General features: G+C 47.9%; 57 protein-coding genes, 1 tRNA gene, 5 pseudogenes and 1 CRISPR repeat array (1 of these 64 cut by a window edge). Of the genes and pseudogenes, 27 read left to right on the top strand and 36 right to left on the bottom strand.

Features of this window, described 5'->3' with window-relative positions; translation table 11 throughout:
• Window positions 1–696: the 5' portion of a DNA translocase FtsK gene (locus tag ACTHTU_RS08895; RefSeq protein WP_440362343.1), read on the bottom strand. It extends 2,349 nt beyond the left edge of the window; only the first 696 of its 3,045 coding nucleotides appear in the window; the start codon lies at window positions 694–696; its stop codon lies beyond the left edge, outside the window.
• Between the two features lie 164 nt (window positions 697–860).
• Between ACTHTU_RS08895 and ACTHTU_RS08890 the strand changes: the two genes are divergently transcribed.
• Together ACTHTU_RS08890 and ACTHTU_RS08885 are read left to right on the top strand one after the other, a co-directional pair.
• Window positions 861–1,538 (top strand): energy-coupling factor ABC transporter permease, encoded by a 678-nt coding sequence (locus ACTHTU_RS08890; RefSeq protein WP_440362342.1) that lies wholly within the window; start codon window positions 861–863, stop codon window positions 1,536–1,538.
• Between the two features lie 81 nt (window positions 1,539–1,619).
• The gene (locus tag ACTHTU_RS08885) at window positions 1,620–1,979 is read left to right on the top strand and encodes a CrcB family protein (protein WP_440362341.1); all 360 of its coding nucleotides are present in this window, start codon (window positions 1,620–1,622) and stop codon (window positions 1,977–1,979) included.
• Window positions 1,980–2,027: 48 nt separating this feature from the next.
• Here the strand turns inward: ACTHTU_RS08885 and ACTHTU_RS08880 are convergent, their stop codons facing one another.
• The 4 genes from ACTHTU_RS08880 to ppx all read right to left on the bottom strand — a co-directional run bounded on the left by ACTHTU_RS08880 (window position 2,028) and on the right by ppx (window position 5,628).
• Window positions 2,028–2,654, bottom strand: a complete 627-nt coding sequence (locus tag ACTHTU_RS08880; protein ID WP_440362340.1) for an NAD(P)H-hydrate epimerase — start codon at window positions 2,652–2,654, stop codon at window positions 2,028–2,030.
• A 22-nt stretch (window positions 2,655–2,676) separates the two neighbouring features.
• Window positions 2,677–3,591: a tRNA pseudouridine(55) synthase TruB gene (truB, locus tag ACTHTU_RS08875; RefSeq protein WP_440362339.1), complete on the bottom strand. Its 915-nt coding sequence runs from the start codon at window positions 3,589–3,591 to the stop codon at window positions 2,677–2,679.
• A gap of 69 nt (window positions 3,592–3,660) precedes the next feature.
• Entirely contained in the window at window positions 3,661–4,032 is a 372-nt protein-coding gene (gene rbfA / locus ACTHTU_RS08870; protein WP_003685554.1) for a 30S ribosome-binding factor RbfA, read from the bottom strand.
• A gap of 87 nt (window positions 4,033–4,119) precedes the next feature.
• Window positions 4,120–5,628, bottom strand: a complete 1,509-nt coding sequence (ppx, locus tag ACTHTU_RS08865; RefSeq protein WP_440362338.1) for an exopolyphosphatase — start codon at window positions 5,626–5,628, stop codon at window positions 4,120–4,122.
• A gap of 173 nt (window positions 5,629–5,801) precedes the next feature.
• On the opposite strand from ppx, the gene ACTHTU_RS08860 reads away from it, so the two are divergent.
• From ACTHTU_RS08860 to ACTHTU_RS08845, 4 genes and pseudogenes are all read left to right on the top strand, one after another.
• Entirely contained in the window at window positions 5,802–6,425 is a 624-nt protein-coding gene (locus ACTHTU_RS08860) for a lytic transglycosylase domain-containing protein (protein ID WP_440362337.1), read from the top strand.
• A gap of 201 nt (window positions 6,426–6,626) precedes the next feature.
• Window positions 6,627–8,009, top strand: a complete 1,383-nt coding sequence (locus ACTHTU_RS08855; protein ID WP_070461587.1) for an MFS transporter — start codon at window positions 6,627–6,629, stop codon at window positions 8,007–8,009.
• Between the two features lies 1 nt (window position 8,010).
• Entirely contained in the window at window positions 8,011–8,538 is a 528-nt protein-coding gene (locus ACTHTU_RS08850) for a single-stranded DNA-binding protein (RefSeq protein WP_070461586.1), read from the top strand.
• 167 nt (window positions 8,539–8,705) lie between these two features.
• A pseudogene (locus ACTHTU_RS08845) lies at window positions 8,706–9,703 on the top strand (IS5 family transposase).
• A gap of 104 nt (window positions 9,704–9,807) precedes the next feature.
• Here the strand turns inward: ACTHTU_RS08845 and ACTHTU_RS08840 are convergent.
• The 3 genes and pseudogenes from ACTHTU_RS08840 to ACTHTU_RS08830 all read right to left on the bottom strand — a co-directional run bounded on the left by ACTHTU_RS08840 (window position 9,808) and on the right by ACTHTU_RS08830 (window position 10,524).
• Window positions 9,808–10,005 (bottom strand): ESPR domain-containing protein, encoded by a 198-nt coding sequence (locus ACTHTU_RS08840; protein ID WP_440362336.1) that lies wholly within the window; start codon window positions 10,003–10,005, stop codon window positions 9,808–9,810.
• A 107-nt stretch (window positions 10,006–10,112) separates the two neighbouring features.
• Window positions 10,113–10,262, bottom strand: a pseudogene (locus tag ACTHTU_RS08835) (RNA polymerase subunit sigma); the annotation flags it as partial.
• Window positions 10,252–10,524: a hypothetical protein gene (locus ACTHTU_RS08830; RefSeq protein WP_440362335.1), complete on the bottom strand. Its 273-nt coding sequence runs from the start codon at window positions 10,522–10,524 to the stop codon at window positions 10,252–10,254. The gene ACTHTU_RS08830 and the pseudogene ACTHTU_RS08835, both read right to left, overlap by 11 nt.
• Window positions 10,525–10,527: 3 nt before the next feature.
• Between ACTHTU_RS08830 and ACTHTU_RS08825 the strand changes: the two genes are divergently transcribed.
• On the top strand, window positions 10,528–10,779 hold the full coding sequence (locus ACTHTU_RS08825) for a hypothetical protein (RefSeq protein WP_107792515.1): 252 nt from the start codon (window positions 10,528–10,530) through the stop codon (window positions 10,777–10,779).
• On the opposite strand, the gene ACTHTU_RS08820 is transcribed toward ACTHTU_RS08825, so the two are convergent.
• Together ACTHTU_RS08820 and ACTHTU_RS08815 are read right to left on the bottom strand one after the other, a co-directional pair.
• Window positions 10,754–11,425 carry a hypothetical protein gene (locus ACTHTU_RS08820; RefSeq protein ID WP_003686835.1) on the bottom strand — a complete coding sequence of 224 codons (672 nt, stop codon included), beginning with the start codon at window positions 11,423–11,425 and terminating at the stop codon, window positions 10,754–10,756. The two genes, ACTHTU_RS08825 and ACTHTU_RS08820, sit on opposite strands and share 26 nt — an antisense overlap.
• Window positions 11,426–11,428: 3 nt before the next feature.
• The gene (locus ACTHTU_RS08815; protein WP_070645559.1) at window positions 11,429–11,677 is read right to left on the bottom strand and encodes a hypothetical protein; all 249 of its coding nucleotides are present in this window, start codon (window positions 11,675–11,677) and stop codon (window positions 11,429–11,431) included.
• A 3-nt stretch (window positions 11,678–11,680) separates the two neighbouring features.
• Here ACTHTU_RS08815 and ACTHTU_RS08810 point away from each other — a divergent pair, with 3 nt between their 5' ends.
• Entirely contained in the window at window positions 11,681–11,833 is a 153-nt protein-coding gene (locus ACTHTU_RS08810) for a hypothetical protein (protein WP_440362334.1), read from the top strand.
• Here the strand turns inward: ACTHTU_RS08810 and ACTHTU_RS08805 are convergent, their stop codons facing one another.
• The 19 genes and pseudogenes from ACTHTU_RS08805 to argB all read right to left on the bottom strand — a co-directional run bounded on the left by ACTHTU_RS08805 (window position 11,834) and on the right by argB (window position 23,712).
• Entirely contained in the window at window positions 11,834–12,310 is a 477-nt protein-coding gene (locus ACTHTU_RS08805) for a hypothetical protein (RefSeq protein ID WP_002258798.1), read from the bottom strand.
• On the bottom strand, window positions 12,307–15,390 hold the full coding sequence (locus tag ACTHTU_RS08800) for a hemagglutinin repeat-containing protein (protein ID WP_440362333.1): 3,084 nt from the start codon (window positions 15,388–15,390) through the stop codon (window positions 12,307–12,309). Before ACTHTU_RS08800 ends, ACTHTU_RS08805 begins: the two co-directional genes overlap by 4 nt.
• Before the next feature lie 90 nt (window positions 15,391–15,480).
• Entirely contained in the window at window positions 15,481–15,945 is a 465-nt protein-coding gene (locus ACTHTU_RS08795) for a hypothetical protein (RefSeq protein ID WP_003774468.1), read from the bottom strand.
• On the bottom strand, window positions 15,942–16,241 hold the full coding sequence (locus ACTHTU_RS08790) for a hypothetical protein (protein WP_440362332.1): 300 nt from the start codon (window positions 16,239–16,241) through the stop codon (window positions 15,942–15,944). Before ACTHTU_RS08790 ends, ACTHTU_RS08795 begins: the two co-directional genes overlap by 4 nt.
• A 1-nt stretch (window position 16,242) precedes the next feature.
• Window positions 16,243–16,563 carry a hemagglutinin repeat-containing protein gene (locus ACTHTU_RS08785; RefSeq protein WP_440362331.1) on the bottom strand — a complete coding sequence of 107 codons (321 nt, stop codon included), beginning with the start codon at window positions 16,561–16,563 and terminating at the stop codon, window positions 16,243–16,245.
• Window positions 16,521–16,712, bottom strand: a complete 192-nt coding sequence (locus tag ACTHTU_RS08780) for a hypothetical protein (protein ID WP_083323879.1) — start codon at window positions 16,710–16,712, stop codon at window positions 16,521–16,523. Before ACTHTU_RS08780 ends, ACTHTU_RS08785 begins: the two co-directional genes overlap by 43 nt.
• Complete coding sequence (locus ACTHTU_RS08775) at window positions 16,705–17,133, bottom strand: hypothetical protein (RefSeq protein ID WP_002233344.1); 429 nt, start codon at window positions 17,131–17,133, stop codon at window positions 16,705–16,707. The genes ACTHTU_RS08780 and ACTHTU_RS08775 overlap by 8 nt, the downstream gene beginning before the upstream one ends.
• Before the next feature lie 2 nt (window positions 17,134–17,135).
• The gene (locus ACTHTU_RS08770) at window positions 17,136–17,384 is read right to left on the bottom strand and encodes a DNA/RNA non-specific endonuclease (RefSeq protein ID WP_078836070.1); all 249 of its coding nucleotides are present in this window, start codon (window positions 17,382–17,384) and stop codon (window positions 17,136–17,138) included.
• Window positions 17,312–17,680 carry a hypothetical protein gene (locus ACTHTU_RS08765; RefSeq protein WP_440362330.1) on the bottom strand — a complete coding sequence of 123 codons (369 nt, stop codon included), beginning with the start codon at window positions 17,678–17,680 and terminating at the stop codon, window positions 17,312–17,314. The genes ACTHTU_RS08770 and ACTHTU_RS08765 overlap by 73 nt, the downstream gene beginning before the upstream one ends.
• Before the next feature lie 80 nt (window positions 17,681–17,760).
• Window positions 17,761–18,216: pseudogene (locus ACTHTU_RS08760) on the bottom strand (IS1595 family transposase); the annotation flags it as partial.
• Between the two features lie 46 nt (window positions 18,217–18,262).
• Window positions 18,263–18,688 (bottom strand): hypothetical protein, encoded by a 426-nt coding sequence (locus ACTHTU_RS08755; protein WP_440362329.1) that lies wholly within the window; start codon window positions 18,686–18,688, stop codon window positions 18,263–18,265.
• Window positions 18,685–19,254, bottom strand: coding sequence for a hypothetical protein (locus tag ACTHTU_RS08750; protein WP_440362328.1), 570 nt, complete (start codon window positions 19,252–19,254; stop codon window positions 18,685–18,687). The genes ACTHTU_RS08755 and ACTHTU_RS08750 overlap by 4 nt, the downstream gene beginning before the upstream one ends.
• 51 nt (window positions 19,255–19,305) lie before the next feature.
• A complete protein-coding gene (locus tag ACTHTU_RS08745) occupies window positions 19,306–19,557 on the bottom strand; it encodes a hypothetical protein (RefSeq protein WP_440362327.1) in 252 nt (83 codons plus the stop codon).
• Window positions 19,558–19,566: 9 nt separating this feature from the next.
• Entirely contained in the window at window positions 19,567–20,274 is a 708-nt protein-coding gene (locus ACTHTU_RS08740) for an SIMPL domain-containing protein (protein ID WP_440362326.1), read from the bottom strand.
• A 110-nt stretch (window positions 20,275–20,384) separates the two neighbouring features.
• Window positions 20,385–20,876, bottom strand: a complete 492-nt coding sequence (locus ACTHTU_RS08735; protein WP_003746196.1) for a DUF1841 family protein — start codon at window positions 20,874–20,876, stop codon at window positions 20,385–20,387.
• Between the two features lie 101 nt (window positions 20,877–20,977).
• Complete coding sequence (gene ftsB / locus ACTHTU_RS08730; protein ID WP_003679613.1) at window positions 20,978–21,253, bottom strand: cell division protein FtsB; 276 nt, start codon at window positions 21,251–21,253, stop codon at window positions 20,978–20,980.
• Window positions 21,254–21,276: 23 nt separating this feature from the next.
• Window positions 21,277–22,563, bottom strand: coding sequence for a phosphopyruvate hydratase (gene eno / locus ACTHTU_RS08725; protein ID WP_107736970.1), 1,287 nt, complete (start codon window positions 22,561–22,563; stop codon window positions 21,277–21,279).
• A gap of 40 nt (window positions 22,564–22,603) precedes the next feature.
• Entirely contained in the window at window positions 22,604–22,762 is a 159-nt protein-coding gene (locus ACTHTU_RS08720; RefSeq protein WP_440362325.1) for a hypothetical protein, read from the bottom strand.
• Window positions 22,763–22,824: 62 nt separating this feature from the next.
• The gene (argB, locus tag ACTHTU_RS08715; RefSeq protein WP_049323441.1) at window positions 22,825–23,712 is read right to left on the bottom strand and encodes an acetylglutamate kinase; all 888 of its coding nucleotides are present in this window, start codon (window positions 23,710–23,712) and stop codon (window positions 22,825–22,827) included.
• A 174-nt stretch (window positions 23,713–23,886) separates the two neighbouring features.
• Here argB and ACTHTU_RS08710 point away from each other — a divergent pair, with 174 nt between their 5' ends.
• Both ACTHTU_RS08710 and lgt read left to right on the top strand, forming a co-directional pair.
• Window positions 23,887–25,017, top strand: coding sequence for a M14 family metallopeptidase (locus tag ACTHTU_RS08710; RefSeq protein ID WP_440362324.1), 1,131 nt, complete (start codon window positions 23,887–23,889; stop codon window positions 25,015–25,017).
• Between the two features lie 74 nt (window positions 25,018–25,091).
• Window positions 25,092–25,952 (top strand): prolipoprotein diacylglyceryl transferase, encoded by an 861-nt coding sequence (lgt, locus tag ACTHTU_RS08705; protein WP_440362323.1) that lies wholly within the window; start codon window positions 25,092–25,094, stop codon window positions 25,950–25,952.
• Between the two features lie 76 nt (window positions 25,953–26,028).
• Here lgt and trkA read toward each other — a convergent pair whose 3' ends face one another.
• From trkA to ACTHTU_RS08680, 5 genes are all read right to left on the bottom strand, one after another.
• The gene (gene trkA, locus ACTHTU_RS08700) at window positions 26,029–27,441 is read right to left on the bottom strand and encodes a Trk system potassium transporter TrkA (RefSeq protein WP_440362322.1); all 1,413 of its coding nucleotides are present in this window, start codon (window positions 27,439–27,441) and stop codon (window positions 26,029–26,031) included.
• A gap of 94 nt (window positions 27,442–27,535) precedes the next feature.
• Entirely contained in the window at window positions 27,536–28,987 is a 1,452-nt protein-coding gene (locus tag ACTHTU_RS08695; protein WP_440362321.1) for a DASS family sodium-coupled anion symporter, read from the bottom strand.
• Between the two features lie 212 nt (window positions 28,988–29,199).
• Complete coding sequence (locus tag ACTHTU_RS08690; protein WP_440362320.1) at window positions 29,200–30,453, bottom strand: complex I 51 kDa subunit family protein; 1,254 nt, start codon at window positions 30,451–30,453, stop codon at window positions 29,200–29,202.
• Window positions 30,450–32,078 (bottom strand): FAD-binding protein, encoded by a 1,629-nt coding sequence (locus ACTHTU_RS08685; protein ID WP_440362319.1) that lies wholly within the window; start codon window positions 32,076–32,078, stop codon window positions 30,450–30,452. Before ACTHTU_RS08685 ends, ACTHTU_RS08690 begins: the two co-directional genes overlap by 4 nt.
• Complete coding sequence (locus tag ACTHTU_RS08680; protein WP_440362318.1) at window positions 32,078–32,716, bottom strand: 2Fe-2S iron-sulfur cluster-binding protein; 639 nt, start codon at window positions 32,714–32,716, stop codon at window positions 32,078–32,080. Before ACTHTU_RS08680 ends, ACTHTU_RS08685 begins: the two co-directional genes overlap by 1 nt.
• 852 nt (window positions 32,717–33,568) lie before the next feature.
• On the opposite strand from ACTHTU_RS08680, the gene ACTHTU_RS08675 reads away from it, so the two are divergent.
• Together ACTHTU_RS08675 and ACTHTU_RS08670 are read left to right on the top strand one after the other, a co-directional pair.
• A complete protein-coding gene (locus ACTHTU_RS08675; RefSeq protein WP_440362317.1) occupies window positions 33,569–35,092 on the top strand; it encodes a fumarate hydratase in 1,524 nt (507 codons plus the stop codon).
• 154 nt (window positions 35,093–35,246) lie between these two features.
• A tRNA-Pro gene (locus ACTHTU_RS08670) sits at window positions 35,247–35,323 on the top strand.
• A gap of 152 nt (window positions 35,324–35,475) precedes the next feature.
• Here the strand turns inward: ACTHTU_RS08670 and ACTHTU_RS08665 are convergent.
• Together ACTHTU_RS08665 and yciA are read right to left on the bottom strand one after the other, a co-directional pair.
• Complete coding sequence (locus tag ACTHTU_RS08665; RefSeq protein WP_440362316.1) at window positions 35,476–36,267, bottom strand: formate/nitrite transporter family protein; 792 nt, start codon at window positions 36,265–36,267, stop codon at window positions 35,476–35,478.
• Between the two features lie 246 nt (window positions 36,268–36,513).
• Window positions 36,514–36,948: an acyl-CoA thioester hydrolase YciA gene (yciA, locus tag ACTHTU_RS08660; RefSeq protein ID WP_049332732.1), complete on the bottom strand. Its 435-nt coding sequence runs from the start codon at window positions 36,946–36,948 to the stop codon at window positions 36,514–36,516.
• Window positions 36,949–37,072: 124 nt separating this feature from the next.
• On the opposite strand from yciA, the gene pip reads away from it, so the two are divergent.
• The 15 genes and pseudogenes from pip to ACTHTU_RS08585 all read left to right on the top strand — a co-directional run.
• On the top strand, window positions 37,073–38,002 hold the full coding sequence (gene pip, locus ACTHTU_RS08655; RefSeq protein ID WP_440362315.1) for a prolyl aminopeptidase: 930 nt from the start codon (window positions 37,073–37,075) through the stop codon (window positions 38,000–38,002).
• A gap of 122 nt (window positions 38,003–38,124) precedes the next feature.
• Window positions 38,125–40,413, top strand: coding sequence for a CRISPR-associated helicase Cas3' (cas3, locus tag ACTHTU_RS08650; RefSeq protein WP_440362314.1), 2,289 nt, complete (start codon window positions 38,125–38,127; stop codon window positions 40,411–40,413).
• A gap of 95 nt (window positions 40,414–40,508) precedes the next feature.
• Window positions 40,509–41,300, top strand: coding sequence for a Hachiman antiphage defense system protein HamA (locus ACTHTU_RS08645; RefSeq protein WP_440362313.1), 792 nt, complete (start codon window positions 40,509–40,511; stop codon window positions 41,298–41,300).
• Window positions 41,275–44,439, top strand: coding sequence for a DEAD/DEAH box helicase (locus ACTHTU_RS08640; protein ID WP_440362312.1), 3,165 nt, complete (start codon window positions 41,275–41,277; stop codon window positions 44,437–44,439). Before ACTHTU_RS08645 ends, ACTHTU_RS08640 begins: the two co-directional genes overlap by 26 nt.
• Window positions 44,440–44,525: 86 nt before the next feature.
• A complete protein-coding gene (cas5c, locus tag ACTHTU_RS08635; protein ID WP_440362311.1) occupies window positions 44,526–45,200 on the top strand; it encodes a type I-C CRISPR-associated protein Cas5c in 675 nt (224 codons plus the stop codon).
• Window positions 45,197–46,978, top strand: coding sequence for a type I-C CRISPR-associated protein Cas8c/Csd1 (gene cas8c / locus ACTHTU_RS08630; protein ID WP_440362310.1), 1,782 nt, complete (start codon window positions 45,197–45,199; stop codon window positions 46,976–46,978). The genes cas5c and cas8c overlap by 4 nt, the downstream gene beginning before the upstream one ends.
• Window positions 46,979–46,989: 11 nt before the next feature.
• The gene (gene cas7c / locus ACTHTU_RS08625) at window positions 46,990–47,862 is read left to right on the top strand and encodes a type I-C CRISPR-associated protein Cas7/Csd2 (RefSeq protein ID WP_440362309.1); all 873 of its coding nucleotides are present in this window, start codon (window positions 46,990–46,992) and stop codon (window positions 47,860–47,862) included.
• Between the two features lie 14 nt (window positions 47,863–47,876).
• Entirely contained in the window at window positions 47,877–48,527 is a 651-nt protein-coding gene (gene cas4 / locus ACTHTU_RS08620) for a CRISPR-associated protein Cas4 (protein WP_440362308.1), read from the top strand.
• A 46-nt stretch (window positions 48,528–48,573) separates the two neighbouring features.
• Window positions 48,574–49,554 (top strand): hypothetical protein, encoded by a 981-nt coding sequence (locus ACTHTU_RS08615; protein ID WP_107768952.1) that lies wholly within the window; start codon window positions 48,574–48,576, stop codon window positions 49,552–49,554.
• Between the two features lie 175 nt (window positions 49,555–49,729).
• On the top strand, window positions 49,730–50,743 hold the full coding sequence (cas1c, locus tag ACTHTU_RS08610) for a type I-C CRISPR-associated endonuclease Cas1c (RefSeq protein WP_107768953.1): 1,014 nt from the start codon (window positions 49,730–49,732) through the stop codon (window positions 50,741–50,743).
• A gap of 74 nt (window positions 50,744–50,817) precedes the next feature.
• Window positions 50,818–51,111 carry a CRISPR-associated endonuclease Cas2 gene (gene cas2, locus ACTHTU_RS08605; protein ID WP_070460254.1) on the top strand — a complete coding sequence of 98 codons (294 nt, stop codon included), beginning with the start codon at window positions 50,818–50,820 and terminating at the stop codon, window positions 51,109–51,111.
• Window positions 51,112–51,300: 189 nt separating this feature from the next.
• A CRISPR array of direct repeats spans window positions 51,301–53,639; the repeat unit is 32 nt; unit sequence CCAGCCGCCTTCGGGCTGCTGTGTGTTGAAAC.
• Between the two features lie 205 nt (window positions 53,640–53,844).
• Window positions 53,845–54,106 (top strand): annotated as a pseudogene (locus tag ACTHTU_RS08600) (CRISPR-associated helicase/endonuclease Cas3); the annotation flags it as partial.
• A gap of 93 nt (window positions 54,107–54,199) precedes the next feature.
• Entirely contained in the window at window positions 54,200–55,336 is a 1,137-nt protein-coding gene (locus ACTHTU_RS08595) for an S-(hydroxymethyl)glutathione dehydrogenase/class III alcohol dehydrogenase (RefSeq protein WP_440362307.1), read from the top strand.
• 8 nt (window positions 55,337–55,344) lie between these two features.
• Window positions 55,345–56,172, top strand: a complete 828-nt coding sequence (gene fghA, locus ACTHTU_RS08590) for an S-formylglutathione hydrolase (protein ID WP_440362306.1) — start codon at window positions 55,345–55,347, stop codon at window positions 56,170–56,172.
• Window positions 56,173–56,310: 138 nt separating this feature from the next.
• Window positions 56,311–56,395, top strand: a pseudogene (locus ACTHTU_RS08585) (IS1595 family transposase); the annotation flags it as partial.

Raw genomic sequence — 56,395 nt, 5'->3', positions numbered from 1 at the left:
CACGCGGACATTGTTGGCACGCGCCAAGGCACGTTCGCGTGTGCGGCGCAAGATAGGGTCGTTGTAGTCGATGATTTCCATGCCGGTCATTGGCAGGGATGAAGCGCGCAACAATGGGGTTTCAACTTCGTCTTTGTAAATTGGCGTATTTTTTTCGGCCAAATGCTCGTTCCATTCCTCAACCGCTGCTTCATGCAGGGAACGTGTGGCTTCTTCTAATGTGATTTCTTCAAAATTACTGTTTTGCACCAAAGACGGGCTGTATTCAGGCGTTTCCATTTGCGCAAACGGCGTGATTTTGGGAATACGTTCCGGTTTGGCAGATTTGCGGGTTTTAGGCGCAATTTTGATTTCTTCTTTGGTCGTTGCGATGTGTTCCGGCTCTTCGGCAACGGGCTCTGCTGCGTGCTCTTCTTCTGTTTCGGCACGTTGCATTTTATTGTGTTCGAGCGCGGAAAGCAGGCGGATACGGGCGATTTTATGGTTGTCGGCGGTGCGCTTGTTCATGCTGAACAAACGTTTCAGGCTGTCCAGTTGGCCGGAAAAACCGACCGGGCTGTCTTCTTCGTTTATTTCTTGTTCGTTGCCACTGAGTCGGGCCAATTCTTGGCGCCACTTTTGCTCTTGTTTCTGGCGCCACCAGAACAAGCCGGCTATGACAGCCAGCAGAATTAAAGCCAATATTGTCCAAAGCATGCGTCCATCCCCTTAATTAAACGGCAAAGTCCGTTATTCTAACGCTTTTTTCGGGTAAACAAAACCAGCCGAAACAAGCTTTAACGGCAAAGGCAGACAGGATTGTCAAAGCTATGGCTTGAGACGCGTATAATAGGCCGTCTGAACATTTTGCGGATGAGATGATGATTTTTCAAAACGGATGGTTTCCCATCGGTGTCGTGATGGCGGCATGGCCTGTGTTGCTGGTGATTTTTGCTTTGTGTGCAAAGCAGGCATGGGTGTCGGTATCACAGCATCGTTCCGCATTCTTGGTGGCTGCCGTGATGTTGCCGCTGGCTTGGAGTTTGAATGCCTCTCCGGAAAGCGGACAACTGGCCGGCATGAGCTATCATTTGCTTGCTTTAAACCTGACGGCTTTAATGCTGGGCACCTCTGCCGCTTTCTGCCTTGGCGTTTTACTGTTTTTTCCGTATTTGTGGCTTTGGGGCGATTGGCATATGTTCCCCATCAACGCCTTGTCCGTATTGCTTCCGCCTTTGTTGGTGAACTTGGGTTTCCGCCATTGGGTGTCGCGTTTGCCCGCCAATATCTTTATCTTTATTTTTCTGAATGGTTTTTGGGCTGCGGCGGTCGGTATGGTGTTTACCGGCGTGGTCTTGGTCGGTTTGTTGGACTGGGCGGATGTATTCGATACGGCGGTATTATGGAAAACCGCTTTTCCTGTTTTCTTCTTAATCGCTTGGGCAGAGGCATTTTTGAGCGGTATTTCAACAGCCATTTTTATCGCGCTCAAGCCGCAATGGATTTGTACTTTCGATGACGACAGGTATTTGAAATCCACGCCTAAAATTTGGCAATAAGATATGAAGGCATCTTTGCTTGGTTTTCAGACGGCCTAATGACCGGATGGCCTGTTTTTTGAATTGAATGTTTAACTTGTTATGTTTGCTTATATTTTTCCCATTGTTTGCGGTGCCGCTGTCGGAGCTGTATTGCGTTGGTTGTTTGGCTTGGTGCTGGTGTATTCTGCGCCTTTTTCTATCGGTACATTGGCGACAAACTGGCTGGGAGCGTTGCTGATCGGCGTATTGGCGGAACTCTTAACCGATCCGCAATGGCGTTTGCTTTGGATTACCGGCTTTCTCGGCAGCTTGACCACATTTTCAGGTTTTTCTGTGGAAATGGTCGGTTTGATGCAGGCGCAACGTTGGGGCATGGCTTTGATGGCAACCTGTCTGCATGTTTTCGGTTCGTTTGGTTTGACGGCGCTGGGGATTAAATTGGTGCAGATTTGGAAGTAAGCAAAATAACAGGGTGCAAAATTGCACCCTGTTATTTTTTATAGGCATTTAATCAATGCCAATAGGCAAACAGACGGTTTCTTGACAATAGGTTTGGCCGGACTCGCTTAAATGCGCCGGTTTGTAGGCGGCAAAGGTGTAGGTCAGGTCTGCGCGGAATGTGTCGGGATCGGCTTCGGCGGTGTCGCAGTTGAGGCCGGTGGGAATATCGAGGGCGACTTTCAGGCCGTCTGCATGATTGAGTTGGCGGCAGAGGGCGGCGATTTCGGTTGGAAGCGCGCCGCTGAAGCCTGTGCCGAATATGCCTTCGATAATGATGTCGTAACCTTTTTTCAGACGGCCTGCCAGTTCTTGTAAGGATATCAATTCGATATGGGGCAAACCGTTGAGGCGTTCGCGATTGGTTTGAGCCAAGTGGGAGAGGTTTTCTCCGAGTGAAAACAGAATATCGATGTGCCAACCTTGCGCCTGCATATATCTTGCCATGACTAAGCCGTCGCCACCGTTGTTGCCTTTGCCGCAAACGATCAGGGCGCGTCCGGCTTGAGGGAGACGCTGCATGAGGTCTCGGGCGGCAGAGCTGCCGGCGTTTTCCATCAGTTGGTCGAAGCTCGTGCCTTTATCGACGGCTGCTTGCTCGCGTTCGCGCATTTGGGTGGCGGTATAGACTTTCATGATTGGCTCTCTTTGCAGGAGGTTATTTGTCGGCGGTATTCATCAGGCGCAAGGTTTTCAGACGGCCTATTTCTTTTTGATATTCCACCAGTCCGATAAATGTGCCGTCTCGGCTGTACACACGGATGGGCTGCTCGGCGGAAATGTCTTCGGTAAACTGGGGGCGCTGGCCGTGTTTGAGCATGGTAACGGCGTAGTCGTTTAACTCGAGTTTGGGGAAATGTTGCACCAAGACATCGCAAGGCAGCAGCAGGGCATCGCGTTCGGCTTCGTCCAATTCTGCCAAGGCTTCGAGCGTGTGGCTTTGGGCAATGGTAAAGCCTGCGGTTTCAGTACGGCGCAGGGCGGTCAGGTGGGCGAATGTGCCGATGTGTTTGGCGATGTCTTCGCTGAGGGTGCGGATGTAAGTACCCTTGCTGCAGCGTACGTCTATCACGGCTTTGGGTGCATCAAACTCTGTGATATCAATGGAGTAAATGGTGATATCGCGCGCTTTGCGTTCGATAACGATGCCTTTGCGTGCGTATTCGTACAGTGGTTTGCCTTCGTGTTTGAGGGCGGAAAACATCGGCGGCACTTGGCGGATATCGCCCGTTAAGGCTTGGCAGGCCGTCTGAAATTCGGACAATGAAATATCGGCGCGTGCGGTGGCAACGATTTCGCCTTCGGCATCGCCTGTGCTGCTGGCTTCGCCCAGTTTCAGCGTGGCGGTATAGGCTTTGTCGGCATCAATCAGATATTGGGCGAACTTGGTCGCTTCGCCGAAACAAACAGGCAAAAGCCCTGTGGCCAAAGGATCGAGTACGCCGGTATGCCCGGCTTTTTCGGCACGGAACAAGCGCCGCGCTTTTTGCAGGGCAGTGTTGCTGGAAAGGCCTTCAGGTTTGTCGAGGAGAAGAACGCCGTTGACCGGGCGTTTGGTGGGTTTGGCTGTCATATTAAGTAGGGGGAGTGTTAATGTTCAGGCCGTCTGAAAGCATTCAGACGGCCTGTGTGTTTTAATCAATCAGTCTTCAACCGGTTTTTCCGCCGCCACTTGGTCGATCAGGCTGGAAATGCTCATGCCGCGTTCGAGTGATTCGTCGTATTTGAAGTGCAGCTCAGGAGTTTTGAAGAGTTTGATGCGTTTGGCCAATTCGCTGCGCAAATGGCCTTTGGCGTGTTCCAAAGCTTCTTCGGTAATGTCGCGTGTGCTGTCGTCGAGGACGGTGTAGAACACGGTGGCGTGGCTGTAATCGCGGGTGACTTCGACTTCGTTGATGGTGATGAAGCCTGCGCGCGGGTCTTTCAGGCCGGTACGGACGAGTTCGGCAAGCTCGCGCATGATTTGTTCTTTGACACGGTCTTGGCGGGCGTAGCCGCGTTGGGGTTTTCTCATGGTTTTCCTTGATGTATGGCAGGCTGTCGTTTTCAGACGGCCTGCGGTTTGGATTTTGAAAAGCTGCCTATTATAACGGAGCGCGGTTTATTGTGCTTGAACCGAGAAAGGCATATCGATTTTTTGCCATTGCGCGCTTTCGTAGTCCAGCGCATCGGCAATGAGGGGGTGTTGCTCCAGCCATTGGGCGTTGATGCGCAAGATGAAGCTGTGGTTGTTTTCGTCGATGCGAAGCTGGGTTTGAGGCGGCAAATCCAGCGGCAGGCGCGAGCGGCAGAAGAGGGCGGCCAGGCGCAGGGACAATACGGCACACCACATGATTTCGTTGCTACCAATAATGTCCGCCATTTTCTTAAGGTCGCCGCGATGGCCGATAACCAGTTGCGCCAAAATGGTTTGCTCTTTGCGTGAGAAGCCCGGCATATCGGCGTTTTCGAGAATGTAGGCGGAGTGTTTGTGATAGCCGGTATGGGCAATATCCAAGCCGATTTCATGCAGACGGCCTGCGCGGCTGAGGTATTGATTCCACAAGGCAAGCTCTTGAACGGTTACGTTTTTGGCGTGGCACAGGCTGTTCATGAAGGCTTGCGCGGTATCGGCAACGCGTTTGGCTTGGTTAAGGCTGACGTGGTAGCGTTTTTGGAACTCGGCCGTTGTCTGTTCGCGCATATCGACATTGAGGCTGCGGCCGATTAAGTCGTAGAACACGCCGTCGCGGAGGGCTGCCTCGGTAACGGTCATTTTGGTCAGAGAGAGTTCTTCAAAAGCGGCCATCATCACGGCCAATCCGCCTGCAAAAACTTCGATGCGTTCGGGTTTGAGGTTTTCAAATTTGGCTTTTTTAACCGAACCGGCTTCGATAATCCTATCGGCAAGATAACGCATGCTTTGGGCGGTAATGTCGGCTTCTTGCGGCAATTCGGCCGCCAAAACGTCGCGTATGGATTTTGCTGAACCGGACGTGCCGATGGCGAAATCCCAACCGGTACGCTTCATCATTTTGCTGATGCGTTGGATTTCGATACGCGCGGCGGAAACGGCGGCTTGGAAATCTTTGGCGGTCACTTTGTTTTGGAAGAAGCGCATGCTGTATGTTACGCAGCCCAAAGGCAGGCTTTCTGTGGTCAGCGGTTGCAAATCCGAGCCGATGACAAATTCGGTCGAGCCGCCGCCAATGTCGATAACCAGCATTTTGTCGCCTTTGGGCGGCAGGGTATGCACTACGCCGGTGTAAATCAGACGCGCTTCTTCGCGGCCGGCAATGACTTCGATAGGAAAACCCAGCGCCGCTTCGGCACGGGGCAGGAATTGGGCGATATTTTTGGCGACACGGAAAGTGTTGGTGGCCACCACGCGCACATTTTCGGGTTGAAATCCGCGCAGGCGTTCGCCAAATTTTGCCAAACATTCCAAGGCTTGTTCTTGAGAGGCTTCGCTCAGGTTCTTTTGTTCGTCCAAGCCGGCGGCAAAGCGAACCATTTGTTTGAACGAGTCGATGACTTTCAGCTGGCCGTTGTTGTTTTCACAAATTTGCAGGCGGAAACTGTTGGAACCCAAGTCGACGGAGGCTAAAACGTTGGCGGGAGTGGTGGTCATAAAAAATACCGCTTGATTAGAAAAACCTAAATGTTACTTGAGGCTGTATCACTTGACAATAAAAGGAATACAGCTCTTTGATTCTGCTCATAGATGTATTTTATAATGCTGATTTTAAGCAAATATATCAAAGGCCGTCTGAACTTTTCAGACGGCCTAAAAAGAGAAAATATATGAAATCGGAAAACCAAGATTCCTTATTTTTATCGCGCCGCCGTATGTTGCAAGTCGGCGGAGCCATGCTTTTGACGCCTGCGACCGCATGGGCTGGGGCGCAACGTGAAGAAACGCTGGCCGATGATGTGGCTTCCGTGATGCGCAGTTCGATTAATAGTGCCAGCCCTGCGCGGCTGGTGTTTGCCGATTCAAGGGAAGGGGAGCATTGGTTGGCAGCGATGTCTTCCCGCTTGGCACGTTTCATTCCCGATGAGGGCGAGCGCCGCCGCCTGTTGGTCAATATTCAATACGAAAGCAGTCGTGCCGGACTCAATACTCAAGTGATTTTGGGCTTGATTGAAGTGGAAAGCGCGTTTCGCCAATATGCGATTAGCGGTGTGGGCGCGCGCGGTTTGATGCAGGTGATGCCGTTTTGGAAAAACTATATCGGCAATTCGTCGCACAACCTTTTCGATATCCGCACCAATCTGCGCTATGGTTGCACCATTCTTCGCCATTACAACAATATCGAAAAAGGCAATATTGTCCGCGCTTTGGCAAGGTTTAACGGCAGTTTGGGCAGTAACAAATATCCGAACGCCGTGTTAGGCGCGTGGCGAAATAGATGGCAGTGGGGTTGATTCGGGATAAATGGGATAGGGCAGATCTTGCGTGATGTTGGTTTCTGTTAAAACCGTTTTATACCGATGAAGCAGGTTTACGATAAACGGCTTGCGATTTGACCCCATGCAATTCCTTTGAATCCTGTATAATCAGAAAATCTGTTAATTCACACTTTTAGACGGCCTTTCGCAAACTTAAGGCCGTCTGAAACATTATTTATGGCAAGAGATAACCGCATTCAAATGTTTCCGCACGAGTGGCGTGCCAGTACCACACTTTCCGGCGTTTACGCACTGCGTATGCTGGGGATGTTTTTGGTGTTGCCGGTTTTGGCGATGTATGCTGCCTCGTTGCCCGGCGCAGAAAACAATAAAGCGCTGGTCGGTATGGCGATGGGTATTTACGGGCTGACACAGGCTTTGCTGCAGCTGCCTTTGGGTATGGCTTCCGACAAGTTCGGCCGTAAAAAAGTGATTTATGCCGGCTTGATTGTGTTTGCGGCAGGTAGTTTTTTGGCCGCAGTTGCCGACAGTCTGCAGATGTTGGTTGCCGCGCGTGCCATTCAAGGAGCGGGTGCCGTCAGTGCGGCGGTAACGGCTTTGCTGGCAGATTTGACCCGTAACGAAGTGCGGACGCGTGCGATGGCGATGATCGGCCTAAGTATCGGCTTGACCTTTTCCGTCAGCCTGGTGCTTGCCCCGATGATTGCCAGCTTTATCGGCGTATCCGGCCTGTTTGCGCTGACCGGTATTCTGACGGTAATCAGTATCGGCGTGGTTGCCTGGATGACGCCTGATCCCGAAGTGTCAAAAATGCACGAAGACACGCAAGCGCAGCCTTCGCGTATGGGCGAGGTATTGAAAAACCGCCAACTGCTCAATCTCGACTTCGGTATTTTTGCCTTGCATGCGGCACAAATGGCTTTATTTACAGCATTGCCGTTTGCCATGACGCAGTTGGGTTTGGAAAAAATCCATCACTGGCAAGTCTATCTGCCGTCAACCATTACCGGCCTGATTATTATGGTGCCGCTGATTATCGTTGGTGAAACGCGCAACAAACTCAAACAAGTGTTTATCCTTGGTATCATCTGCATTGCCGCGGCTCAAATTGGTCTGCTGTTTGGAATGCACTCGGTATGGTTGATTACCGCTTATCTGATTGTTTATTTTATTGGTTTCAATGTATTGGAAGCCAGCCTGCCGTCTATGGTATCGAAAATCGCACCGTCTGATTTGAAAGGTACGGCGATGGGCGTATATAACACCATGCAGTCGGTCGGCTTGTTTGTCGGCGGCGCAACCGGTGGTTTATTGTTCCAAAAATACGGTTTTGTAGGCGTATTTGCCTTTTGTAGCGTATTGATGTTGCTGTGGCTGGTATTGGCAGTCATTTCGCCGGCACCTAAACCTGTCAAAAACCTCAGCTATCCGCTTAACGCCGAATGGCAACAAAATCCGGATTTGCTCTACCAAAAATTGACCGAAATTGAAGGCGTTGAAAGCATCAGCTTTAGCGCAGACAAGCAAACCATTTATATCAAGGCCTTGCAAAAAGGATTCGACCAAGAGGCCGCCGAAAAAATTATCACAGGAGTGTAAAATGTCATTGAATAAAGTTATCCTCATCGGCCGCCTAGGCCGCGACCCAGAAGTCCGCTATATGCCCAACGGCGAGGCCGTCTGTAACTTCAGCGTTGCCACCAGCGAAACTTGGAACGACCGCAACGGCCAACGCGTAGAACGTACCGAATGGCACAACATCACCATGTACCGCAAACTCGCCGAAATCGCCGGTCAATACCTGCGTAAAGGCAGCCAAGTGTATCTGGAAGGCCGTATCCAAAGCCGTAAATACCAAGGCAAAGACGGCATCGAGCGCACTGCTTACGACATCATCGCCAACGAAATGAAAATGCTTGGCGGTCGCAACGACAACAGCGGCGGCGCACCATACGATGACGGCTACAACCAAGGCGGTCATGCAAGCCAAAGCAGCTACCAACAAGCGCCACAACAGCAATACCAATCTGCTCCGGCTCAAGAACCCCCAGCCGCCCCAGCCCGTCGTCCTGCTCCGGCACAACCGACTGCTCCGGTTGATGATATCGACGACGATATTCCATTCTAATCATTGAGCAATACAAAAGGCCGTCTGAAAAATATACTTTCAGACGGCCTTTTAAATGATTTAAAAGAAAATCCTACATTTGCACCGAGCCGCTGACGGTCAGAGACCTTTGCAAAATCCCCCCAAAAATCCCCTAAATTCCCACCAAAACATTTAGGGGATTTTCCATGAGCACCTTCTTCCAGCAAACCGCACAAGCCATGATTGCCAAACACATCGACCGCTTCCCACTATTGAAGTTAGATCAAGTGATTGATTGGCAACCGATCGAACAGTACCTGAATCGTCAAAGAACCCGTTACCTTCGAGACCACCGCGGCCGTCCCGCCTATCCCCTGTTGTCCATGTTCAAAGCCGTCCTGCTCGGCCAATGGCACAGCCTCTCCGATCCCGAACTCGAACACAGCCTCATCACCCGCATCGACTTCAACCTGTTTTGCCATTTTGACGAACTGAGCATCCCCGATTACAGCACCTTATGCCGCTACCGCAACTGGCTGGCGCAAGACAACACCCTGTCAGAACTGCTAACCGCCAACTGACCGAAAAAGGCCTAAAAGTAGAGAAAGCATCCGCCGCTGTCGTTGACGCCACCATTATTCAGACCGCCGGCAGCAAACAACGCCAGGCTATAGAAGTCGATGAAGAAGGGCAAATCAGCGGCCAAACCACGCCGAGTAAAGACAGCGATGCCCGTTGGATAAAGAAAAGCGGCCTCTACAAACTCGGTTACAAACAACATACCCGTACCGATGCGGAAGGCTATATTGAGAAACTGCACATTACCCCCGCCAATACCCATGAGTGCAACCACCTGTCGCCTTTGCTGGAAGGGATAGCCGAAGGTACGGCCGTCTATGCCGACAAAGGCTATGACAGTGCGGAAAACCGGCAACATCTGAAAGAGCATCAGTTGTTAGACGGTATTATGCGCAAAGCACACCGTAACCGTCCGCTGTCGGAAGTGCAAACCAAACGTAACCGATATTTGTCGAAGATCCGTTATGTGGTCGAACAAAGCTTCGGTACACTGCACCGTAAATTCCGCTATGCCCGGGCAGCCTATTTCGGTCTGAGCAAAGTGAGTGCGCAAAGCCATCTGAAGGCGATGTGTTTAAACCTGTTGAAAGCCGCCAACAGGCTAAGTGTGCCTGTTTGCGCCTAAAAGGCGGCCCGGATGCCTGATTATCAGGTATCCGGGGAGGATTAAGGGGACATTTGGGTAAAATCAGGAGGTATTGGGGGAGAGAAACAGCCGAAAATCTTTGTTTAGGTTCCGGCTGTCGAGGGAAGGGCTTTTTTGCAAAGGTCTCTGCCTGAATGGGTTTTTAGGCTGCCGTTACCGCCACCGGCTTCTCCGCTTGAGCACTCGCCGGAACTTTTGCCCTGCCCGATGGCAGTCTCGGCTACGGCCATCAGGATGCCGCGGGTGCGGTTGAAGACGGTTTTATGGCGGTGTTTGTTCATGGCGGGGGTATCCGTAGTGTGTGCGGGGGTGGGGAAAGGCAGCCTGAAAACGGGAAAAGGGGGCAGGCTGCCTGCGATGTAAACACACAGCAACTTAATCCTAAACTCTATTCGTCATTCGCAAGCGGCGGCAAACCCAAAGTATCTGTTTGGCCGGTGTAGTAATCCACCCAGTTTTGCAGGTATTCGTAAGGGAAGTCCAAATCGTAGGCACGCATAAAGTCGAAGGGATCTTGGTATTCACCTTCAGGCAGCGGCGCAGTGGGCGTTTTGCAGATCGGTATGGATGCCGAGGGCGCGGGCACTGGTTTTTTTGCCGCCGATGGTGATGTTGCCTTCGCTGAGTACGGAGCGGGTATAGCCTTGGCTGCCGCCGCTTTCATGTTGCGGCAGGGTGGGGCTGTAGTTGAGGCCTTGCTTGATGTTTTGGCCGGCGGTTTGGGACGCACGGCCGAAGGCGCTTTGATTGAAGCCGCCGCTGCCTTTCAGGCTGCCGCCGTAGCCGGCGCCGATACCCATGCTTTGGGCACTGTAGCTGCTTTCGTTGCGGATGTCTTCAAAGCTGAAACTGCGGGCGGTGAGTTCGTTGTGGTCTTTGTCTGCGGCAGAAGCGATGGCGCCGCCTTTGAGCCGGACGCTGTCGGCGGTGATGTGATAACCGCCTTCGCCGGCAAAGAGACCGCTTTGGCTGCCGACGTTAAAAGACAGCCTGGATATTTTTCAGACTGTCTTTTTGAAGAGATGAAAGTTATTTGTTTCTCAATATCTCAATAAGGGCGGCTTTGGACTGGTAGAAGTCCAAATCAAATAATGAAATGCCTAAATGTTTGCAATATTCTTCGATCATCTCCACAGTCAGCCTGTTTTTTTTGAGTCTTTCGGTATATTTTTCTGTCTGTTCAAACGGCAGCGGCGTGCCATATTCCATAAACTCGACACGACTGGTTTCTTTATGCAGCATAACATTTCTGGTTTCGCAGTCATGACGGGAAACCTGTTTACTGCCCTCATACAGGGTAAATGAGACCGCACCGAATTCGTCTTTGCCAAAATATGGACGTAAATACATAGTCAATAATCTGATTTTCCACAGCAAGGCTTCATACGGCACACTTGAAAAGTCTGTGCCGTTCCGGTTATTACCTATTAGCAATGACCAATCAGACTGCGTTTCCAACAATAAATATTTGGATGATCCGGTAATCTCAAGCGGATTCAAGAAATCCAATTTCTGACTGAGGGTATACTCCTCATCCAAATACGATAGTTTCGGTTTTAGATTTTGATAAAAATCACTTAAATCCATACGTCTTTTTAGATAAAGATCCAGTGCTTTTTCAAATGGCGCGCCAATAAAATAAAACTGTTTCAGGCTCGGATGGCCGTCTCTTGCAAGAAAAAAATCTTTGTTTACATTCATAATTTAATCCACAGTCCTTAAAATTACAATAGCATCCGGATCATTACTCAATGCTCTCGATGCATGTCCGGCTCCACGGTTTGAGCTGGTGCGATCGTATTCGATATAAATTCGTTTATTGGAATTTGGTAGAGTGGCTTGAACATCCGGACGGCAGATCCCTACACGGCACATTTGGTTATTGACCTGCTGCTGGTTGATCCTAATATCTTCTGCACCCATTGAGCGTAAGTAAGCCACATCGTCCTGCATAATTTGGTTTTGTTCCTTACTGGCGGTTTTAAAGCCGAAACCGGCTTCAACGGACAGCAGGACGGCGCCTTGCTGTCCGTTGTTGCTTTTAAGGGCGTCGGCTACTTTGCCGACGGAATCGGCCAGTTGGTAGGCTTGGGCGCCGGCGTCATCTGATTATTTTGAAATTGCCATTTCAATGACTTGCTCAACATAGTTGTTTTCCAAATCAATTACGTCTCCTTTTCTTTGATTTGATTTTTTTAGTTCATTATATGCATAAAAAATGACGATTTTCTTCCCTTCACAAAATAAATGTCTGTCGGATTTATTCATCATATACATACTTTCATTCCTTACGATGCCTTCACCATCTATAAAACTAAAACTATTCGGTATATTTCTTCGTTCCATTCCCGCTTCATATATTGACGATATCACTCCGGAAACGCTTCTGGTGATAATCTGTCCGGAATCAATATTACTCCACCATTCCTCTGATGCAAATAAGCCTTTGTCTTTTTTGATGCCAAAGATACTTTCGTCATTTAATGATAATAATCTTGTCTTTTCAATAAATTCTTTTTCTCTTTTCATGACTTTTTTAAAATCATAGATTAAATACATATCATCATCCAAAATCAAATAACTCATTTTACGTCTCCAATTTTTTCAAAATAAATAATCTGTTTCTCAAAAGTTTCTTTACCGCCAGCCCTACCCAGTCCTGTATTGACTACCCCTTTCCCTTTATTCACATATGGCTTCCCTTGACCTTCAAGCTTGAATTGCACTTGTGTTTTTTCAGTCCAGCCCTTGCCTGTACGGGGCAAATCCGGAAAGAGCCGGTTTGTTGCCGAGTTGCCTGTTGTACCTATCTTTTTCAAAAGATCCATGGTGCCCGGTTTTGTTGTAAATTTAACCAACACTCCATTATATCCCTGTTCGGAATATGCTTTAAGCGGAGAAATAAATGTTTCACTTGTTGCTGGTAATTCTCCGTATGTTTTAAGTTTCATGAAATCTTCATAAGATATACGCCTATAAAAAATCTCATTACCATGTACATCTTTTTCCAATACTAGACTGTGTGGAGAATTTTTTATTCTTTCTCTATTGGCTTTATTTACCTGATCTCTAGCTTTAACAGCTTCAATCCTTCTTGGATCTTGATCATAAATTTTCTTGTGAAGCTCTTTGTTAAAATTCGGATTATTTTTCCCTATATTGAGATCATATCTGTAATCTTTCGGTAGTTGCGGTTTCGGCAATGCCTTCTGTTCCCAATTCCCTACAATTCCTAACTGTGTTGTAGACCGAGGCATACCTGTTTTACTCGGTGTAGCAAATACAGAATTCATCAATCTTGAATATGCAGAATTGGGATTAACCATAGCACGCATACCCAAAATCGTACTAACGTCTCCTAATGTATCTAAACCTGCACGAACCCAGTTCCCATTAGCAATATTTACAGCTCTTCTATCTACTTCTATCGAATCACGTAATCCTGCTGCATCGCCTGCATTGAGGACAACATGAAGCTGCATACTCGTAACAACATGCGCTTCGCAGGATTTGTTGCCTTTACATAAGGGCAATACTTCTTGTTGGTACATTAGGGCTACGAAATTTTCCCATGATGTATCGTTAGGATCTAATCCTCCTTGCTTGTATGATAAATTTTTCCACTTATCATAAGTGGCAGCACAACTAGCTTTATTCCCTGTTTTTCCACAGTTTTCTCCTAACTCTTGTCCAAATTTTTTTATTTGATCAGGTGAAATCTCTTTATCAACGAAAGGAATGGTTAGGCCAGGGCTGAGATAGTTATTCCCCACCGCATTCTGCCCCAACACGCCCCCTACCTGCGCATTGAACAGGGCATTGATGTTGGTGCCGTTGGTGCTGCTTTTGCTCCCCCCTTTCAGGCTGCCTCCGGCGGCGCCGACCACCGAAGCGATTACGCCAGTCTGCGCTTTGATCTCTTCTTTGATGGGCTCGGGTAACAGGTTGGGATTGAATTTCCCCGTTATCGGGTCGATGGCGGTCTTGCCGTCGTCGTATTGTTTGGCCAGATACTCGGCTGCGCGTTCGGCAGCAACGGCGGCGCTGCCGCCGGCAAGCGGGTCGGCGCCGTTGGCGTAGGCTAAGGCGGCACCGAGCATAAAGTGGCCGATTGCTTGCGCGGCTTCGTTTTTGTGTTCACCGTGGCCGAAGCGCTTGCCGATGGCGGCTGCAGCATACGGCGCCAACGTATTGGCCGCCAGCTGTAAATCACCCTGTCCGCCCAGGGCGCCGGTAATCAGGGTTTCGGCGGCGCTAAGCGCACGGCTTTTGCTGCCGCCTACGCCCCAGCTTCGGGCTTCTTGGTAGGCTTGGGCGTAGGCGGGGGAATGGGCCAGCATCTCCTGCTGCCGTTGTGCGTCGCTTAGGCTGAGGTAGTGTTCGTAGCTGCCGTCGTTTTGTTCTTTCAGACGGCCTTCGTAAGCGGCCTGTTGTTTTTCCAGCTCTTGGGTCGCGGCTTTGGCACGGTTGCCCCTATAGGTGCCGACGGCACTGTGGATGGCGGCAGTCGATTGGGCGACGGTTTGCTGTTTGTCGAGTAGGTTTTGCAGATCGGGAACGCTGTCGGCACCGTGATGGGCAGTGGCCGAATCGGTATGGATGCCTAGGGCGCGGGCACTGGTTTTTTTGCCGCCGATGGTGATGTTGCCTTCGCTGAGCAGCGAGCGGGTATAGCCTTGGCTGTTGCCGCTTTCATGTTGCGGCAGGGTGGGGCTGTAGTTGAGGCCTTTGTTCATGTTCTGGCCGGCGGTTTGGGACGCACGGCCGAAGGCGCTTTGATTGAAGCCGTTGCTTCCTTTCAGGCTGCCGCCGTAGCCGGCGCCGATGCCCATGCTGCTGGCGCTGTAGCTGCTTTCGTTGCGGATGTCTTCAAAGCTGAAACTGCGGGCGGTCAGTTCGTTGTGATCTTTATCTGCGGCAGAAGCGATGGCACCGCCTTTAAGCCGGACGCTGTCGGCTGTGATGTGGTAGCCGCCTTCGCCGGCAAAGAGACCGCTTTGGCTGCCGACGCTGCGGCTGTGGCCGCTGGCTTTGCTTTGGTTGTAGTTGCCGGATACGCTCCATGCGGTACCGAGCGCGACTTGGGCGCGGATGCCGCCGCCGCTTTGTTTGCTCTCCTGTTCGACAGTGTCCTGCGGGCTTTCGATATAAAGGGTGCCGCCGACATCGGCGTCGATGCGTCGGGCATGGGCTTGGGCACCGTTCAGCACGGTATTGCCCTTGCTGCTGAGCTGCAGTTTGTCCGATTGCAGCAGGGTGTTTTGATGGGTTTGGCTGTCCGAACGGTTTTTGCCTTTGCCGTAGGCCGCTTCGGCATAGATATAGACGCCGGTTTGGGCACCAACGGAAACCCCGACGCCGACTTGTACGCCGGCATTGCGGTTTTTGCCGTCCTGATGTTGGCTGTCTTGGGCGGAGAGCAGCCGGATGTCGCGCGCGGAATCGAGGCGGATGGTGTCGCCCGCAGTAATGTTGCTGCCTTGGACGGTAATGTCGCCCTCGTGGCTGCGGATATTGATGTCGCCGCCGGCTTTCAGGCTGCTTTGCTGGCTTTGGCGGTAGTTTTGGTTTTGTTCCTTGCTGGCGGTTTTAAAGCCAAAGCCGGCTTCAACGGACAAGAGGACGGCACCTTGTTGGCCGGTTTGGTTTTTAAGGGCATCGGCCACTTTGCCGACGCCATCGGCCAGTTGGTAGGCTTGGGCGCCGGCGGCTAGACCCTGCAGGGCGCGGGTGCGGTCGTCGGCTTTGCTTTAAGATTAATTAATTTTTAATATTTTTAATATTAATGCAATTATCCCAAGTAAAATAGGAACTATTATTGGAATAATGGCGTCCTTAATTTTTTTAATGTAGTTATCTTCTTTTTGTTGCGTCTGCTCATAATCATCCTCATGTAGATATGCATTATTTATATCCTTGTAAGTCTCATTTTCATCACCAACAACTCTGGAACCATCCTTAAACGACCTTGCAATTTTTATCATTGATGATAGTAGATCATTGCTTGTGGTAATTGCAAGCAATTCTTCCCCATCATAAAAAAGAATGCTTTCCTCATCGTTTGGGTCATAAAAATATACTTCACCCATCTCGTTGCAACCTTCATGATAATTAAATTTTTCTCTTAAAAATATTGACAAGTTCTCCTTGTTTTTTAATATTTTATTTTCGTCTGAAATTTTTTTGCTGGTATTTATTATCCTAATATGGTAACCCATCATCTATCCTTTCTTGTTTGGTCATATAGTTCTTTTGCTTTATTATGTATTTCTCGCACCCCCTGAGCTGTGACTCCAACACCTGACTTTAACTTGTGTGAATTAATAATACCTTTCCCACGTTCATATAGAATTGGGATTCCTTCTCCAAAATTTGAACCATATTTTTTAACGTGTTTATTCCATTCTTTTGCTGTTGTTAAATCAGTCCATATATTCGTTCCTGGCCAACTTGTATCGGGTTGTTTTCCAGTTGATTTATTAGCACCTTTAAAATAACTCTGGGCAGATGAAGACAATTTAGACGCCTTTCCATTTTCCTCCGGACAGGGTGCTGCCGATCTCGCCCGCAGCCTGCCCCTGATCGTTAAAGGTGCCGAAGGGGGTGATATAGTCGCGGTTGTCGATGGAGAAACCGCTGCGCTTGCTGCTGCCGGTTTGCCGGCGGCTGTCGGCCGCGGCCAGCAGTCGGATGTCGTCGCGGGCATACAGCAGGGCATCGCCTTCGGCGGAGATTTGTGCGCCTTTGGCTTCGATGTTGCCTTCGGTGGCACGGATGCTGAGATGGCGGCCGGCTGTCAGCGAGCTGCCGACGGCTTCGGCGCTGCTGCCATCCTGCACCTGCGTGCTGCGGCTGCGGCGGCGGGCACAATCAGAGCCGAACCGAAACCGAGCAGCAGGCTGAAAGCCAGCGTGCCCAAATGCAAACGACAGCCTGAATGGGGTTTCGGGCTGCCTTTAATCTGCATTATGGAATCATGATTAGCCATACGGGTTTTCTGTTTTTTGCTTTTCTTCTTTAAACCATTGTTCAAAAATATTACCCGGTGTTAAATCATCTCTATGCGAGAAAAATTTTTCATATGAATAATTAGCGGATGCTTTCTGATTTACATTGTCATATATGAGTTTCAACTGAGTTGGAATTTCCTGATGATTCTCGGCAAAGACAGAGCATAGTTCCGAATAATCTTCCATTCCAAGATTAAGAAACTGCCATTGAATCTCTTTTGTATTAAAAGACTCCTTTCTCATAATTTTATTATCCACTTTAAAAAAAGCATCAAAAGACAATACGTTTCTTTCCCTTGCACCATATATATAGACAGCGGTAACCCCCTCTCCTGAAAATTCAAGTGCCAAGCTAAGCATACGTTTTTGTATTTCTGATATCTTATCTTCAAATTTCATTTTTACTTTCCTGTGTTGTAAATCTTTTCAACTTTTTTAATGCCATCAATTTCATATTGAATAACAAAATGATCTGGCCTTAAACTATTTCCCTTGTATTGTATATCAACATTTACCGTTACGCGTTTCTTTTCCATTAATGCATTTGCCCATTCATTTTCTAGAATTTTATAATTGCTTAAATTAACTCCGCTAAGCTGGGATACCAGATTATCCAACTTTGGAGACCCGCCAAATCTATCTCCCGCCAAATGACCAGCATGATCACCACTGAGTTTTCCCGGAGTATTAGGGTTATGATGAAGCCTGTTTGTTTGCGCTGTTTCCGGCTGTGCTGTTCGCTGCGGTTATAGGCTTCGCCGAGGGAAACTTCGCGCCCCTGCAGATGCAGATCGCCGCCGGCATACAGTTGTGCGGCTTCGGTAGTCAGTTTGTCGCCCGCCGCGATGGTGGTATCGCCTTTCAGGCTGCCTATCTGGGAGGAGGTTACGGCAGACAATACGCTGTTTTGCTGCAGCTTGGTTTGGGTTTTGCCGTAACCGGCCATCGCCACGCCGTTTTTCAGGCTGCCGGTGAGGCCGGACTTTTTGCGCTCGTGGTTTTCCCAATCCTGGTAGCGGTTGTCTTGTGATTAATGCGGTGGTGGGTAAATCCGCTTACATCCAACACATCATAGCTACTCAAACAATCCGTATAGACAATACTGTCAGGCATAATTTTCTTTGTGATAACAGGAAATAACGTCTCTCTTTTAGCGTTCTCAATAACCACGGTATAAACCTTGCCGCCGCGTTTGAGAATACCAAAAACTGCCACCTTGTCTGCCGCACCGCGTCCACGTTTGCCTTTGCGGTGTCCGCCAAAATAGCTCTCGTCCAACTCAACTGAGCCGTCAAAAACCGTATCGGCTTCCAGTGAAAGATGATGGCTGATGACTTCGCGAATCTTGCGGTAAAACAGCACTGCCGAATTGGGGTGGATGCCCGATAAATCAGCTGCTGAACGGGCGGTAACTTCGAGTACAAAAAACTGGAGCAGTTTCTTTTGAATACTCTTTTTTAGTTTACAATGGGTTATCTTCATTTTTGCAGTCTAACATGACTGCTTATCTAGTACAGCCCCTAAATTTTTATTCATGGAGATTTTCATTTATTAAAAATTCGGGTAAGTTTTTAAACAAAAAAAATTCATCTCCCCAATTAATCATATTCAACACTGATTGGGAAAAAATTAGCCGAAACCCGATTTCATCATCATCAAGATATAGTTTTCTCATTTCCAATAGGTCTTCATCTTTAAGGAAACCAAAAAAATCAAAATCGGTTAAATCGAATATTTTAAGCTCTCCATAACTACCTAAAGATACGTTTTCAGCTTCCTTGTTGATTTCATAAGACAGATTCGGTTCGCTGCCATTACACTTAAATAAAACAGGGATCCCTTCCAAATTAAACTGTATTTCATCGGGACGTTGGACATCAATATCAAGATCCGTTTCGTCATATATGAAGAAAAGCCCCTTTACTGATAAAATCCTTCCATTTAACTCATTCATTTATTTACCCTTATCCCTTCTTTTACTGATGGATTAGTTAAGCCATTTTTCAAAATTGTTATAAACTCTCCTTCAGGAGATGTTACTACTACATTATTTCCTTTAATTCTAAATAAAACTGATCCACGTGCATGATTTGCACCTTGCCTGATTCCCTGCCCGTTAAAAGTTCCTACCCTTAACTCATCTGGCCGTTTAGCAATTTCATAAATAAATTTTTTAAAACTTTCTCTTCCGCTAGAAGTTTTCATATCAAATCCATGTTCAGTAGCATGTTTTCCTACTTTGCGACCAAATTGGTTATCGGCTAAAGAAAATCTTTGCGGGTTCCAAGATGCTTTTTGAAATTCCTTAGGAATTTTAGCAAAATCAATTTCTAATCTTGCCAACTCTTCTTGTATCTTGCTTACTTTAACCTCAAGTTGTTCAAATCTTCTAGGCGAGCCTTTCGCATCTTTGGCTAATTCAAACAATTTCTTGGCTGTGTGCAAATCCCCCGCTTCTTTGGCAGCTTCGTAGGCCTTTCTGAAATCGCGGACGGTTTCTAGTTTTTTAGCTACTTTCACTCCTGGAATGGCAAAAATAGTTGCAACAGCATAATCTCTAAACGTGTCGGCCTATTTGAAATCTTTAATCGTTCCGACAACCGTCATATCGGTAAGCAGTTCGCTGCCAATCCGCATCATTTTTGCATTGGCGGCAATTTCTTCCGGTGATTTGCCGTAAGACATTAACACAACAGTATCGGTTTTGCCGAACTCTTCGCTATGAGCCTGCCTTCTTTCGGGATTAAATGCCATTTTAATCATTGAGTAATATAAAAGGCCGTCTGAAAAATATACTTTCAGACGGCCTTTCAAATGATTCAAAAGAAAATCCTACATTTGTACCGAGCCACTGACGGTCAGGCTGATTTCTTCCGAACCTGGAGAGGCTGGTACACCATCTTCTATTCCCGCAGCCATCTCTGCGACAGGGGCTGCCCGTAACATTTTGGCGCGTGCGAAATCGCCGCCGACTTGGCGGTTGCCGATGTGGCCCAGGTTGAGTTTAACGATTTTGTAGCTGGAGAAGCCGAGCGTTTGGGCGAGGTTTTGGGCGCGGTCTTTGAAGCGCAGGATGACGGCTTTGCTCAGTTGGTCGACGGTTTCTTCGCGTTTTTCTTTGGATACGGAAAATGAAGAGTTTTCCAAAACGGCGATATTGATGCTGTCGGCAATCAGGCGGTTGAGTGCTTCAAAGTCTTTGCTTTCTACTTTGAAGTAAGCGTGTTCTTCCCAGCCGGTTTGGGTACGTTTGCCGTTGGTGTATTGATAGCGCGGTGAGGCGTTGCGCTCCATTAGCTCGGCTTTAAATTTGCTGTTTTGGGAGATTTTGTTGAACTGGTTGAATTTCTTCATGAAGGCTTGGTTGACGGCTTGACGGTCTTTGCCTTCTGCATTGACGCTGAAATACGCGGTCATGGTGTCCCGTGGTACTTCCATGTTGGCGGATTCGGAAAATTCAACGATGTTGTAGTTGAGGCTTTCTGCTGCTACGGGCAGGGAGGCGGCTAGCAGTAGGGCGGTAAAGGCTGGACGGAGCATTTTGGTTTCCTTATAAGGGGATTTCAAAAAAGTAATTTAGCATGAAAGATGGAAACGTTGGCTTTGGCAAGCGTAAGGATTTGTATGGGCTGAGGCCGTCTGAAAAGAAGTTACTTTGTATCCATCAGGCCGACTTCATGGGGATTGAGGCGGGCGTTTTCTTCTTGGCCTAAGCCGATCAATTTCCTCAAGCGGGTCATGTAGGCGTTGACATCTAGGCCCCGTCCGTAGCGTTGCGCTTCCCAGATGGTTTCTGCCAAGGCTTCCATCATATCGTGTTCAGCTTTGACCCAGTCGCCGTTGTAACGGGCGCAAAGTTGTTGGTGGATGGCACGGATGCCCGGCGGTTGGTCGATGGCGCTTTGCTCTTGTAGGGAAAGGTGTAGCGACATGTGCAGGAATGGGTTGCTTTCGCCGTCTTCGGGCAGCCATTCTTTATCTAAATATTGTTCGATGTCTTCGAGATAGTGTCCGTATTCGGGATGGGCTTCGATAATGCGTAAGGCTTTTTGCTGTAGGCCGTCCAATTGGAGTGGTGCGAGTCTGTGTTGCCAGACGTGGGCAAAAAATCGGCGGACATCGTGGGTGTTTACGTCATACATGATGGGTGTAATTTGATTTTGGGATATGTGATTATATAGCGATTGCGATAAAAAAGGCCGTCTGAAAAGTGTGTTTTCAGACGGCCTTTGTTTGATAGGGTTTAGCGGCGGTCGATGATTCGGTAATATACTTCGCCGTCTTGGACGTAGCCCAATTCGACGCGGGCAATTTCGGCGATAGCCTCTTGTCCGTGTGCCAAGTCTTCAACTTCCGCATTGAGGAAATTGTTGCGTAAAGTGAGCGTTTGGTTTTTTTCCTCCTGACGGACGAGCTGCTCCTGCAATTCTTCCGTATGCCCGACGCTGCCTTTACCAAACCAAAGGCTGTACTGACAGCACAAAAGTGCGAAGGTTAAAACAAAAGTCACCCACTTCATACAATCAATATCCTATATTTTTCTTATTTGCCCAGTTGGTAGAATGCGGCTTTGCCAGGGTAGTAAGCGGCTTCGGCCAATTCTTCTTCAATGCGCAGCAATTGGTTGTATTTCGCCATGCGGTCGGAGCGGGACAGGGAGCCGGTTTTGATTTGCATACAGTTGGTGGCAACTGCCAAGTCGGCAATGGTGCTGTCTTCGGTTTCGCCGGAACGGTGGCTCATTACGCTGGCGTAGCGGTTGCGTTTGGCCAAGTCGACGGCTTGCAGGGTTTCGCTCAATGTACCGATTTGGTTGACTTTGACCAGCAATGCGTTTGCCACTCCTTTTTCGATGCCTTCGGCCAAGATTTTTGGATTGGTTACGAACAAGTCGTCGCCGACCAATTGAACTTTTTTGCCCAATTTTTCGGTCAGCAGTTTCCAGCCTTCCCAGTCGTTTTCGTCCATGCCGTCTTCGATGGAAATGATTGGGAATTCGTTAACTAGGCCTTCCAGGTATTCGGCAAATTCTGCGCTGGTGTAGGAGCGGCCTTCTGCTTCCAGGTGGTATTGGCCGTCTTTGTAGAACTCGCTGGATGCGCAGTCCAGGGCGAACAATACGTCTTCGCCTGCTTTGTAGCCGGCGGCTTCGGTGGCTTCCACCATCAATTGCAGGGCTTCTTTGTGGCTGTTCAGGTTGGGTGCAAAACCGCCTTCATCGCCAACGGTAGTCGGGAAGCCTTTGCTATCGCACAGTTTTTTCAGCGCGTGGAAAATTTCGGCACCGCAACGCAGGGCTTCGCGGAAAGATTTTGCGCCAACAGGCATGATCATGAATTCTTGGATGTTCAGGCTGTTGTTGGCGTGTTCGCCGCCGTTGATAACGTTCATCATTGGAACCGGCAGAGCCATTGGGCCTGCGCCGCCCAAGTAACGGTACAGCGGCAGGCCTGAATCTTCAGCGGCCGCGCGTGCTACGGCCATGGAAACGGCCAAAGTGGCGTTGGCACCCAAGTTACCTTTGTTTTCAGTACCGTCCAATTCGATCATGATTTGGTCGATATAAGATTGTTCGCTGGCATCGATGCCGATGAGGGCTTGCGCGATTTGGTTGTTAACGTGGTCAACGGCTTTCAATACGCCTTTGCCCAAGTAACGAGATTTGTCGCCGTCACGCAATTCCAAAGCTTCTTTTTGACCGGTTGATGCGCCGCTTGGTACGGCTGCACGGCCCATGACGCCGGATTCCAACAATACGTCACACTCTACAGTAGGGTTGCCGCGAGAGTCTAAGATTTCGCGTGCAAAAATATCAACGATTGCGCTCATGAATATCTCCAAATAGGATGGTAAAAGAAAAGTAGCTTTGTTACGCTTCAGACGGCCTTGAGGATGATTGCCGAAGTCTGATGAATGCAGACATTATACCGTCTTTGCCGGGCATGGCATCGGCGTCGGTATAAAACCGACTGTAAGTTTGTTTCACGTCAATATCGCTCAAACAAACATAAGCCGTATAGTGTAACATTTTTTACCCTTTTTAGGGTGAAAAGCTGATTAAATCAGGCATAAGGCCGTCTAAAAACCAGATTAGCCTTCGCCCAAAATCATCGAGCCTACGCCGTCATCGGTCAGTACCTCCAAGAGCAGGGCGTTGGGAACGCGGCCGTCTATGATGTGCGTGGCTTTGACGCCGCTTTTGGCGGCTTCGACGGCAGAGGCGATTTTAGGCAGCATGCCGCCGTACAGCGTGCCGTCTTCAATCAGTTCGTCAATGCGGCTTGGCGTCAGAGTGGTCAATAATTTGCCTTCTTTATCCAGTACGCCGGGGATGTTGGTCATCATCAGCAGTTTTTCGGCTTGAAGTTTTTCCGCCAGTTTGCCGGCAACCAAGTCGGCATTGATGTTGAACGCTTCGCCGTTTTGGCCTACGCCGATGGGTGCGATGACCGGAATGCAGCCGCGCTCGACCAAGCCTTCCACCAAACGGGTATCAATGTCGGCTACGGTGCCGACTTGGCCGATGTCCACACCTTTTTGTTCGGGCGTGTCGATTAGGAGTTTTTCCGCTTTGATGAAGTGGTTGTCCCGGCCGGTAATGCCGACGGCGCGACCACCGAAGGAGGTAATCATGGAAACGATTTCTTTATTGACGTGTCCGCCCAAAACCATTTCTACGATGTCCATGGTTTCGCTGTCGGTGACGCGCATGCCTTGAACAAATTCTCCTTTTTTGCCGACTTTTTCCAGCATTTCATTGATTTGCGGGCCGCCGCCGTGAACGATGACGGGATGCAGTCCGATCAGTTTGAGCAGGACGACATCGCGTGCGAAGCCCTCTTTTAAGGCCGACTCGGTCATGGCGTTGCCGCCGTATTTGATGACGATGATGGAACCGGAAAAACGGCGGATATAAGGTAAAGATTCGGCAAGGACGCGCGCTTTGATCGCAGAGGAGACAGATTGTTGCTGAGTCATGGTTTCAACCTTGTTTCATGATTTCGGCCTTTATCTTAATCCCAAAGGCCGTCTGAAACAATATTTCCAAGCGCTTGAAATCCTGTTAAATCAGTTAAATGGTTGAAACCAGCCTCATGCAAACGGTAAAATGACGGTTTGCTTCGGCCTCTTTGCCGATTACTAAGGATACCCATGATGAAAATCAGCACCCAATTCGATGCCGGTTCGGTCGTTGTCAAAGACTTGAGCAACCCTGCCGATATCCGTCTCGCCCTGCGTCCCGACAATGCTTCGGAGTTTGCCCAATGGTTTTACTTCCGTTTGCAGGGTGCGGCCTATCAAAACTGCGTGATGCATTTTGAAAATGCGGCGGACGCTGCGTATCCTTTGGGCTGGGAGGACTATCAGGCTTGCGCTTCTTACGACCGCCAAAATTGGTTCCGCGTGCCGACCAGCTATGAAAACGGCGTGTTGACCATCAACCATACGCCTTTGTCCAACAGCGTTTACTACGCTTATTTCGAGCCTTATTCCAACGAGCAGCATTTGAACCTTTTGGGCGATGCGCAGGGCAGCGGTTTGTGCCGTATCGACGACTTGGGCAGTACCGTTCAAGGCCGTGATATTAATCTGTTGACCATCGGCAACCAAGTCGAAAGCGACATGAAAGTCTGGATTATCGCCCGTCAGCATCCGGGTGAAACCATGGCGGAATGGTTTGTCGAAGGTTTGCTGGGCCGTCTGCTTGATCCGCAAGATCCGACCGCGCGCATGCTGCTTGACCGTGCGACTTTTTACATCGTGCCGAATATGAATCCGGACGGCTCGGTATTGGGCAACCTGCGCACCAATGCCGCCGGTGCCAACCTTAACCGCGAATGGGAAAACCCGACTTTGGAACGAAGCCCCGAAGTTTTTACCGTCCGTGAAAAAATGATGGAAACCGGCGTGGATTTGTTCTTGGATATTCACGGCGATGAAGGCCTGCCGTTTGTCTTTGTGGCCGGTACCGAAGGCGTGCCGAACTACAACGAGCGCATCGAAGCCTTGGAAGACCAATTCAAGCTCGCGCTGTTCAATGCCAGCCCAGATTTCCAAGACGATTACGGCTATGACAAAGATGCGCCGGGTCAGGCAAACATGACTTTGGCGACCAACTGGGTCGGCAATCATTTCAACTGCCTTGCCTATACTTTGGAAATGCCGTTTAAAGACAATGCCAATCTGCCGGACGATGATTTCGGCTGGAACGGCCAACGCTCGCTGCGCTTGGGCGAGGCAATGTTGTCTGCTATTTTGAATGTGGTTGACGATTTGCGTTAAACCATCCGACACCGCATACAGGCCGTCTGAAAGTTCAGGCTTTCAGACGGCCTTTGAGATAAGGAACACACATCATGATAATACATCCCCAGTTTGATCCGGTGCTGATCAGCATCGGCCCGCTTGCCATCCGCTGGTATGCTTTGAGCTATATTGTCGGCTTTATCCTGTTTACGATTTTGGGCCGCCGCCGTATCGCGCAGGGCAATTCTGTGTTTACCAAAGAAACACTCGACGATTTCCTGACTTGGGGTATCTTGGGCGTCATCTTGGGCGGCCGTATCGGCTACGTTTTGTTTTATAAATTTTCCGACTATCTGGCCAACCCGTTGGATATTTTCAAAGTTTGGGAAGGCGGCATGTCGTTTCACGGCGGCTTCTTGGGTGTGGTCGTTACCATGTGGCTGTTTGGCCGCAAGCACAACATCAGTATCTTGAAATTGATGGATACCGTTGCGCCGCTCGTACCGCTGGGCTTGGCTTCCGGCCGTATCGGCAACTTTATCAACGGCGAACTTTGGGGACGCGTGACCGAACTCAATGCTTTCTGGGCAATGGGTTTCCCGCAAGCGCGTTACGAAGATGCGGAAGCTGCAGCGCACAATCCTTTGTGGGCCGAATGGCTGCAACAATACGGCATGTTGCCGCGCCATCCATCTCAGCTTTACCAGTTTGCCCTTGAAGGCATTTGCCTGTTTGTCATCGTTTGGATTTTCTCAAAAAAACCACGTCCGGCCGGACAAACGGCAGCATTGTTCTTGGGCGGTTACGGTTTGTTCCGCTTTATTGCCGAATTTGCCCGTCAGCCTGACGACTATCTCGGCCTGTTGACCTTGGGTTTGTCCATGGGTCAATGGTTGAGCGTGCCGATGATTGTATTGGGTGTGATTGGTTTTGTTTGGTTTGGTCGTAAGAACAATGTTACCAAAGCGTAAATAAAACAAGAATAAAGGCCGTCTGAAAAGGTTTTCAGACGGCCTTTTTATCGCTTCAAGCAAACGGATTTCGGGTTTAACCAAAAAAGCCCATTTTGACTTGAATGAGTTTTTCCAGCTCCGGTAGGACGCGGCGGCGTGAAACGAAGAAGATAATGTGGTCGCCGTCTTGGAGGATGGTTTCGGTGTGGTGTCCCATGATGACCTCGCCGGTTGCGCCGCGGACGATGGCGGCGATGTAGCAGTCGCTTGGCCATTTGATGCCGCTGATGCGGCGGCCGACGATGGCGGAAGTATTTTTATCGCCGTGTACCACCACTTCAATGGCTTCGGCCGTACCACGGCGCAAAGGATGGACGGCAACGATGTCGCCACGGCGGATGTGGGCGAGGATGGAGCCGATGGTAATCAGGTGGGGGGAAACGACGATATCGATTTTGTTGCCTTCGAGCAAATCGACGTAGCTTGAGCGGTTGACGATGGTAATCACGCGTTTGGCACCAAGGTTTTTCGCCAACAGGCTGGACATGATGTTGTTTTCGTCATCATTGGTCAGCGCGCAGAAGACGTCGATTTCGTCGATGTATTCTTCGTCCAGCAGGGTTTCGTCGGTGGCGGAACCTTGCAGGACGAGGGTGTTGTCCAGATTCTCGGCCAGCCATTCGGCGCGCTGGGGTTTGTATTCGATGATTTTGATGTCGTATTTGGATTCAAGCTGCTTGGCGAGGCGGTAGCCGATGTTGCCGCCGCCGGCAATCATGATGCGGCGGGTACGCGCTTCTTTCGGACGCAATTCACGCATGATGGCTTCAACGCTGCTGATGTCGGCGGCAAAAAGTACCTCGTCGCCTTCGATGATGACGGTTTGCGGCGTGGGGACGATAAGGCGGTTGTTGCGGTATATGGCACAGATTTGGCAGTCCGCGCCTTCGGGGAGATGTTGGTTGATGTCGGCAATTTCACGGCTGATCAGCAAACCGCCTTTGCGAGCTTGAACAATCACCATGCGCACTTTATCGTTGGCGAAACTGAGTACCTGCAATGAGCTGGTGTAGTTGAGCAGGCCGACGAGTTGTTCGGTAACCAGCTGTTCGGGGCTGATGGTTTCGGTAATGCCGAAGATGTTGAGGCTGCCTTCTTCGGGGTTGTCGCTGCCGTCAACCGGATATTCGAGGTATTCGCTTGAGCGCACGCGTGCAATACGGCCGGGGATGTTGAACAGGTCGGCGGCGATTTTGGAGGCAACGATGTTGGTTTCGTCGCTGCGGGTCAGGGCAAGCAGGAGGTCGGAGTCCGCCGCGCCTGCCTGTTCAAGGGTAAAGGGTGATGCGCCGTTGCCGACGATGGTTTGGACATCGAGGCGACTGCTGATGCGGTTGAGCGCTTTTTCGTCGATGTCGATGATGGTAACGTCGTTGCTGGGAACGGAGGCGAGGTTTTGGGCGACGGTCGAGCCGACTTGGCCGCTGCCGAGAATAAGTATTTTCACGGTAATCGAGTGTGTTCGGTAAAAATGAAATTGTAACAAAAGGCCGTCTGAAATTGGAGTTTCAGACGGCCTGATTTTTCAATCGGCTAAAGGATTACCAATAGCCCAAGGCTTTCCACCACAAGATGCCGACAGTGCTGAAAATCAGGATTTCGACCACGCTCATGATGAAGCCGGCTTTCCACCATTCGGTCATGTTGACGTAGTTTGAGCCGTAAATGACAGGAGCAGAACCGGTGGCGTAGTGGGTCAGCGACATCATGATGCCGGTAGCGGCTGCCATAATCAGGGCAAACAGCATCGGTGGTGCGCCCAAGGCCAAGCCTGCGCCGTAGAATGCGCCGAACATGGCGGTAACGTGTGCCGTACCGCTGGCGAAAACGTAGTGGGCGTAGAGGTAGGCCAGCATCAACAGGGCGCAACCGGTTTCCCAACCCAAGCCCATGTGGGCGATACCGCTTTGCATGGAGTCGGACAACCAACTGATGAGGCCCAGTTTGTTGAGGAAGTTTGCCATCATAACCAAGGCAGCAAACCAAACAATGGTGTCCCACGCGCTTTTTTCTTTTAGCGCGTCGTCCCAAGTCAGTACGCCGGTCAAAAGACACAGGCTCAAGCCGAGGAAGGTGGTGGCAGTAGCGTCAACTTTCACGCCGAACAGCATCTCAGGAATACCCGCCCACAACAGCAGCAGAACCAGGAAAATACCCAGCATGATTTTTTCTTCACGCTTCATCGGTCCCATGGCAGCCAAATGCTCTTTTGCCAATGCAGTGGCGTTAGGGGTTTGTTTGATTTCAGGCGGATACAGGAAATACAGCACCAGCGGCATCAGCAGCATAGCAAGCAGGCCGGGTACGACCATCGCCAAGAACCAAGTACCCCAAGAGAGTTGGATTTCCGAATTGGTGGCTTTGGCAACCAATTCGACGACCAGCGGATTGGGTGCGGTGGCAGTGATAAAAATCAGACAGGTAATCACGTTGGAGTGGAAGTTGACCAGTGAAAGGTATTTACCGATTTTGCCTTCCGTACCTTTTTCAGGGTCAGAGTCGAAGCTCAAGGCAATGGATTTCATAATCGGATGCACAATCGCACCGCCGCGCGCGGTATTACTTGGCGTTACCGGACCGATAACCAAGTCGGCCAATGCCAAGCTGTAACCTACGCCCAGCGTGCGTTTGCCGAAGAGGGAAATCAAGAGGTAGCCGATACGCATACCCAAGCCGGTTTTCAACAGGCCGCGCGAGATGATGATGGCGATACCGATCATCCAGATGAGTGAGTTGTTGAGGCTGCTCAAAGCGTCTTTGGTTGCGTCGGCGGCTTTTTCGTTGGTCACGCCGGTCAGTGCAACCAAGGTAATGCCCAAAATCGCCATTGCACCGATAGGCATGGCTTTGCCGATGATGCCGGCAATGATGCCGACGAACAATGCCAAAAGATGCCATGCGTCAGGCGATACGCCTTGAGGAACGGGGATAACGAACCAGATAAGCAGCGTCAGCACAAGTGCGACCGCAGCAGGAATTGGCTTGAAGCCCATGTTGAATCTCCTAATTTGAGGATTGAAGTATTGGGAAATCGGTTTTCAGACGGCCTGAGTGTTGCTAAAGCCTGTCTGAACGTATTTTGGTAGGTTTGGAAGGTATTTTTCTTATTGGGCTTCTCTTTCATCTTGGAAAGAAGAGAAAGGGATTCGGGTATCGTTTTTCAGACGGCCTTTACAGTAACAGGCCGTCTGAAAACAACGTCGTTTTACTCCTGTTCTTGAAGCAGGCCGTACTCTTCGGGGAAGGTACGCAGCGAGCTTTGCAACACGGTAACCGCGCCGTCAATCAAACCGCAACGGCCGCTTCGTGGCAACAGTTGGCACAGGCTTTGCAGGGCGCGCAGGTCGTCGGGAGTGCCGATGCCGGTGTCCACGCGGTTGAGCAGGCGGGAAAGCTGGAATGTGCCGCCTTTGCACGGAGGGCATTGACCGCATGAGTTGGAAGCAAAAAATTCCACATACTCGGCCACTTTGCGCACCACGCTGGTACCTTCAGAAATCACAATCATCGCGCCGGTACCGAGGCTGGATTTGCGTTCGCGTACGGAAACGAAGTCCAAAGGCACATCCAAATCTTTTACGGTCAAAAGCGTGTTTGACGGGCCGCCGGTAAATACGGCTTTAAACGTGCGGCCTTCGAGCATACCGCCGCCGTGATCGTAAATCAGCGATTGAAGGGTCGTACCCATCGGCAGTTCGTACAGGCCCGGATTCAATACGTCGCCGGAGAGCGAGTAGAGTTTCGTACCGGCCGCATCGCCCAAACCCAAAGATTTGTACCATTCCGCACCTTTGGCAAGGATTTGCGGAATATTGGCGAAGGTTTCGGTATTGTTGATGAGGGTCGGCTCACCGTTGACACCGCTTTCGGCTGGGAAAGGTGGTTTGCGGCGGGGGAAGGGGAAACCGCCTTCCAGCCATGAAATTACGGCAGTTTCTTCGCCGCCGATATAACGGCCTGAAGTTTCAACCAGTTGTAAGTCCAAAGGTTTACCCAAGTAGTTTTCAATACGGATAAACAAATCGCTGTTTTTCCATTGCTCGATGGCCGGTGTGATGGAAGCGATGGATTCGGTTTGATGAGGGTTGACGTACAAAATCGCTTTGTTGGCACGGCAGGCAACGGCGGCAATCAGGACGCCTTCGATGACTTGGTGCGGCGTATTTGCCAATAGTACGCGGTCTTTAAATGTACCCGGTTCGTCTTCGTTGGCATTGCAGACAACGTATTTGTCGCCATTTTTGCTTTGGGCGGCAACGGCCGCTTCCCATTTGCGCCAAGTCGGGAAACCTGCACCGCCCATACCGCAAAGATTGGCATCTTGCAGTTTGGAAACAATGCTTTGAGGATCGGCAAGCGCAGCCAGCAGGCCTTCGCCGCCGCCGACTTTGCGCCACGCGGCTAAATCTGCGCCGACTTGGCGGGAAGGATGCAGTAAGTTTTGATTGGCTTGATTCATGATTGTTGCTCCTGCAAACCGGCGTGTTCGCGCAAATCGAATTTGCCGTAGTCGGGATATAAAACGGGGGCTTTGATGTCGCTGGTCAGACCGGCGCGGGTCATTTCGCGTTGCAGGTCGTGGACGTGTCCGACACCGCCGCGTACTTTTTTCAGCGGCAGGCCGCAATTTGCCGCGGCTTTACCGGCACGGCGGCCGAAGCTGATGATGTCCAAAAGCGCATTGCCCATCAGGCGGTTGCGGCCGTGAATGCCGCCGGTTACTTCGCCGGCGCAATAGAGGCCTTCTACGCAGGTTGCGCCGTTGCCGTTGATTTCGATACCGCCGTTTTGATAGTGCAGGGTAGGATGAATCATGACCGGCTCAACAGTAGGGTCGATGCCGCATTTGTGGGCAACGTGGCCGAGTGTTACCAAACGGTTTAATACGTCAGGGTCGTTAGCAATCAGGCGCGAGGTGTCAAGGAACACGCCGACTTGACCGTCACGTACCACGCCGCGGCCTTCGCGGCATTCGCGCAGAATCGCAGCGGCAACAACATCGCGCGGTTGCAATTCGTCAACGAAACGTTCGCCCAAACCGTTGACCAGTTTGGTGCCTGCAGAGCGCACTGCTTCGGAAATCAGAGCGCCTGCCAAGTGAGGAGGGTGGGCAACGCCGGTCGGGTGGTATTGGAAAGAATCGACATCGCGCAGTTTGGCACCGATACGGTAAGCCATTACCAGGCCGTCTGCAGTCGCGCCATAGTGGTTGGAAGTGGCGAAACCCTGTAAATGCAGGCGTCCGCTGCCGCCGGTTGCCAAGACCACGGCTTTGGCATGAACCAACACCAAAGAACGTTTTTCCAAATCGTACAAAATCGCGCCGACGCAGCGGCCGTGTTCGTCTGATAATAATTCGATGGCGGGGTGGCGGTTGAGCTGGGTAATGTTTTCGTCGAGTTCGACTGCCTCGCGCAGTACGCGCATCATTTCAAGGCCGGTAAAGTCGCGGTAGCTTAAAATACGCGGTACGGTCGTACCGCCTGCGCGTTTGCGGCTTAACATTCCGTTGCTGTCCGCGCCTTTAGCCAAGTCAAAAGTCATGCCCAAGCCAATCAGCCAGCGGATGGCGGACGGCGCATCGGTAACCATTTGCGCCACCAATTCTTTTTTGCCGACGTTGTGGCCGCCTTTGATGGTGTCGTCAAAGTGTTGTTGCAGGCTGTCTTCTGCGCCGACCGCTGCTTGAATGCCGCCTTCTGCCATTACGGTATTGCTGTCGCCGATACGCAGTTTGTTCGCCATGATGACGCGCGCGCCTGCTTCAGTTGCAGACAACGCTGCTGCCGCACCCGCACCGCCGCCGCCGATCACCAATACGTCGGTGTTCAAGTGTTCTGCGCCTGACAAATCATAGTCGTCAATCAGAGGCTGACTGATTAAGAGTTTGGCCAAATCAGGATGGCAGTAATCGCCTTGGTTTGGGCCGATAGGCAGTTTCACACGCGCATTTGCCTGATAGTCAGGGTGAAATTGGCTCAGTAATTCGTTCTTTTCAGGTAAATCGCCGCGCAGCTCCAATGAGGACGCACGCAGGTTGGCAAGGGCGGTTTCGTAGTCTATGCCTTGGATTTTGTTAACCATTACACTGACTCCTCTTCAAATTCGACTTTCATTTTGCCACTGTCGATTTCGCGCAGGCGGCGCATCAAATCCACAGGGCGCAGCGTACGCGCCGCTTTCATACGGCGAGCGAACAGGCCTAAGTGGTTCGGACGGATGTGTTCGGGGCAGGAGAGGGTGCAGAGGTTGCACATCACGCATTGGTCGAAGGTCAGCGCAGCCGCGCCGAAATCACCGGAAACTACCTGCGCTACGCCGTTTTCTACTTGTAAACTTTTAGGACAGGCGCGATTACAGCCGCCGCAATGACGGCAGTTTTGCGCTTCTGGGAAGGCTTTGGCGGTATCGTCCAACCAGTTCCAGCCATCACCAATCTCGCCGACGTCGTAATATTGGATGTGCTCCGGAATAAAGTAATCCAAGAAGCTGACCTGCATACCTTCTTCAACTTTGGTCTCGCATGCCAGTGCGGTGGTGACTTCGCGCTCGCCTTCTTTACGAATCATGCAGCGGCAGGAACCGCATACGCCTTGACCCATACAGCCGACATTGGCAGTAATCGCATTGCCTGAACGGGCATAGGCTTGGATGATTGACGAGTCGGCGGAAGCTTTGACTTCATGGCCGTCTATGGTCAGGGTTAACAAATTTTCACTCATGGTTTGTTCCTGTGAAATTGGAAGTTGGAATAGTGGGTAATTTGATTAATTGTATTTTTATTACATCTATTGTGTGTGAGGAAATATCCAAGTCATTTACTCAGAAATTCTTTTAAAATCAATATTTATCTATATAAGGCGAAGTGTATCAGAATTTGTTGGATTTGATGATAGGGAGGGATTAGCCTTGCTTAAGGAAGAGATTGTAAACAAAATATGCCTATTATTTAGACAAATTAATTATTTATATTTGATTTTAAAGGTAAAAGAAAATTACCTTTTTAGTATATTTGCAAAAATAATCTAATATTTGCTAGTAGAAACCATTATTACATATTAGATAATTTTGCATAGATTGTTGTATATATTGAATAATATTTAGGTATATGAGTAAGTGAAAGGTTGTTATAAAATTTCAAAAAATCAAACAAGTTTGATATCAGTCAAGAAGATTGAGGGAGAAAATGACACAGATTTTACAATTGTGTATTGTATTAGAGAATAAGAAAGGCCGTCTGAAATTTAGGTATTTTCCTTTTAAATACAAGATACTAAATTTATTTCTCAGATACTTAAGGCAAATATTGTCAGACGGCCTCGCAATAAGATTATCATTTAAAAATAATGTAATTTTATTTCTGTGTAAGTGAATGGTCAGTGGATATAGATTATCAATAACCAAGTGATTTAATGCGATATTAAATTTCATTTAAATCAATAGGGTATGAAAATGATATTGTCTGGGTCATTCATTTGAAAGCACTATTACACTATTAAAGGCCGTCTGAAAAAATCGGTCTCTTAAGAAATAAACAAATCCTCCCTACCATGACTCCGAAAAGGAACACAATCATGACCGTCATCAAGCAAGAAGACTTTATCCAAAGTATTTTCGATGCTTTCCAATTCATCAGCTACTACCATCCTAAAGACTACATTCAAGCTTTGTATAAGGCTTATCAAAAAGAAGAAAACCCTGCGGCCAAAGATGCGATGGCGCAGATTTTGGTCAATAGCCGTATGTGTGCCGAAGGCCATCGTCCGATTTGTCAGGATACCGGTATTGCGACCGTATTCTTGAAAGTGGGCATGGATGTACAGTGGGATGCCGAGATGAGCGTACAGGAAATGGTTAACGAAGGCGTACGCCGTGCATACACCTATCCTGACAACAAACTGCGCGCCTCCGTATTGGCCGACCCGGCTGGTAAGCGTCAAAATACCAAAGACAACACCCCTGCCGTTGTACACATGGAAATCGTAAAAGGCGACAAAGTCGAAGTCACTTGCGCAGCCAAAGGCGGCGGTTCTGAAAACAAAACCAAAGTTGCCATGCTCAATCCTTCAGACAATATTGTTGATTGGGTATTGAAAACCGTTCCTCAAATGGGTGCAGGCTGGTGTCCTCCGGGCATCTTGGGTATCGGTATCGGCGGTACGCCTGAAAAAGCAGTGTTGATGGCCAAAGAAAGCCTGATGAGCCATATCGATATTCAGGAACTCAAAGAAAAAGTCGATTCCGGTGCAGAATTGTCTACAACCGAAGCCCTGCGCTTGGAACTCTACAAAAAAGTAAATGCCTTGGGCATCGGCGCACAAGGTTTGGGCGGTTTGAGCACCGTGCTGGATGTCAAAATCCTTGACTACCCAACCCACGCGGCTTCCAAACCGATTGCCATGATTCCAAACTGCGCGGCAACCCGCCACATCGAATTTGAATTGGACGGCTCAGGCCCGGCCAAACTGGAAGCCCCGTATTTGGAAGACTGGCCGGATCTGACTTATAGCCCTGACAACGGCAAACGTGTCGATGTCAACAATCTGACCAAAGAAGAAGTGGCTACATGGAAAACCGGCGACGTGTTGTTGTTGAACGGCAAAATCCTGACCGGCCGAGATGCCGCGCACAAACGTCTGGTTGACATGCTCAATAAAGGCGAAGAATTACCGGTAGATTTCACCAACAAACTGATTTACTACGTTGGCCCGGTTGATCCAGTCCGTGACGAAGTTGTTGGCCCGGCCGGTCCGACTACTTCCACCCGTATGGATAAATTCACCCGCCAAATGCTGGAACAAACCGGCCTCTTGGGTATGATCGGTAAATCCGAACGCGGCGCAGCAACTTGCCAAGCCATTGCCGATAACAAAGCTGTTTACCTGATGGCTGTTGGCGGCGCGGCATATTTGGTTGCCAAAGCCATTAAAGCATCTAAAGTATTGGCGTTCCCAGAATTGGGTATGGAAGCGATTTACGAATTTGAAGTCAAAGACATGCCTGTGACCGTTGCGGTGGATAGCAACGGCGAATCGGTTCACGCCATTGCGCCAAAACAATGGCAGGCCAAAATCGGTATTATTCCGGTTGAAGCTTGATATTTGACCGAATAATCAAAGGCCGTCTGAACGATTTCAGACGGCCTTTTTTTGTTTACAAATAATTCAAATATTTTCAAACGAGTAAATTTCCCTTTCTAAAAAGCACTTGTCAAAATCAGCGTTTGAAACTAGAATTCACAGCTTATCGAGTCGGAGTGTGGCGCAGTCTGGTAGCGCACTTGCATGGGGTGCAAGGGGTCGAAGGTTCGAATCCTTTCACTCCGACCAAAGAATTGGAAAGAGCCGTTTTGAAAACGGCTCTTTTTTCGTTTGGATGATTTATCTGAATAATGTGTCCGAATGGATTTTAAAACTGGATACTAATGCCGTCTGAAACAAAACCTGCTTAAAAAGCAGGTTTTGTTGTTTATAAAGCAGAACTATTCGGCACTATCTTTCAGCGTGTCTCTATAAGTATAAAGATAAGACGCGCCGACAAAGGATGCGCCACCGACGACATTGCCCAGGAATACGGGAATCATATTGAAGAAAAACTGTCCCCAAGTGATGTTTGCACCTGCCAAAATACCTGCGGGGATAACGAACATATTGGCGACAAGGTGTTGGAAGCCGTTTAATACGAAAATCATGACGGGGAACCAAATGGCCAGCATTCGTCCGGTTGTGTTTTTAGCGGCAAAGTGCAGCCATGCACCCATGCAGACCATCCAGTTACATGCGACTGCCGATACGAAAGCGCGGCCGAAATCCATATGGACTTTTGCTTCCGCTACGGCAATGGTTTTTTCTGCGACGCTGCCTTCAATCATACCGACATAGTATCCGAGGAAAAACGCCATTGCCAGCGTGCCCACCAAATTGCCCATGCAGACGATAACCCAGTTGCGCAGCAGCATTTTAGAGGAAATCCGTCCGGCCAACCTGCCTAAAGACATGATCATCATGTTGCTGGTTACCAGCTCGCCGCCGCCAAGCAGGATACAAATCAAGGCGATTGGGAATACGGCGGCACCGAGTAAAGTCGCAACGCCGCCCCATTCGTGCGGAATGCCGCTGACTACTTTTAAATAGGCAAGATAACCGAAGCCGATGTATCCGCCGGCCAAAATGCTCAAGATTGCCAGTGTGGGTATGCTGGATTGTGCTTTGGCGCAGCTTTTGTCGAGAACAACCTGTAAAATTTCCTGTGGGTATAAATCGCGCGAAGCCATGATGTTCCTTAAAGTGGGTTGAGGAGGAAACGCCGTTTCAAAAATGGCGCAAACTGTCGCGGTAGGGCAGTGTTATAGGAAGCCGGTGTACGGTCTTTGTTTTATCAATCAGCCTGAATTAAACCTAAAAAACAGATACTTCGCCTTGCTTTAGCTCAAAAGAAATATTATTACATTTTGCTTCTGTATTAAAAAAGGCCGTCTGAACGTTGAGGTTTCAGACGGCCTTGTTTTGAATTTTTAAACTTACAAATGTGCCAGCTTTGCATTGCCTTCGCGAGGAATAGGGCGCGGATTGCCTTGTGCATCGATGGCGACGTAAGTGAACACTGCTTCGGTGACCAGTTGGCGGTCTTCCGTTACCATGTCGTTCATCAAAGTCTTCACCCACACTTCGATTTTCAGTTGCAAAGAAGTATTGCCTACGCGGACGCAATGACCGTAGCAGCACACGACGTTGCCGACCTTTACCGGTCTGATGAAATTCATTTCTTGAACGGCCACGGTTACAATTCGTCCCTGTGCAATTTCTGCCGCCAAAATACCGCCGCCCAGATCCATTTGCGACATAATCCAGCCGCCGAAGATATCCTGATTAGGATTGGTATCGCGCGGCATGGCTACCGTACGTAATAAAAGTTGTCCTTCGGGTGCCGCATGTGTTTGTTTGTTGTCAGCCATAAATAATCCTGTCAAAAGAGTGCTATTTTACGCCATTTGTTGCGATAAACCTATGTAGGCCGTCTGAAAAATCAGCAGGCAAAGTGTTACAATCAACATATTCATCAGACAAAGGAGAAAGCTCATGCATTCGATTCAAGAACCAAGAAATAGCGGCCTTTTGCGCGTATCCAACATTCACGAAATCTACTGGGAAGAATCAGGCAATCCTGATGGTCATCCCGTGATTTTCCTGCATGGCGGCCCCGGAGCAGGGGCATCACCTGCCTGTCGAGGCTTTTTCAATCCAGAGCATTTCCGCATCGTCATTATCGATCAGCGCGGTTGCGGACGTTCCAAACCCTATGCTTGTGTTGAAGACAACACCACATGGGACTTGGTTGCCGATATTGAAAAAGTACGCGAAATGCTCGGCATTCAAAAATGGCTGGTTTTCGGAGGCTCATGGGGCAGCACCTTGTCGCTGACTTATGCCGAAACCCATCCCGATCGCGTCAGCGGATTAGTTTTGCGCGGTATTTTCCTATGCAGGCCGTCTGAAATGGCATGGTTGAACGAAGCAGGTGGCGTAAGCCAAATTTATCCGGCTCAATGGCAAAAATTCATTGCCCCCGTAGCCGAAAACAAACGCCAAGCCCTAATTAAAGCCTACCATGAAATGCTGTTCAGCGAAGATGAAGCCACGTGCCTCAAAGCGGCCAAATCATGGGCAGATTGGGAAAGCTACCTTATTCAGTTTGAACCTAAAGATGTAGATGAAGATCCGCAAGCCTCCCTTGCCATCGCGAGAATGGAAAACCATTACTTCGTGAACGAAGGCTGGTTGCAGGGTGATAAAGCCATCTTGGCAAATATCGGCAAAATCCGCCATATCCCAACCATCATCGTCCAAGGCCGCTACGACCTATGTACCCCGATGCAAAGCGCGTGGGAACTCTCGCAAGCCTTCCCAGAAGCAGAATTGAGAATCGTCCAAGCAGGCCACTCTTCTTTTGATCCTTCGCTTTCCGAGGCTTTAGTGGAAGCAGTGGAGGATATTAGAAGCAAGTTATAAAGGTTAATAAATGACAATGCCGTCTGAAAAAGTTTCAGACGGCATTTTTTCTATTTACATATTAAATTTAATATCATATTATCATTGCATGATATCAGTTTGAATCTTTTTAGAATTTCAATATGAAACCCCTAATTTACTATGCCCATTCCGCCCAAGATAAACTCGGTAATCTCTTACCTTACGAACATTGGCAAACCTTGCAAAGCCATTCGGTCAATGTTGGTGAAATGGCGGCGGAGTTTGCTCAGGTATTTGGTGCGCAGGAAATTGCCTGTCAGACGGGGCAGCTTCATGACTTAGGGAAATATTCGGAACCCTTTAATCACCGATTACATGGTGGCCCTTCAGTTGATCATGCTACTGCCGGCGCCAAAATTGCCGTCGAGCGTTGGGGAAATGCTATCGGCAAGCTGATGGCGTTTTGCATTGCGGGGCACCATGCGGGGCTTGCAAATGGTAATGGCGAAGGCGATAACCGCCGCACGTTAAAGCAGCGTTTGGCATTGCAATTTGGTGCAGATATTCCCACTCTCGATAATCTGTGGCAACAAGAAATCAAGCTCCCTCAAAACCTATCCGCCCCACCACTCAAAGCCGATGCGCATCATCCTTTTTTCTCCTACGCCTTCTTCACTCGAATGCTCTATTCCTGCTTGGTGGATGCCGATTATCTCGATACCGAAGCCTTTTATTCAAACCTAGAAAACGAAGCCGTCGAGCGCGGCGGTTATCCCGATTTAAACGCCTTACAACACAATTTCAATCAATTTATCAACACTTTCAGACGACGTATAACCCAAGCTTCAGAGCAAACCGAAGCTGAAAAACGCAATGCCGCTTTAAACCGCCTGCGCAGCGAGATTCTCGATCATGCCGTAGAACAAGCGGCACAACCGCAAGGGCTGTTCACGCTCACGGTACCTACCGGCGGAGGCAAAACTTTTACTTCTATGGCATTCGCATTGGAACACGCCAAGCGGCACGGTATGCGGCGCGTGATTTACGTCATCCCGTTCACCAGCATCATCGAACAAAATGCCGCCGAATTCCGCAAAGCCTTTGGCGAATTGGGCGAACAAGCTGTGTTGGAACACCACAGCACCTTCGACGACGGCAAACTGCAAAATGAGGCCACCAAAGACAAACTGCGCCTTGCCTCGGAAAACTGGGACGCGCCGATTGTCGTGACCACCGCCGTGCAATTCTTCGAATCCCTCTTTGCCGACCGCTCCTCGCGCTGCCGCAAACTGCACAACATCGCAGGTTCCGTCATCATCCTCGACGAAGCGCAAATGCTGCCGCTCAATCTTTTGCTGCCCATCATGCAAGCCATCAAAGAATTGGCGCAAAACTACCGCTGCAGCGTCGTCATGTGCACCGCCACCCAGCCAGCCGTGCAAGCCGAAAACGGCTTCTATCGCGGCTTTGAAAACGTGCGTGAAATAGCACCAAAACCGACCGCACTTTTCGACAAACTGCGCCGCACCACCGTGCAACACATCGGCACACAAACCGATGCCGACCTGCTCGCCAAACTTGGCGAACACCCGCAAATGCTCGTCATCGTCAATAACCGCCGCCACGCCCGCAGCCTGTACGACCAAGTCAAACACCTTGACGACACGTTCCACCTGACCACCTTAATGTGCGCCAAACACCGCAGTCAAAAACTTGATGAAATCCGAGGTCGTCTGAAAAACGGCGAACCCTGCCGGGTCATCGCCACCTCCTTAATTGAAGCAGGTGTGGATGTAGATTTTCCGCTGGTGATGCGCGCCGAAGCAGGCTTAGACAGCGTTGCCCAAGCCGCAGGACGCTGCAACCGCGAAGGCAAAAGGCCGTCTGAAAACAGCTTTGTCTGGATATTCGCGTCCGAAGAACAATGGAAAGCCCCGCCTGAACTTGCCACCCAAGCCGCCGTCATGCGCCTGACCGCCGACAGCTTTTCAGACGACCTCTTATCCCCCCAAGCTGTCGCCGCCTACTTCGCCGAGCTTTATCAATTAAAAGGCAGCGAACTGGACAATAAAAAAATTCTGAAAATGCACAGCAACGCCGGACAAAGCCTCGATTTCCCATTCCAAACCATCGCCGATAAGTTCCGCATGATTGAAAGCCACATGCAGCCTCTGATTATTCCGTTCGATGGTGAAGCCGAAAACCTCATCAGCAGCCTGCACCACGCCGACCACATCGGCGGACTCTTACGCAAACTGCAACCCTACATCGTCCAAATCCCCGAAAAAGCTCTCGCCGCTTTATATAAAGCAGGGCGTATCGAACCGATTAACGAGAAAAACTTCGGCAAACAGTTTTATACGCTGATCGGACTGGATTTGTATGATGAAGTGGCGGGGCTTTCTTGGGAGGGTACGGAGTTTTTGAAGGGGGAGAGTTTGGTGTTTTGATGTTACTTTCTTTGATTATGCGATAGTTTTAAAATTTACCTATAAGTTATTCATAATTATTTTGTGAGGAAATAATGTGTTTTTCATTTGAACATATGAAGTGGTTGGTCAAGAGTAACCAACAATTAAAAACATCAGATGGAAAATCTGTTGATATTTTTGAATTTCGTCATGTGAAGGATGAGCAAATACTTTCTGCATGGGCAAAATATTTTAGAAATCATTATTGTTTGGATTCACAAATTGATTCCCTGCGTTGTGGGACAGAATATTCTCGAGCAGAGTATCTTAATAAGATAAAGTTTCCAGATAAATCGATTGCCCCAGGTCCAAGTATAAGAGCAGGTGATTTTGCTGAGATTTTAGCAGCAGATTATCTTGAATATATCTTACAACATTGGGTTCCTAGAGTGAGATATTCGCATAAAACAGTTAGCAATGAGTCCACAAAAGGCTCTGATACTATTGGTTTTATGTTTTCTTCTGATGGAAATAATTCTAAAGATACTTTAACTATTATCGAATCAAAAGCTAAATATACTGGTAAACATGAAAATCGCTTACAGATAGCAATAGATCATTCTGATAAGGATATTTTACGCAAAGCGGAAACTTTGAATGCAATAAAACAAAGATTCCTTGACAAAGAAGATATTTATAATTCACAACGCATCGAACGTTTTCAAAATGAAGCTGATAATCCATATATTCAAAATTTTGTAGCAATAGCTCATTTAGATAATAGTAATTTTACAGAAGATGTAATTACCTCTGCCAATTCATCATTACATTCTCATGCGGATCAACTTTTTTTAATCGTCATAAAAGGTGATGAAATGATGAAATTAGTTCATGAATTATATGAAAGAGCTGCAAATGAAGCCTGAAAATAAATCCTATAATTTGCTCAATGTAACTCGAGCAAAAGCCAAAATGGTTGAATACCACGTACCTGAAAGTGATCATATCAAAATCCCTGAAGATCCAGCTAAGTTACTTACTATATCAATAGGTTTATTAGGAGATTTTGCAGCTTCTGTTAATCGTGGAGAATCAGGAGATGAATACCTTGTTGAGCTGAAAAAAAACTTACTCTTCTCTGCGCATTTTTTTGATGCATATCATCAATCTAAATTAGATGGAACTCTTGATCCTTATTTAATGCTTCTTGGATCAGCATCTTATTATTTGTGTGATTTACAAGGAGCCTCATCAGTTTTAATTAAAAAATTAAAACAAGAAATAGATTCTTCTGAAGTAGAAGGCTTATATTGCCCTAATTTAGAAGGTGCAGGATTGGAGTTTTTATTATTATGGATACTTGAATCAAAATTTGATCATTATTTTAAGAAGATTGATTCTGTATTTGGTCAATTTATAGAAGGGATATCCAAAGATTTTTGTAGCTTTTTTTCATCAGGGAATGACGAAAAACTAAAAAGTCAACTAAATGAATTAAGAAAATATATTTATTCAGTTGGATCACCAAGACAAATCCTTTTGGGAGACTTAATTTGCTCTATAGGGTATAAAAAGATTCAAAATTCCACATGGATGTGCTTGCCAAAATATAGCGGATTATCTAAGAGGGAATGGGTAAATACATTAAAAAAGAAAAATTTTATTAAAGAGTTTTGGCCTGCACAACATCTTCTTGGAAAAGCAGATATATTGAAGGGAAAATCAGCAATTGTTCAAATGCCAACCAGTGCAGGTAAAACAAAATCAACAGAGTTAATTATTAGAAGTGCTTTTTTATCTGGACGTGCAACTTTAGCTGTTATAGTTGCACCATTTAGAGCTTTATGTAATGAGATAAAAAATACTCTAGCCGATGCCTTCTATAATGAACCAATAAAAATAGATGAACTGTCAGATACATTACAGATTGATTTTAAATTTTCTGACCTACTTGGTCATCAGCAAATCTTAGTCTTAACGCCAGAAAAATTATTCTATATTCTAAAACATTCTGTTGATTTAGCTTCAAAAATAGATTTATTGATCCTTGATGAAGGGCATCAATTTGACAGTGGGACTCGAGGCGTTACCTATGAACTTCTTTTAACTTCACTGAATTTAAAGATTCCTCAAAAAGCTCAAAAAATCCTTATTTCTGCGGTAATAAGCAATGCTAAAGATATTGGAGAATGGCTAAATGGGGAATCTAACGTTGTTGATGGTGAAGCATTAATCCCCGCATTTAAATCCATTGCTTTTGCTAGTTGGTTAGATCAACAAGGGCGTATTGAATATGTTAATGCCACTGATATAGATCGAAATGAATTTTTTGTACCAAGAGTAATTGAAAAAATTGAACTAAATAAGAAAGGAAGAGAACGAAAAAAACGTTATTTCCCTGAGAAAGGAGATGGTCAGTCTATTGCTATTTATCTTGGTTTTAAACTGGTTTCAAATGGCAGTATTGCTATTTTTTGTGGTAGTAAGCCCACAGCTGTCAGTATTTGTGAAAAAGCTATAGATATCATTGAGCGAAATACCCATTTAAAGCAACCAAAAGAATACTCAAATTACCAAGAAGTTATACGCCTAAGAAATTTACATATTTTAAATCTTGGTAAAGATTCATCCGCTTCAATAAGTTCGCAGTATGGTATTTTTTCTCATCATGGGAATGTTCCACATGGAATCCGCCTCGCCGTAGAATATGCAATGCGTGAAAACCTTATTCGCTTTGTAGTTTGTACATCTACGTTGGCTCAAGGGGTAAATCTACCTATTCGCTATTTAATTGTAACTAGTATTTATCAAGCTGGTGATCGTATAAAAGTTCGTGACTTCCATAATCTTATTGGACGTGCAGGTCGTTCCGGCATGCATACAGAGGGAAGTATTTTATTTGTAGATCCAGAAGTTTATGAAAATAGAAAGAATTCTAGAGAGAAATGGCGCTGGGAACAGATAAAGGATCTTCTTAATCCGAATAATTCAGAGCCTTGTATCAGCAACCTATTATCAATATTTGAGCCTATCACAAGTGATGATGGCAAATTTTATATTGATATTAAAGCTTTAGATTTTGCCAAAGCTTATATTTATGGCTCTAATGATATTCATAATTGGGTAGATGAAATAGTACAAAAATATCATGATAAAAATTTTTCGCATAATGGTGTTACGCAACAAATATCTTGGAAAATTAATTTAATATGTTCACTTGAGAATTTTTTACTATCTTTTGAAAGTAATGAAGAAAAACTTACAGAATCCAATGCAATCGTTCTAGCTGAAGGCACATTGGCATTTTACTTAGCGGATGAAGAAAAGAAAGAACAGCTACGTTTATTATTTAAAATTTTAGCAGATAACATTATTACGAATATGAAAGACTCGGAAAGTCGAATAGTTTATGGAAAAACATTTTATGGAATTCATGATTCTCAAGTTATTTTAAAATGGTTGAGTGAGTATTCGGATAAACTTATAGCAGCGGAAAATAACAATGAAATCATAGAAGCTTTATGGGAAATAATGAAAAATTATATTCGTAATAAATCATTTAATAAATTTAATAAGCCAGATATCTTACTTGAAATGGTAAAAAAATGGGTTTCTGGATGTTCTTTTAGTGAAATTTATCAATTTTCTAAAGATAATGATTGTAAACTTGGTTATGGTGCTAGACCTAGGAAAATTAAAATTGAAAATATTGTTGATATTTTTGAGGGAGGGATTGCCTATGATGCATCTCTATTTGTTAGTACATTAGCTGAATTTACTAATTTACTTGAACGAAATGACAAAATTAAATTATTTAATATACTTCAGTTTTTTCAAAAGCATCTAAAATATGGTTTACCTACAAAGACTGCTATTACACTTTATGAAATGGGGTTTGCAGATCGTGTTATTGCACAAGACTTAGCATTATCTTTAGGATTAATTTCAATTGAAAAACAAAAGATAATAGAAGAGTTAAAGAAAAATAAAGAAAAGTCCCAAGAAGTAATGGCTAAATATCCAAGTTACTTCCAAAATGAAATGCTAAGAATATTAGACAATTAGAAACTTAGTTTAAAAGTGCAGTCATTTTCGCTAACGTTTTCAAAACGTCGTCTGAAACCGCACTTCCCAACCAAAAGGAGAACCGAATGAACCAAATCCGCCTACATGTTTGGGGCGATTATGCCTGTTTCACCCGTCCGGAGATGAAGGTGGAGCGGGTGTCTTATGATGTCATCACGCCGTCGGCGGCGCGCGGGATTTTGGCGGCGGTGCATTGGAAGCCGGCGATTCGGTGGGTGATTGACCGGATTTATGTGTTAAAGCCGATTCAGTTTGAGTCGGTGCGGCGCAATGAGTTGGGCGGCAAGATTTCGGCGGGCAAGGTCAGTGGTGCGATGAAGCGCAAGAGCGTTGCCGATTTATATACACTGATTGAAGACGACCGCCAACAGCGCGCGGCGACGGTGCTTAAAGACGTGGCGTATGTAATTGAAGCCCATGCGGTGCTGACGGCAAAAGCAGGTGCGGATGAGACCGTTACCAAGCATATCGAGATGTTCAAACGCCGTGCGAAAAAGGGGCAATGCTTTCTGCAGCCTTGTTTGGGCGTGCGTGAGTTTCCTGCCGATTTTGTGTTGATTGACGAGGGCGAGCCGCTGCCGCCGTCGGCGTTATTGGAAAGCGAGGCAAACCGTGATTTAGGCTGGATGCTGCACGATATTGATTTTGATCACGGCAACACGCCACATTTTTTCCGCGCACAAATGAAAGACGGCTTGATTGATGTACCGCCGTTTTACGCCGAGGAGGTGAAAGCATGATTCTTGCGTCCCTTGCCCGCTATTACCGCCGTTTGGCAGCAAAAACCGATGAAATGGGCAACCCGAAAGTGCCACCTTATGGCTTTAGTGAGGAGAAAATCGGCTGGATTTTGGTGTTGGATAAAGAAGGTCGTCTGAAAACCGTTGTGCCGAATCTGACTACCGATAAAAAGCCCCAGCCGAAACTGATAAGTGTGCCGCGCCCTGAAAAACGCACGTCGGGTATCAAACCGAATTTCTTGTGGGATAAAACCGCCTACGCGCTTGGCGTGGAAGCTAATAAAAACAAAGCCGAAGCGAAAGAAAAACCGTTTACGTCGTCTGAAAAAACCTTTGATGCCTTTAAGCAATACCATCTTGATTTACTGCAAAACAGCGAAGATGAAGGCTTACAAGCCTTATGCCGTTTTCTGCAAAACTGGCTACCTGAAAATTTCGCTGCCGAAAATCTGCCTGCCGAAATGCTCGATGCCAATATTGCATTTTCTTTTGAAAAACCGACCGCTTGTATTCATAAACGAGAAGCCGCACAGGCTATATGGGCTAACTGCCTGAAAAGTGATGAGGCTGAAGAAGGCCTATGCTTGATTAGCGGTAACACAGCTCCGATTGCGCGGCTGCATCCGGCGATTAAAGGCGTGTTTGGCGGGCAAAGCTCCGGCGGTTCGATTATTTCGTTCAACAAAGAAGCCTTTGCCTCGTTTGGTAAAGAGCAAGGCGCAAATGCACCCGTCTCCGAACAATCCGCGTTTGCCTACACCACCGCGCTGAACTATCTCTTACGCCGCGAAAATAATCACTGTCTGACTATCGGCGACGCCAGCACGGTCTTTTGGGCGGAAGCGGATGATAGCGCAACGGCGCAGGCTGCCGAGGGCTTCTTCGCGCACGTATTCACGCCGCCGGATGATGAACAAGAAAGTGCCAAAGTTTTCAACGTATTGAAACAAATAAGTAACAAAGGCCGTCCGCTGCAAGAAATTGCACCCGAACTCTCTCCCAATACCCGTTTTTATATCTTAGGGCTTGCCCCTAATGCTGCGCGGATTTCTGTTCGGTTTTGGCTGGATACCACGTTTGGGCAGTTGGCAGAAAATTTGGCGCAGCATTGGCGAGATTTAGCCCTTGAGCCTTGCGCATGGAAAACGCCGCCGTCTATTTGGCGACTCTTATTGCAAACTGCCGTATTGGGCAAAAGCGAAAATATCTCGCCTGTGCTGGCAGGTGAAATGACCCGCGCCGTGATTTGTGGTACGCCGTACCCCTTGAGCTTACTGTCGCAACTGATTACCCGAATCCGCGCCGACGGCGATGTGAACGGCTTGCGCGTGGCAATGATGAAAGCCGTATTAGAGCGGCGTTTTAGAAAAGGTTTTATCGAAGAAGGAGTTCCTATGAGTTTGAACAATGAAAGCCCGAATCGCGCCTATCTTTTAGGGCGGTTGTTTGCCGTGTTGGAGCGCATTCAATATCAGGCGTTGGGCGAATTAAACGCCAGTATTGCCGACCGCTATTACGGCTCTGCATCTGCCGTGCCGTTTTCGGTTTTTCCGCGCCTTTTGTCGGGTGCAAAACACCATTTGTCGCGCTTGCGTAAAGATAAAGCCGGCATGGCGGTGAATTTGGATAAAGATTTGGGCGAAATCATTGCCAAACTGCCCGAAACCTTTCCGCGCCATTTGAGCATTGACGAGCAAGGCCGCTTTGCCATCGGCTATTACCATCAAAAACAAAGCTATTTTGCTAAAAAAGAAACCGCTGAAACTATTGAAAACTAAGGAGCCAGAAAATGTCTGCCATTCAAAACCGCTATGAATTTGTTTACTTTTTTGATGTAACCAACGGCAACCCCAACGGTGATCCCGATGCGGGCAATATGCCGCGCCTCGATCCCGAATCCAGCAAAGGCTTGGTCACTGACGTCTGCTTAAAACGCAAAATCCGTAATTTTGTGGAAATCAGCAGCGAAAATGAAGCCGGTTACGAAATCTACGTCAAAGAAAAAAGCGTGTTAAACCTGCAAAACAAACGCGCTTATGAGGCTTTAGGGATTGAACCAAATACTAAAGAAAAAAAACTGCCAAAAGACGAAGCCAAAGCCCGTGACATTACCGCTTGGATGTGTAAAAACTTCTTTGATATCCGCACTTTCGGCGCGGTGATGACCACCGAAGTCAACAGCGGACAAGTGCGCGGTCCGGTGCAACTGGCATTTGCCCAATCCATCGACCCGATTGTGCTGCTGGAAGTTTCTATCACCCGCATGGCGGTAACCAACGAAAAAGACTTGGAAAAAGAACGCACTATGGGGCGAAAATACATCGTCCCTTATGCGCTCTACCGCGTGCACGGCTTTATCTCCGCCAACCTTGCCGCCAAAACCGGTTTTTCAGACGACGACTTAGCCAAACTCTGGCAAGCCCTGACGCTGATGTTTGAACACGACCGCTCCGCAGCCCGTGGCGAAATGGCGGCGCGCAAACTGATCGTTTTCAAACACGACAGCGCACTCGGCAGCCAGCCTGCACATAAATTGTTTGATGCCGTGAAAGTTGAACGCGTAAACGGCGAATCAGGTACGCCCGCAAGCAGTTTTGGCGATTACAAAATCAGCGTGGTTTCAGACGGCCTGAATAGCGTGAGTGTAGAAGAATATTTGTAAAAATGTCTGAAAAGATGACCGCTTGTATTGCAGAAGCAGAAAAGGAGAATCAGGACACGCGCCTGATTCCCCTTTCCGCCCTGCAACACTACGCCTTCTGCCCGCGCCAATGCGCCTTGATTCACAACGAGCAGGCGTGGGCAGAGAACTATTTGACCGCGCAGGGAAGAGCGCTGCATGAGCGGGTGGATTCGGGCGAGCCAGAAACGCGCAAGGGCGTGCGTTTTGAGCGGACGGTGCATGTGTCGGCGGAGAAACTGGGCATCAGCGGCGTGTTGGATTTGGTGGAAGTGGACACGAAAACAGGCCGTCTGAAACCTGTGGAATACAAACGCGGCAAGCCTAAACCCGACCCGATGGACGAAATCCAGCTTTGCGCCCAAGGCTTGTGCTTGGAAGAAATGACGGGACAAACCGTCTCTGAAGGCGCGCTGTGGTATATGCAAACCCGCCACCGTGTTTCCGTCGTATTTTCAGACGACCTGCGCGCCCAAACACTCGCCACCATCGCTGCCGTGCGCGAACTCCTAAACAGCGGCCAAACCCCGCCACCCAACTACGGCAAACGCTGCAAAGCCTGCTCACTGGTGGAGATTTGCCAGCCGGAGTTGCTGGGGAAACGGGATAGGAGTGTGGGGTATGTGGAGGGGTTGTTTGGGGAGTGATGCTTAATTAGGAATTTTTACAGAATAGAATAAAGGATAATTAATTATGGTTAATAAAAATATGATAAAGAGTAAAAAAGTATTTCGGTTTGAAGATGGTGAGATAAATTTTAAAGCTGAGAAATTTTTATTTAAATTGGAAGTTGATAATACTATTTCCGTAGCGAATCATATACAATTTCATCCAGTTAGATCTTATAAACACAGTTTAAAACAAGTGCTTAGACCCATAGAGGGAGTAGCTGATTTGTTCATTGGTTGCATAGAAGAAAAATTTAATAATTACGATGATGAAATGAATGAGGCATTAATTGAGCTTGTTGAGAATATGTTACACAATATAATATCCCATGTTGATACATGTAAAAACATTATAAAACAATTAAGTGGCGAAATGAAAAGTAATGATATTCAAAATGAGTTTTTAAATAGTATAGAATCATATAGATCTTTTTTTGCAAAGCAAATTAATTTAGTTAAGCATAATAGTCGATTCATTAGGATAATAAGAGGACGTGATGAAAAAGAGGAAGGAAATTTTGTTATTGGGTATTATATAGAAGGAAAGCATGAGTTAGTGGATTCTGAAAACTCAACCAAAGGTGCTGTAGGGCCGGATCCTAACGTACATGAATTATATATGGGTAGAACAACTGCGTTTTCTTTAAATAAACATCTGAGGTTAATTATATGGTTTTTGCTTTTTATATCACAAAACTTATATGATTCAATAAAAAAGATTGAGTCACTAAAAACCATTCGTTGTTCTAAAAAAAATAATAATTTTATAAATATTTATCCATTAGTGAAAAAAATTATGAAAATACCTCAGTGCTATTTTCCAGATGAAGTAAATATTAGTAAGTTTGATGCTCCATATATAAATAAAGTTAAAAATAACATAAATATAGGGAATGTTATTTCTGAATATAGTTTAGATTTAATTACTCTACCATCATTTAAGATAACTTATTCAATTAGTCTAGATAATGAACATATATTTTTAATTCCTTATCTAATGAAATAAGTATTCAGCTGCATGCTGACTATTTGTGTATGGCAATTGTTTGATATTTAGATTATTTAAAATCATTACTGCAATTTTGAAAATGTCGGATTCAAGAGTCTGACCTACCATTTTTCAGGTGGATCAACCCTGTTAAATACCCAAAAAAGTGCGGTTAAACCCTAAGGAGTCCCCCATGCGCAAACTACAAAACACGCTCTACATCACCACCCAAGGCAGTTATCTGCATAAGGAGCGGGAGACGCTGGTGGTGGAGCAGGATCGTAAGAAAGTAGCGCAGTTGCCGGTGCATTCCATCGGGCATATTTTCTGTTTTGGGAATGTGCTGGTGTCGCCTTTTCTGCTGGGGTTTTGCGGTGAAAATAATGTGAATTTGGCGTTTTTTACCGAAAACGGACGTTTCTTGGGGCGGCTTCAGGGGCGGCAGAGCGGCAATGTGCTGCTGCGTCGGGCGCAGTATCGGGTGTCGGAGCAAAATCCTGTGCCGATTGCACGCAATATCATTGCGGCGAAGATTCAGGCGAGTAAACGGGTGCTTCAGCGGCAGATTCGCAATTACGGCGAGAATGCGGCGATTCAAAGTGCAGTCGATGCTTTGAACATTTCGCTGCGGCAGTTGAAGGGCGCGGCGGAGCTGGACGTGGTGCGTGGTATTGAGGGCGATGCGGCGGCGCGTTATTTCGGCGTGTTCGGGCAGCTTTTGAGCGAAAAAAGCGGCTTTTCTTTTGACGGGCGTAACCGCCGTCCACCCAGAGACGGGGTGAATGCGCTGTTGTCGTTTGTGTACAGTCTGTTGGGCAAGGACATCAGCGGCGCGCTGCAAGGCGTGGGGCTAGACCCGCAGGTGGGCTTTCTACACGCCGACCGACCGGGGCGCGACAGTTTGGCGCAGGATATTTTGGAAGAATTCCGCGCGTGGTGGGCGGACAGGTTGGTGTTGTCACTGATTAATCGCGGGCAAATAAAACCACAGGATTTTGTTGCCGAGGCAAGCGGCGCGGTAAGCTTAAAAGCAGAGGCGCGTAAGCTGTTGTTCCAAGCTTTGCAGGCGAAAAAGCAGGAGAAAATCGTTCATCCGTTTTTGGGCGAGGAAGTGGAAATCGGGCTGCTGCCGTATATTCAGGCGATGCTGTTGGCGCGGCACTTGCGAGGAGATTTGGCGGAATATCCGCCGTTTTTGATGAGATAGGTTTGCAGGCCGTCTGAAAACGGATCGGATATTTTCAGACGGCCTTTAAAGCAGCCTGTATATGGGAATACAAAATGCTAATGCTGATTACTTACGATATTTCGTTGGAAGACGCGGACGGACAGGCAAGGCTACGGCGCGTGGCGAAATTGTGTTTGGACTACGGCGTGCGCGTGCAGTATTCGGTGTTCGAATGCGACATCGCGCCCGACCAGTGGGTTGTTTTAAAAGACAAACTCTTGAAAATCTACAACCCTGAAACCGACAGTCTGCGTTTTTACCATTTAGGCAGCAAATGGAGGCGGAAAGTAGAACACCACGGCGCAAGACCGGCAGTAGATGTGTTTAAGGATACGTTGATTGTGTGAATCGCCAACCTGCGGTTCTCATGAAAATGCGGCAGGGTTGGCGAACTGGGATTGTTCTTTAACAATCAGGATATTGCGAATACGGACGCAACGGAAAAGGCTGTGTTATACTCGCATTTCTGCTTTTCTTGGGAGCTTAGCGAAATTGGTGCTGTGAAACCTGATGGAGCAAGGCTTTTGAGAGAGGCCCCAGCCGCCTTCGGGCTGCTGTGTGTTGAAACTCAAGATAGCCCGTTCTTCTGTGTCAATGTTGTTCCGCCAGCCGCCTTCGGGCTGCTGTGTGTTGAAACTTAAGAAAACTGATGTTGTTCTTATTCATGTATCCCAGCCGCCTTCGGGCTGCTGTGTGTTGAAACTCCATAAAACATATTTCAGTCGTAATAAGTAAAACCAGCCGCCTTCGGGCTGCTGTGTGTTGAAACTTTGTTATTTGGGTGTACCCCAACGCCATAGCCCCCAGCCGCCTTCGGGCTGCTGTGTGTTGAAACGCTGCATCAATACCTGATTTTGCGGCTTCAGGCACCAGCCGCCTTCGGGCTGCTGTGTGTTGAAACTGAATCCCAGACAGCCAATGAGCATTTCAAATAGCCAGCCGCCTTCGGGCTGCTGTGTGTTGAAACATAACTTATTTGTACCGGCCTGCCCCAAATGTTGAACCAGCCGCCTTCGGGCTGCTGTGTGTTGAAACTATTTGATGACGCTGTTGAACTTCTAAATACTTTTCCAGCCGCCTTCGGGCTGCTGTGTGTTGAAACTTCTTCATTTGGATTTGAGTAGAATCAGCACCATACCCAGCCGCCTTCGGGCTGCTGTGTGTTGAAACTGAACCTAAACGATTAGCTGATGATATGCACTGGCCAGCCGCCTTCGGGCTGCTGTGTGTTGAAACTTTATCATCGTCATCGTCATTTGACTGTTGATTACCCAGCCGCCTTCGGGCTGCTGTGTGTTGAAACTGAAAGAAGATTGAAATGAACTATGTGAATGAAAGCCAGCCGCCTTCGGGCTGCTGTGTGTTGAAACCCTGTAAACAAATAAATCATAACGCTACCTTGGCATCCAGCCGCCTTCGGGCTGCTGTGTGTTGAAACTTCTTTAAAGAGTTGTTTCATCACACTACCTTTACCAGCCGCCTTCGGGCTGCTGTGTGTTGAAACACTCGCATTGCGATTTGTTGCTCCTATCTGGGGCGCCAGCCGCCTTCGGGCTGCTGTGTGTTGAAACAGCAGTTTCCAAACAGGATGCTCCGTAGCAGTCCCAGCCGCCTTCGGGCTGCTGTGTGTTGAAACGTATCATTTGATTGCACAAACTTATTTCTTCTTATCCAGCCGCCTTCGGGCTGCTGTGTGTTGAAACGGTAACAATCGGTGCGGGCTTTGAAATCTTACAACCAGCCGCCTTCGGGCTGCTGTGTGTTGAAACGTGCGGCAATGTAATGCTGCCAGCTTGCAATTTTGCCAGCCGCCTTCGGGCTGCTGTGTGTTGAAACAAGAAAATATGATTCAAACCGCAATGAAAGCCGCTCCCAGCCGCCTTCGGGCTGCTGTGTGTTGAAACCAGCCCTGCGACACCCCGACCACAGCATCTTCCCCAGCCGCCTTCGGGCTGCTGTGTGTTGAAACCGTCTCTCGCTTAACTACCGCCCTCTCACGCGCTTCCAGCCGCCTTCGGGCTGCTGTGTGTTGAAACCTCCGATTGCGTTGGGCGCATTGGAACAGTTGCACCAGCCGCCTTCGGGCTGCTGTGTGTTGAAACCCGATGGGTGCGGCATCGGCTACGGCTTACCCTACCAGCCGCCTTCGGGCTGCTGTGTGTTGAAACCAGCGCAGTCAAGCGGCGTTTCAGGTCGCTGTCCCAGCCGCCTTCGGGCTGCTGTGTGTTGAAACCTAGAACAGGGTTTATAGCACTGCAATATATCCCCCCCAGCCGCCTTCGGGCGGCTGTGTGTTGAAACTTTAGAAATCGGGAATTTCGGCTCAATCGGCATGCCCAGCCGCCTTCGGGCGGCTGTGTGTTGAAACAGCAATATGCGTAAATCCTTATGGCCGCTGATTCCAGCCGCCTTCGGGCGGCTGTGTGTTGAAACCTCAATATTTTGTTCTTGCTGTTGTTTTTCAGCTTCAGCCACCTTCAGGCGGCTGAGTGTTGAAACTTTTAATTGTTGCAGCAAATTAACCAGCTTATAGAGTCAGCCGCCTTCAGGCGGCTGTGTGTTGAAACTTCGCGCATCAGGCGCGTGCCGATGCGCGTGAACCCAGCCACCTTCGGGCGGCTGTGTGTTAAAACAACCAGCGCGACGTTGCCAAATTCGGCGGCTGTGTGTTGAAACCGCAAGGGCGATATGATCGTGATTTCCAACCGTCCAGCCACCTTCAGGTGGCTGTGTGTTGAAACCGCCCATGATGCTAAAGCAACCTTGGAAAAGCTTGACAGCCACCTTCGGGTCGCTGTGTGTTAAAACTCTAGCAGCTACAAACTTTATGCCGACCTATCCCGTCAGCAGCCTTCGGGAGGCTGTGTGTTCAAATATCGTCCAAGCAGGCCGCTCTTCTTTTGATCCTTCGCTTTCCGAGGCTTTAGTGAAAGCGGTGGGGGATATTAGAAGCAAGTTATAAAGGTTAATCAATAATAATGCCGTCTGAAAAAGTTTCAGACGGCATTTTTTCTATTTACATATTAAATTTAATATCATATTATCATTCTGTATCAATTTGAATTTTTTAGAATTTCAATATGAAACCCCTAATTTACTACGCCCATTCCGCGCAAGACAAACTCGGTAATCTCTTACCTTACGACCACAGGCAAACCTTGCAAAGCCATTCTGTGAATGTTGGCGAAATGGCGGCGGAGTTTGCGCGAGTATTTCGGTGCGCAGGAACAGGCCTGCCAGACGGGAAAGTTGCATGACTTAGGGAAATATTCGGAAGCCTTTAATCAACGATTGCATGGCGGCCCATCAGTTGATCATGCTACCGTTGTAGTCAAAATTGCAAAAATGCTTGCTTTAGAGTGGAGGTCAAAGTATAACCTGTTGTTATCTCACTTAGGCTAGATAACTTTATTAATGAATTAAAAGGCAAAAATAATGGAAAATAAACAAACCAATTCAACCATCAAATCTCGTGCTGCGGTAGCATTCGCTCCAAATCAACCCTTACAAATTGTAGAAATCGACGTAGAAATGCCGCGTAAAGGCGAGGTGTTAATCCGTAATACCCATACTGGCGTGTGCCATACTGATGCGTTTACATTATCAGGAAGCGATCCAGAAGGCGTATTCCCTGTGGTGCTTGGGCATGAAGGTGCGGGTGTGGTCGTTGCTGTGGGCGAAGGTGTGTCAAGCGTAAAACCGGGTGATCATGTCATTCCTCTTTACACCGCTGAATGTGGCGAATGTGAATTTTGCTGTTCAGGTAAAACTAACTTGTGTGTCTCAGTGCGTGATACACAAGGTAAAGGTTTAATGCCGGACGGCACGACGCGTTTTTCTTATCAAGGTCAGCCGATTTATCACTATATGGGCTGTTCGACTTTCAGTGAATACTCAGTTGTTGCCGAAGTTTCACTGGCAAAAATCAACCCGGAAGCCAACCATGAACATGTATGTTTGCTCGGCTGCGGCGTTACTACGGGTATTGGTGCGGTACATAACACGGCAAAAGTGCAAGAAGGCGACTCTGTGGCCGTGTTTGGCTTGGGGGCGATTGGTTTGGCTGTGGTGCAAGGTGCGCGTCAAGCCAAAGCCGGTCGTATTATTGCCATTGATACTAATCCTGCAAAATTCGAGTTGGCAAAACAGTTCGGTGCAACGGATTGTTTGAACCCGAACGATTACGATAAACCGATCAAAGATGTGTTGTTAGACATCAATAAATGGGGCATTGACCATACCTTTGAATGTATCGGCAACGTAAACGTAATGCGTCAGGCATTAGAAAGTGCACACCGTGGTTGGGGTCAATCCATTATCATCGGCGTAGCGGGTGCAGGACAAGAAATTTCAACTCGCCCGTTCCAGTTGGTCACAGGTCGTGTTTGGAAAGGCACGGCGTTTGGTGGTGTGAAAGGTCGCTCTGAACTGCCGAAAATGGTGGAAGATTCAATGAAAGGCGACATTCAGTTAGAACCGTTTGTAACCCACACAATGACACTGGATCAAATCAATGAAGCCTTTGAGTTAATGCACGAAGGTAAATCGATCCGCGCAGTTATTCATTACTAAGGTACGCGATGAAACTGATTGAACAACATCAAATTTTTGGTGGTTCGCAACAAGTTTGGGCACACCATGCCCAAACGCTGCAATGCGAAATGAAATTTGCCGTCTATTTGCCGGATAATCAGGAGAATCGACCGCTTGGTGTGATTTATTGGCTTTCCGGCTTAACGTGTACGGAACAAAATTTCATTACCAAATCAGGTTTTCAACGTTATGCGGCGGAACATCAAGTGATTGTGGTTGCCCCCGATACCAGCCCTCGCGGAGAGCAAGTGCCGAACGATGCTGCTTACGATTTGGGGCAGGGTGCGGGCTTTTATCTGAATGCGACCGAGCAGCCTTGGGCGACGAATTATCAAATGTATGATTATATTTTGAATGAGTTGCCTGGCCTGATTGAGGAAAAATTTCCTACCAACGGCAAACGTTCCATTATGGGACATTCAATGGGCGGACATGGCGCATTGGTATTGGCACTGCGAAACCGAGAACGTTATCAAAGTGTTTCTGCCTTTTCGCCTATTTTGTCGCCAAGCCTTGTGCCTTGGGGAGAAAAAGCCTTTTCTGCCTATTTAGGAAAAGATCGCGAAAAATGGCAGCAATATGATGCCAACGCGCTCATTCAACAAGGTTGTAAAGTGCAAGGTATGCGCATTGATCAGGGCTTGGAAGATGAGTTTTTGCCGACACAATTGCGTACCGAAGATTTTATCGAAACCTGTCGTGCGGCAAATCAACCGGCCGATGTGCGCTTCCACAAAGGCTACGATCATAGCTATTACTTCATCGCCAGTTTTATTGGTGAGCATATTGCCTATCATGCGGCATTTTTGAAGTAAGTCGAAGAAGTGATTGGTGAATCGACCAAATGTTGGTATGAACGTTAATTTTTTATGTTAACGAAAATAAAAAGGCATCAGATTGATGCCTTTTATTTTGGGGCTGACGTAGATTAGCAGTTATGCTAGGCTACGAAAATGCAGATAACCAATTGTAAATTAAGCAAGAGAGTTCAAAAGAAACTACTTGAATTTTTTGTACTCCAAGTTACCGCCCGTTCCG

This window comes from Neisseria sp. P0020.S005, from assembly GCF_051957055.1.
Taxonomy (GTDB): Bacteria; Pseudomonadota; Gammaproteobacteria; order Burkholderiales; family Neisseriaceae; genus Neisseria; species Neisseria subflava_A.
Note: the sequence above shows the minus strand (reverse complement) of the source record. Positions and strands in the feature narration are given on the sequence as shown.

Excerpts from the sequence above, each read along its gene's own strand:
- ACTHTU_RS08890 (WP_440362342.1), top strand. The coding sequence starts at position 861 with ATGATTTTTCAAAACGGATGGTTTCCCATCGGTGTCGTGATGGCGGCA.
- ACTHTU_RS08885 (WP_440362341.1), top strand. The coding sequence starts at position 1,620 with ATGTTTGCTTATATTTTTCCCATTGTTTGCGGTGCCGCTGTCGGAGCT.
- ACTHTU_RS08880 (WP_440362340.1), bottom strand. The coding sequence starts at position 2,654 with ATGAAAGTCTATACCGCCACCCAAATGCGCGAACGCGAGCAAGCAGCC.
- truB (WP_440362339.1), bottom strand. The coding sequence starts at position 3,591 with ATGACAGCCAAACCCACCAAACGCCCGGTCAACGGCGTTCTTCTCCTC.
- rbfA (WP_003685554.1), bottom strand. The coding sequence starts at position 4,032 with ATGAGAAAACCCCAACGCGGCTACGCCCGCCAAGACCGTGTCAAAGAA.
- ppx (WP_440362338.1), bottom strand. The coding sequence starts at position 5,628 with ATGACCACCACTCCCGCCAACGTTTTAGCCTCCGTCGACTTGGGTTCC.
- ACTHTU_RS08860 (WP_440362337.1), top strand. The coding sequence starts at position 5,802 with ATGAAATCGGAAAACCAAGATTCCTTATTTTTATCGCGCCGCCGTATG.
- ACTHTU_RS08855 (WP_070461587.1), top strand. The coding sequence starts at position 6,627 with ATGGCAAGAGATAACCGCATTCAAATGTTTCCGCACGAGTGGCGTGCC.
- ACTHTU_RS08850 (WP_070461586.1), top strand. The coding sequence starts at position 8,011 with ATGTCATTGAATAAAGTTATCCTCATCGGCCGCCTAGGCCGCGACCCA.
- ACTHTU_RS08840 (WP_440362336.1), bottom strand. The coding sequence starts at position 10,005 with ATGAACAAACACCGCCATAAAACCGTCTTCAACCGCACCCGCGGCATC.
- ACTHTU_RS08830 (WP_440362335.1), bottom strand. The coding sequence starts at position 10,524 with ATGGGTATCGGCGCCGGCTACGGCGGCAGCCTGAAAGGCAGCGGCGGC.
- ACTHTU_RS08820 (WP_003686835.1), bottom strand. The coding sequence starts at position 11,425 with ATGAATGTAAACAAAGATTTTTTTCTTGCAAGAGACGGCCATCCGAGC.
- ACTHTU_RS08815 (WP_070645559.1), bottom strand. The coding sequence starts at position 11,677 with ATGCAGGACGATGTGGCTTACTTACGCTCAATGGGTGCAGAAGATATT.
- ACTHTU_RS08805 (WP_002258798.1), bottom strand. The coding sequence starts at position 12,310 with ATGAGTTATTTGATTTTGGATGATGATATGTATTTAATCTATGATTTT.
- ACTHTU_RS08795 (WP_003774468.1), bottom strand. The coding sequence starts at position 15,945 with ATGATGGGTTACCATATTAGGATAATAAATACCAGCAAAAAAATTTCA.
- ACTHTU_RS08780 (WP_083323879.1), bottom strand. The coding sequence starts at position 16,712 with ATGGCTAATCATGATTCCATAATGCAGATTAAAGGCAGCCCGAAACCC.
- ACTHTU_RS08775 (WP_002233344.1), bottom strand. The coding sequence starts at position 17,133 with ATGAAATTTGAAGATAAGATATCAGAAATACAAAAACGTATGCTTAGC.
- ACTHTU_RS08765 (WP_440362330.1), bottom strand. The coding sequence starts at position 17,680 with ATGGCCGGTTACGGCAAAACCCAAACCAAGCTGCAGCAAAACAGCGTA.
- ACTHTU_RS08755 (WP_440362329.1), bottom strand. The coding sequence starts at position 18,688 with ATGAATGAGTTAAATGGAAGGATTTTATCAGTAAAGGGGCTTTTCTTC.
- ACTHTU_RS08740 (WP_440362326.1), bottom strand. The coding sequence starts at position 20,274 with ATGCTCCGTCCAGCCTTTACCGCCCTACTGCTAGCCGCCTCCCTGCCC.
- ACTHTU_RS08735 (WP_003746196.1), bottom strand. The coding sequence starts at position 20,876 with ATGTATGACGTAAACACCCACGATGTCCGCCGATTTTTTGCCCACGTC.
- ftsB (WP_003679613.1), bottom strand. The coding sequence starts at position 21,253 with ATGAAGTGGGTGACTTTTGTTTTAACCTTCGCACTTTTGTGCTGTCAG.
- eno (WP_107736970.1), bottom strand. The coding sequence starts at position 22,563 with ATGAGCGCAATCGTTGATATTTTTGCACGCGAAATCTTAGACTCTCGC.
- ACTHTU_RS08720 (WP_440362325.1), bottom strand. The coding sequence starts at position 22,762 with ATGTTACACTATACGGCTTATGTTTGTTTGAGCGATATTGACGTGAAA.
- argB (WP_049323441.1), bottom strand. The coding sequence starts at position 23,712 with ATGACTCAGCAACAATCTGTCTCCTCTGCGATCAAAGCGCGCGTCCTT.
- ACTHTU_RS08710 (WP_440362324.1), top strand. The coding sequence starts at position 23,887 with ATGATGAAAATCAGCACCCAATTCGATGCCGGTTCGGTCGTTGTCAAA.
- lgt (WP_440362323.1), top strand. The coding sequence starts at position 25,092 with ATGATAATACATCCCCAGTTTGATCCGGTGCTGATCAGCATCGGCCCG.
- ACTHTU_RS08695 (WP_440362321.1), bottom strand. The coding sequence starts at position 28,987 with ATGGGCTTCAAGCCAATTCCTGCTGCGGTCGCACTTGTGCTGACGCTG.
- ACTHTU_RS08690 (WP_440362320.1), bottom strand. The coding sequence starts at position 30,453 with ATGAATCAAGCCAATCAAAACTTACTGCATCCTTCCCGCCAAGTCGGC.
- ACTHTU_RS08685 (WP_440362319.1), bottom strand. The coding sequence starts at position 32,078 with ATGGTTAACAAAATCCAAGGCATAGACTACGAAACCGCCCTTGCCAAC.
- ACTHTU_RS08680 (WP_440362318.1), bottom strand. The coding sequence starts at position 32,716 with ATGAGTGAAAATTTGTTAACCCTGACCATAGACGGCCATGAAGTCAAA.
- ACTHTU_RS08675 (WP_440362317.1), top strand. The coding sequence starts at position 33,569 with ATGACCGTCATCAAGCAAGAAGACTTTATCCAAAGTATTTTCGATGCT.
- ACTHTU_RS08665 (WP_440362316.1), bottom strand. The coding sequence starts at position 36,267 with ATGGCTTCGCGCGATTTATACCCACAGGAAATTTTACAGGTTGTTCTC.
- yciA (WP_049332732.1), bottom strand. The coding sequence starts at position 36,948 with ATGGCTGACAACAAACAAACACATGCGGCACCCGAAGGACAACTTTTA.
- pip (WP_440362315.1), top strand. The coding sequence starts at position 37,073 with ATGCATTCGATTCAAGAACCAAGAAATAGCGGCCTTTTGCGCGTATCC.
- cas3 (WP_440362314.1), top strand. The coding sequence starts at position 38,125 with ATGAAACCCCTAATTTACTATGCCCATTCCGCCCAAGATAAACTCGGT.
- ACTHTU_RS08645 (WP_440362313.1), top strand. The coding sequence starts at position 40,509 with ATGAAGTGGTTGGTCAAGAGTAACCAACAATTAAAAACATCAGATGGA.
- ACTHTU_RS08640 (WP_440362312.1), top strand. The coding sequence starts at position 41,275 with ATGAAAGAGCTGCAAATGAAGCCTGAAAATAAATCCTATAATTTGCTC.
- cas5c (WP_440362311.1), top strand. The coding sequence starts at position 44,526 with ATGAACCAAATCCGCCTACATGTTTGGGGCGATTATGCCTGTTTCACC.
- cas8c (WP_440362310.1), top strand. The coding sequence starts at position 45,197 with ATGATTCTTGCGTCCCTTGCCCGCTATTACCGCCGTTTGGCAGCAAAA.
- cas7c (WP_440362309.1), top strand. The coding sequence starts at position 46,990 with ATGTCTGCCATTCAAAACCGCTATGAATTTGTTTACTTTTTTGATGTA.
- cas4 (WP_440362308.1), top strand. The coding sequence starts at position 47,877 with ATGACCGCTTGTATTGCAGAAGCAGAAAAGGAGAATCAGGACACGCGC.
- ACTHTU_RS08615 (WP_107768952.1), top strand. The coding sequence starts at position 48,574 with ATGGTTAATAAAAATATGATAAAGAGTAAAAAAGTATTTCGGTTTGAA.
- cas1c (WP_107768953.1), top strand. The coding sequence starts at position 49,730 with ATGCGCAAACTACAAAACACGCTCTACATCACCACCCAAGGCAGTTAT.
- cas2 (WP_070460254.1), top strand. The coding sequence starts at position 50,818 with ATGCTAATGCTGATTACTTACGATATTTCGTTGGAAGACGCGGACGGA.
- ACTHTU_RS08595 (WP_440362307.1), top strand. The coding sequence starts at position 54,200 with ATGGAAAATAAACAAACCAATTCAACCATCAAATCTCGTGCTGCGGTA.
- fghA (WP_440362306.1), top strand. The coding sequence starts at position 55,345 with ATGAAACTGATTGAACAACATCAAATTTTTGGTGGTTCGCAACAAGTT.